General features: G+C 61.8%; 43 protein-coding genes and 4 pseudogenes. 21 read left to right on the forward strand and 26 right to left on the reverse strand.

Features of this window, described 5'->3' with window-relative positions; translation table 11 throughout:
• Positions 1-409: 409 nt before the first annotated feature.
• From E7T06_RS15105 to E7T06_RS15125, 5 genes and pseudogenes are all read right to left on the reverse strand, one after another.
• A pseudogene (locus tag E7T06_RS15105) lies at positions 410-1,121 on the reverse strand (IS982 family transposase).
• Between the two features lie 52 nt (positions 1,122-1,173).
• Positions 1,174-1,713: a hypothetical protein gene (locus E7T06_RS15110; RefSeq protein WP_136366612.1), complete on the reverse strand. Its 540-nt coding sequence runs from the start codon at positions 1,711-1,713 to the stop codon at positions 1,174-1,176.
• An 86-nt stretch (positions 1,714-1,799) separates the two neighbouring features.
• Entirely contained in the window at positions 1,800-2,894 is a 1,095-nt protein-coding gene (locus tag E7T06_RS15115; protein ID WP_136366613.1) for an N-acetylmuramoyl-L-alanine amidase, read from the reverse strand.
• Positions 2,895-3,113: 219 nt separating this feature from the next.
• Positions 3,114-3,335: an FAD-dependent oxidoreductase gene (locus E7T06_RS22215; protein ID WP_346763212.1), complete on the reverse strand. Its 222-nt coding sequence runs from the start codon at positions 3,333-3,335 to the stop codon at positions 3,114-3,116.
• A 453-nt stretch (positions 3,336-3,788) separates the two neighbouring features.
• Positions 3,789-4,718 (reverse strand): LysR family transcriptional regulator, encoded by a 930-nt coding sequence (locus E7T06_RS15125; RefSeq protein ID WP_136366614.1) that lies wholly within the window; start codon positions 4,716-4,718, stop codon positions 3,789-3,791.
• A gap of 154 nt (positions 4,719-4,872) precedes the next feature.
• Here E7T06_RS15125 and E7T06_RS15130 point away from each other — a divergent pair, with 154 nt between their 5' ends.
• Positions 4,873-6,873: an FAD/NAD(P)-binding protein gene (locus E7T06_RS15130; RefSeq protein WP_205750947.1), complete on the forward strand. Its 2,001-nt coding sequence runs from the start codon at positions 4,873-4,875 to the stop codon at positions 6,871-6,873.
• Positions 6,874-6,978: 105 nt separating this feature from the next.
• Here E7T06_RS15130 and E7T06_RS15135 read toward each other — a convergent pair whose 3' ends face one another.
• Positions 6,979-7,827 (reverse strand): hypothetical protein, encoded by an 849-nt coding sequence (locus E7T06_RS15135; protein WP_136366615.1) that lies wholly within the window; start codon positions 7,825-7,827, stop codon positions 6,979-6,981.
• A gap of 824 nt (positions 7,828-8,651) precedes the next feature.
• On the opposite strand from E7T06_RS15135, the gene E7T06_RS15140 reads away from it, so the two are divergent.
• Together E7T06_RS15140 and E7T06_RS15145 are read left to right on the forward strand one after the other, a co-directional pair.
• On the forward strand, positions 8,652-9,716 hold the full coding sequence (locus E7T06_RS15140) for a hypothetical protein (protein WP_136366616.1): 1,065 nt from the start codon (positions 8,652-8,654) through the stop codon (positions 9,714-9,716).
• 193 nt (positions 9,717-9,909) lie between these two features.
• Complete coding sequence (locus E7T06_RS15145) at positions 9,910-12,129, forward strand: ATP-binding protein (RefSeq protein WP_136366617.1); 2,220 nt, start codon at positions 9,910-9,912, stop codon at positions 12,127-12,129.
• Positions 12,130-12,201: 72 nt separating this feature from the next.
• Here E7T06_RS15145 and hutH read toward each other — a convergent pair whose 3' ends face one another.
• From hutH to hutU, 5 genes are read right to left on the reverse strand one after another with little or no spacing between them, the layout of a single operon-like run.
• Positions 12,202-13,737 carry a histidine ammonia-lyase gene (gene hutH / locus E7T06_RS15150; protein WP_136366618.1) on the reverse strand — a complete coding sequence of 512 codons (1,536 nt, stop codon included), beginning with the start codon at positions 13,735-13,737 and terminating at the stop codon, positions 12,202-12,204.
• Positions 13,734-14,999: an imidazolonepropionase gene (hutI, locus tag E7T06_RS15155; RefSeq protein WP_240741092.1), complete on the reverse strand. Its 1,266-nt coding sequence runs from the start codon at positions 14,997-14,999 to the stop codon at positions 13,734-13,736. Before hutI ends, hutH begins: the two co-directional genes overlap by 4 nt.
• A complete protein-coding gene (locus tag E7T06_RS15160; RefSeq protein ID WP_136366620.1) occupies positions 14,971-15,918 on the reverse strand; it encodes an arginase family protein in 948 nt (315 codons plus the stop codon). The genes hutI and E7T06_RS15160 overlap by 29 nt, the downstream gene beginning before the upstream one ends.
• Positions 15,915-16,517: a hypothetical protein gene (locus E7T06_RS15165; RefSeq protein WP_136366621.1), complete on the reverse strand. Its 603-nt coding sequence runs from the start codon at positions 16,515-16,517 to the stop codon at positions 15,915-15,917. The genes E7T06_RS15160 and E7T06_RS15165 overlap by 4 nt, the downstream gene beginning before the upstream one ends.
• A gap of 7 nt (positions 16,518-16,524) precedes the next feature.
• On the reverse strand, positions 16,525-18,207 hold the full coding sequence (gene hutU / locus E7T06_RS15170; protein ID WP_136366622.1) for a urocanate hydratase: 1,683 nt from the start codon (positions 18,205-18,207) through the stop codon (positions 16,525-16,527).
• A gap of 74 nt (positions 18,208-18,281) precedes the next feature.
• Here hutU and E7T06_RS15175 point away from each other — a divergent pair, with 74 nt between their 5' ends.
• Positions 18,282-18,995 (forward strand): IclR family transcriptional regulator, encoded by a 714-nt coding sequence (locus tag E7T06_RS15175; protein ID WP_136366623.1) that lies wholly within the window; start codon positions 18,282-18,284, stop codon positions 18,993-18,995.
• A gap of 65 nt (positions 18,996-19,060) precedes the next feature.
• On the opposite strand, the gene E7T06_RS15180 is transcribed toward E7T06_RS15175, so the two are convergent.
• From E7T06_RS15180 to E7T06_RS15190, 3 genes are read right to left on the reverse strand one after another with little or no spacing between them, the layout of a single operon-like run.
• Entirely contained in the window at positions 19,061-20,455 is a 1,395-nt protein-coding gene (locus E7T06_RS15180) for a mercuric reductase (protein ID WP_136366624.1), read from the reverse strand.
• 48 nt (positions 20,456-20,503) lie between these two features.
• Positions 20,504-20,920 (reverse strand): hypothetical protein, encoded by a 417-nt coding sequence (locus tag E7T06_RS15185; RefSeq protein ID WP_136366625.1) that lies wholly within the window; start codon positions 20,918-20,920, stop codon positions 20,504-20,506.
• A gap of 5 nt (positions 20,921-20,925) precedes the next feature.
• The gene (locus tag E7T06_RS15190) at positions 20,926-21,465 is read right to left on the reverse strand and encodes a redoxin domain-containing protein (protein ID WP_205750949.1); all 540 of its coding nucleotides are present in this window, start codon (positions 21,463-21,465) and stop codon (positions 20,926-20,928) included.
• Between the two features lie 123 nt (positions 21,466-21,588).
• Between E7T06_RS15190 and E7T06_RS15195 the strand changes: the two genes are divergently transcribed.
• The 4 genes from E7T06_RS15195 to E7T06_RS21530 all read left to right on the forward strand — a co-directional run bounded on the left by E7T06_RS15195 (position 21,589) and on the right by E7T06_RS21530 (position 24,531).
• Entirely contained in the window at positions 21,589-22,365 is a 777-nt protein-coding gene (locus E7T06_RS15195) for a hypothetical protein (protein ID WP_136366626.1), read from the forward strand.
• A 79-nt stretch (positions 22,366-22,444) separates the two neighbouring features.
• Positions 22,445-22,948, forward strand: coding sequence for a DcrB-related protein (locus tag E7T06_RS15200; protein WP_136366627.1), 504 nt, complete (start codon positions 22,445-22,447; stop codon positions 22,946-22,948).
• Between the two features lie 227 nt (positions 22,949-23,175).
• Complete coding sequence (locus E7T06_RS15205) at positions 23,176-24,333, forward strand: transposase (protein ID WP_205750951.1); 1,158 nt, start codon at positions 23,176-23,178, stop codon at positions 24,331-24,333.
• A gap of 48 nt (positions 24,334-24,381) precedes the next feature.
• Positions 24,382-24,531 carry a hypothetical protein gene (locus tag E7T06_RS21530; RefSeq protein WP_205750953.1) on the forward strand — a complete coding sequence of 50 codons (150 nt, stop codon included), beginning with the start codon at positions 24,382-24,384 and terminating at the stop codon, positions 24,529-24,531.
• Between the two features lie 128 nt (positions 24,532-24,659).
• Here E7T06_RS21530 and E7T06_RS15210 read toward each other — a convergent pair whose 3' ends face one another.
• The 4 genes from E7T06_RS15210 to E7T06_RS15225 form a co-directional block, all read right to left on the reverse strand.
• Positions 24,660-25,538 carry a carbohydrate ABC transporter permease gene (locus E7T06_RS15210; protein ID WP_136366628.1) on the reverse strand — a complete coding sequence of 293 codons (879 nt, stop codon included), beginning with the start codon at positions 25,536-25,538 and terminating at the stop codon, positions 24,660-24,662.
• On the reverse strand, positions 25,528-26,475 hold the full coding sequence (locus E7T06_RS15215) for a sugar ABC transporter permease (protein WP_136366629.1): 948 nt from the start codon (positions 26,473-26,475) through the stop codon (positions 25,528-25,530). Before E7T06_RS15215 ends, E7T06_RS15210 begins: the two co-directional genes overlap by 11 nt.
• 302 nt (positions 26,476-26,777) lie before the next feature.
• A complete protein-coding gene (locus E7T06_RS15220) occupies positions 26,778-28,061 on the reverse strand; it encodes an ABC transporter substrate-binding protein (RefSeq protein ID WP_168733570.1) in 1,284 nt (427 codons plus the stop codon).
• A gap of 86 nt (positions 28,062-28,147) precedes the next feature.
• The gene (locus E7T06_RS15225) at positions 28,148-28,849 is read right to left on the reverse strand and encodes a glycerophosphodiester phosphodiesterase (RefSeq protein ID WP_136366631.1); all 702 of its coding nucleotides are present in this window, start codon (positions 28,847-28,849) and stop codon (positions 28,148-28,150) included.
• A gap of 279 nt (positions 28,850-29,128) precedes the next feature.
• Between E7T06_RS15225 and E7T06_RS15230 the strand changes: the two genes are divergently transcribed.
• Both E7T06_RS15230 and E7T06_RS15235 read left to right on the forward strand, forming a co-directional pair.
• Complete coding sequence (locus E7T06_RS15230) at positions 29,129-31,180, forward strand: hypothetical protein (RefSeq protein ID WP_136366632.1); 2,052 nt, start codon at positions 29,129-29,131, stop codon at positions 31,178-31,180.
• Positions 31,181-31,366: 186 nt separating this feature from the next.
• Positions 31,367-31,978 (forward strand): hypothetical protein, encoded by a 612-nt coding sequence (locus E7T06_RS15235; protein WP_136366633.1) that lies wholly within the window; start codon positions 31,367-31,369, stop codon positions 31,976-31,978.
• Between the two features lie 134 nt (positions 31,979-32,112).
• Here E7T06_RS15235 and E7T06_RS15240 read toward each other — a convergent pair whose 3' ends face one another.
• Both E7T06_RS15240 and modA read right to left on the reverse strand, forming a co-directional pair.
• Entirely contained in the window at positions 32,113-32,871 is a 759-nt protein-coding gene (locus E7T06_RS15240; protein ID WP_346763213.1) for an ABC transporter permease, read from the reverse strand.
• A gap of 132 nt (positions 32,872-33,003) precedes the next feature.
• Positions 33,004-33,774 (reverse strand): molybdate ABC transporter substrate-binding protein, encoded by a 771-nt coding sequence (gene modA / locus E7T06_RS15245; protein WP_136366635.1) that lies wholly within the window; start codon positions 33,772-33,774, stop codon positions 33,004-33,006.
• A 320-nt stretch (positions 33,775-34,094) separates the two neighbouring features.
• Between modA and nhaA the strand changes: the two genes are divergently transcribed.
• From nhaA to E7T06_RS15260, 3 genes are all read left to right on the forward strand, one after another.
• Positions 34,095-35,396, forward strand: a complete 1,302-nt coding sequence (gene nhaA, locus E7T06_RS15250) for a Na+/H+ antiporter NhaA (protein ID WP_136366636.1) — start codon at positions 34,095-34,097, stop codon at positions 35,394-35,396.
• A 165-nt stretch (positions 35,397-35,561) separates the two neighbouring features.
• Positions 35,562-36,464, forward strand: coding sequence for a transposase (locus E7T06_RS15255; protein ID WP_240741093.1), 903 nt, complete (start codon positions 35,562-35,564; stop codon positions 36,462-36,464).
• A gap of 145 nt (positions 36,465-36,609) precedes the next feature.
• On the forward strand, positions 36,610-37,131 hold the full coding sequence (locus E7T06_RS15260; RefSeq protein WP_240741094.1) for a transposase: 522 nt from the start codon (positions 36,610-36,612) through the stop codon (positions 37,129-37,131).
• A 152-nt stretch (positions 37,132-37,283) separates the two neighbouring features.
• Here E7T06_RS15260 and E7T06_RS15265 read toward each other — a convergent pair whose 3' ends face one another.
• On the reverse strand, positions 37,284-38,444 hold the full coding sequence (locus E7T06_RS15265) for an ABC transporter permease (RefSeq protein ID WP_136366637.1): 1,161 nt from the start codon (positions 38,442-38,444) through the stop codon (positions 37,284-37,286).
• A 236-nt stretch (positions 38,445-38,680) separates the two neighbouring features.
• Between E7T06_RS15265 and E7T06_RS15270 the strand changes: the two genes are divergently transcribed.
• Positions 38,681-39,220: a hypothetical protein gene (locus E7T06_RS15270; RefSeq protein WP_136366638.1), complete on the forward strand. Its 540-nt coding sequence runs from the start codon at positions 38,681-38,683 to the stop codon at positions 39,218-39,220.
• 20 nt (positions 39,221-39,240) lie between these two features.
• Here E7T06_RS15270 and E7T06_RS15275 read toward each other — a convergent pair whose 3' ends face one another.
• The 3 genes from E7T06_RS15275 to E7T06_RS15285 all read right to left on the reverse strand — a co-directional run bounded on the left by E7T06_RS15275 (position 39,241) and on the right by E7T06_RS15285 (position 42,481).
• Positions 39,241-40,539: a nucleotide disphospho-sugar-binding domain-containing protein gene (locus tag E7T06_RS15275; protein ID WP_240741095.1), complete on the reverse strand. Its 1,299-nt coding sequence runs from the start codon at positions 40,537-40,539 to the stop codon at positions 39,241-39,243.
• Between the two features lie 176 nt (positions 40,540-40,715).
• Positions 40,716-41,603 (reverse strand): hypothetical protein, encoded by an 888-nt coding sequence (locus E7T06_RS15280; RefSeq protein WP_136366639.1) that lies wholly within the window; start codon positions 41,601-41,603, stop codon positions 40,716-40,718.
• Positions 41,604-41,788: 185 nt separating this feature from the next.
• Positions 41,789-42,481: a hypothetical protein gene (locus E7T06_RS15285; protein WP_136366640.1), complete on the reverse strand. Its 693-nt coding sequence runs from the start codon at positions 42,479-42,481 to the stop codon at positions 41,789-41,791.
• Positions 42,482-42,623: 142 nt separating this feature from the next.
• On the opposite strand from E7T06_RS15285, the gene E7T06_RS15290 reads away from it, so the two are divergent.
• The 7 genes and pseudogenes from E7T06_RS15290 to E7T06_RS22100 all read left to right on the forward strand — a co-directional run.
• On the forward strand, positions 42,624-42,857 hold the full coding sequence (locus E7T06_RS15290) for a hypothetical protein (RefSeq protein WP_136366641.1): 234 nt from the start codon (positions 42,624-42,626) through the stop codon (positions 42,855-42,857).
• A 158-nt stretch (positions 42,858-43,015) separates the two neighbouring features.
• Positions 43,016-44,152 (forward strand): 3-oxoacyl-[acyl-carrier-protein] synthase III C-terminal domain-containing protein, encoded by a 1,137-nt coding sequence (locus tag E7T06_RS15295; protein WP_136366642.1) that lies wholly within the window; start codon positions 43,016-43,018, stop codon positions 44,150-44,152.
• Positions 44,153-44,166: 14 nt separating this feature from the next.
• Positions 44,167-44,898: a class I SAM-dependent methyltransferase gene (locus tag E7T06_RS15300; RefSeq protein WP_240741096.1), complete on the forward strand. Its 732-nt coding sequence runs from the start codon at positions 44,167-44,169 to the stop codon at positions 44,896-44,898.
• Positions 44,891-46,018, forward strand: coding sequence for an NAD(P)/FAD-dependent oxidoreductase (locus E7T06_RS15305; protein ID WP_136366643.1), 1,128 nt, complete (start codon positions 44,891-44,893; stop codon positions 46,016-46,018). The genes E7T06_RS15300 and E7T06_RS15305 overlap by 8 nt, the downstream gene beginning before the upstream one ends.
• Positions 46,019-46,172: 154 nt before the next feature.
• Positions 46,173-46,862, forward strand: coding sequence for an acetyltransferase (locus E7T06_RS15310; RefSeq protein ID WP_136366644.1), 690 nt, complete (start codon positions 46,173-46,175; stop codon positions 46,860-46,862).
• Between the two features lie 133 nt (positions 46,863-46,995).
• Positions 46,996-47,181: a hypothetical protein gene (locus E7T06_RS15315; protein WP_136366645.1), complete on the forward strand. Its 186-nt coding sequence runs from the start codon at positions 46,996-46,998 to the stop codon at positions 47,179-47,181.
• Positions 47,162-47,443: pseudogene (locus E7T06_RS22100) on the forward strand (glutathionylspermidine synthase family protein); the annotation flags it as partial. The gene E7T06_RS15315 and the pseudogene E7T06_RS22100, both read left to right, overlap by 20 nt.
• 33 nt (positions 47,444-47,476) lie before the next feature.
• On the opposite strand, the pseudogene E7T06_RS21885 reads toward E7T06_RS22100, so the two are convergent.
• A pseudogene (locus E7T06_RS21885) lies at positions 47,477-47,705 on the reverse strand (integrase core domain-containing protein); the annotation flags it as partial.
• Positions 47,706-47,763: 58 nt separating this feature from the next.
• A pseudogene (locus E7T06_RS21890) lies at positions 47,764-48,257 on the reverse strand (IS3 family transposase); the annotation flags it as partial.

Raw genomic sequence — 48,257 nt, forward strand, 5'->3', positions numbered from 1 at the left:
ACAACAACTTCACGCCGCCTGACACGCGATTGCGGTAACCGTGGAAACTCTTGGTAAATGTGCGTAGAGAGAGTCTTTTCCGATGTCCAGACCGAGGGCGAACATAAAAACCTCCTGGAGAAAAGGTGGGGCAGGTCGAACTCTCTCTCGGCACTGGCTCTTCTGGTGCAGGCTTGGTGGCCTTGGATAGCGTTCAGTTTTCGAGAAGAGCGCCCGAGCCGGTCCGGACTATTCGACGGTCTTGCTGGACCTGGGGTTGACGCGGACTTGGCAACTCGGACTGGCCTGGCAGTCTCCATTCTGATCAGGAATGAACCCAGATGTACTACATAAGGGGTTGACAGGGCAGCGGTCAGCCAGTGAGGTCGATGAATTTCAGGTGATGCGCCAGGACGCCTAGAGCGCCCTTCTAGCGCAGACTGAGCGAGGTCTTGACCTGTCCCCAGCGTCATCGTGCACCAACAAGGACGGGGAAGGCGGACTCGATGCACTGCCTCGCGGCCCCATCCTCCGCCTTCCGTCGCGGATCACCCTGCTTGGGAGGCGTCAGGCCCGTTCCTGCCTGATACGCCTGCTCCCCCATCTGTTGTGGCCCACCGTAGGCAGGCCCCTCTCCAGTCATGTGGCACAGCACGCTGAAATCGTGTTCATGTGCGGGACGAAGCTCGTCCTTGACGAGCTTGCCGTTCAGGGCGCTCGGGGCGTGCAGGTTGAAGCCCTCCACCGGACCAGTGGTGCTGAGGGGCGGGACGAGCGCCCTGAAATGTGCACCGAGGAGCGCGCTTGAACGTCGAGACGGGGCGTGGTTCGGAACCGACCACCACGAAGTCCAGATCTCTGGACTTCGGTCGCGCGCCGCTCGACCCCGGGGGTCAGTCGAGCGAGTCGGCTGCGGGCCTGAGGTGCAGCGGGAGAGTGGGGGAAGTGGTTCAGCTTCAGCAACCGCCACCACCGGCTGAAGGACGTCACCGGATGGAGCGTCTGAAGCAGGGCAACAGCCAAGCAGTTCAGCGGCTGACATGTGGGTGCAGCAATTTTGCTGGGATGTGCGGGGCTCTCCACTGGGTGAGGTGGGTCACTGCCGCTGGAAGTGGCCAGAACGTGAGATTGGGACGGCTCATGAGCCCTCTCCCCAGCGCTTTTCTGGCCGCCTCTGTCAACCCCCATTCGCGGTCAGTAGTACAGAATATCCCAGTGATTGGATTCCTTGGCATAAATATTGCCCGCTGCGCTTTTGTACTGAGGCGCTCCGTCGCCGCGCAGGCCGATGTAGGTAAAGTTGCTGGTGACGTAGTTGTTGATGCAGGTCGAGAGGCTGGTATCTATTTTGTAGCCGTTGTAATGGCTGTAGGTGCCGCTCGAATGCCCGACTTCGGTGCCGCCCGTAATGTTCAGGGCGCAGCCTGAGGCCCGTTTCAGCGTCAGAATGCCGTCGATGGTGCCGGAGTAGATTTGCTCCAGCGACGTACAGGTCGAGACACTGCGGGTACTGCAGTTGCCACTGGACACCACCGGAATACCAGCGGCAGTCACGCGGCTGCGGGCGGTGGCGTCGCTCAGCTTGGTGCCGCTCAGGGCGTTTAGGGTGGCGTCTGGATTCAGGGTTGTGGCGGCGGTTTCCTGCGGTAAGGCGGCGTTGGGCGCACCGCAGGAAGACAGAGCGAACAGGCAGGTCAGGGTGAGAACTCCAGCAGACTGATGGGCTAAACGCATGGCAACTCCTTTAAACACATAGAGGACGGGAAAGTCGGACAGGTCTTGAGAATCACTGGCAGAGCCTGCAGCGGTAGATGAGGAGGTCAGCTCACCAGCGCCACCCAGGTATTTGGGCCGACGATCCCGTCTGCCCCCAATCCCTGAGTGCTTTGAAAGCTCTGAACGGCACTCTCTGTCCCCGCGCCGAACACGCCGTCCACGGCCACCGCAGCCCCGCGACTCCGCAGCTGGCTCTGAACGGCCTGCACTGCGTCTCCGGTGTTGCCCTGCCGCACGGTCAGGATCAGCTTTTCCCAGGTGGCCGATCCCACCAGCGTATCCGGCGTCAGGCCCACCGAGGTCTGGAACGCACTCACGAGGCTGCCTGTGCCGCTGCCATAGTTGCCGTCCACACTGCCGCTGTGCCCCCGCGCCCGCAACAGGTATTGCACGCTTTTCACGCGTTCTCCCGTCTGTCCAGTTCGGGTGGTCGGCCAGACCCGCACACTGACGCCCAAGTGGGCGGCCACGTCACGCCGCAGTTGGGGCAGCCTGGCGTACAGCACGTCGCCGGGGCAAGAGGTGTTCAGAAAGTCGCGGTGGCCGTACAGCTCGGTGGCGGGAATGGCGTACTGCTGACACAGCCAGGCACACAGCTGCACCAGAGCGTTGTACTGCGCTGTGGGGGGGGCAACGCTGGTGTAAGTCCCTTCGTTTTCAATGCCGACAGAAACGTCATTGAAGCCCTCGCAGTGCGCCCCGCGCACGTGCTGGGTGCCTGTGCGGGCCGCGTCGATGCTCTGATGACGGCCTTCGAGCATGTATCCGCCCCGGCTGATGGTGAACTGCTGACCCGAATCGATCCAGCCCCGGTCAACATGGCTCTGCTGAATAGAGCGGGCCAGAGCGTACGCCTGTGCCTGAGAAACGTCGCTGACGTTGGCGCTGGCCGTATGGTGCACAATGATCCGCGTGGGCCGGGTCGCCAAGAGGGTGACCGGTTCTCTGGGGGCCTGCGCCTTCCACAGGGCGGTGCTGGCAAGGCTGGGGGAGGCCAAGGCCAGGGTATTCAGGCTGTGGCCGGGAATGTCAGGGTTCAGAACAGCGACTTTGGTCAGACCGCAGCTGGCCAGCAGGATGGGGCCAGCGCAGGCCGCGCCCCAGCGCAACAGATGACGGCGGTTTACGGATGGGTTCATCAAGTCTCCTGAAGTGCCAAACCAGCGTTGTGACGGCAAAGAGGGCCGCTCCCGACACGGATGTGCCGTCCAGGGGGAAGGACCGAAGTTCGGGTTGGAACTTGCACTACCTTAGCGAATGAATCCGGGGAAGACGAGGAAAAATCCGCTTCAGCCTCAACCGCGTCCTTCAGAGAAGTTTTATCTTTTGCCCGGTTGTCCCGTGAGGTGCAGGGTTGTTCAGGTTTCGCTCGGAAGCGCAGCGTACTCGGCTGTGCTCTCGCCGGCGAGCAAGACGTGGGTCTCATTCGTGAACTGGTGCCGCACGCCGGCCACGCTGTTCCCCGTCGACCCGCTGGCTGGGGTCTCAGGCTCAATCACGCTCACCTTCAGACTGCGCTGGGCCAGCCGCCAGGCGCCCGCCGCTCCGACCACCATAATGTCGGCGCTCAGCGGAGCCATTCGAGGTCAGGCGGGAGAACGGGAAAGCCCTCGACGGGGAGAGTGTCTACGTGAGCCGGGCGCTGCTCCACCAATACGCCGCCATCGACCGAGATGAACTGCCCAGCGGTACGTTCTTAGCAGCGAGGAACAAGGCCGCACCCACTTTTCCCAGAGGAGGGTCAATCGTCAGATCAAGCTCTCAGAACTGGCGCTGGTGGTGCGGGTGACGTGCCTTGGAGAGCGTTGTGTGCTCGGGAAGGGCGCCCAAACTGGCCAGATCTGTTGGGCTGGTGGGCCCACAACCGAGCCTGATTTGCTGGTTCGGGCAGCCCTGACTTTCCATGCTGATCAGACAGTGGAAGTCAGGCGTAAGACACGAAAACTGCCTCCCCCTCACCTTCCGGGCGCTACGTCTTCGCACTGCGCCGTTTACGGGGAGTGCAGGTCAGTGCTTCCTTGGGGGACTCCATGTTAATCCTTGTCTTCCCCGCTCTCCTGTTGACTGAGATTCATCATCTTCAAAAATGCCTGAGCCACCGCCGTGAGTGGGCTTCCCCGCCGCCAAGCCAACCCCACTTCCAGCGGCGGCAGATCGTCTTCAAGGGGCCGGGTAGCCAGCCGATCGCCTTCCAGTGTCCAGGGGCGGTAGGCCAGTTCGGGCAGCACGCACACGCCTAAGCCGAGGCCCACCAAACTCCGAATGGCTTCCACCGAGCCGGTTTTGACCCCAATTTCCCGGAAGGCGGCGCGGCGCAGCACCAACGCCGTCGTGTCTTCCAGTTCGTCGCCGCTCAGAATCAGGGCACGTTCAGGGGCAAGGTCGCTGAGGCTCACGCTGCCCTGCCTCAGCAGCGGATGGGCCGCGGGCAGCCACACCCGCCAAGGACTTCGAATCAGGGTGCGGGTATGCAGGGCTTGGGTGTCCAGCGCATGCGCTCCCGGCGGCCCAGCCACGTTCACCACCGCGACATCCAGTTCTCCGCCTATCAAGAGGTGCTGCAAAAATCTGCGGCGGTCTTCCACCACGCGCACGCGCACATCGGGAAACAAGCGCTCAAAGCGGGCCAACTTTTCGGGCAGATAATAGGCGGTGAGCAGGCTGGTCACGCCCAAATTCAGGGTTCCGCGCACGGGTGAAGGCTGGCCCTGCAAGGTCTGTTCGGCCCGGCTGAAGGCCGACAGCGCCTCCTGAGCGTGGCGCAAAAACAGTTGTCCGGCAGGCGTAAGCGTCATCCCGCGTGCGTGGCGCGAAAACAGCGGCCCGCCCACGACTTCTTCCAGTTTCCGCAGCGATTCTGTGACCACCGACTGAGACACGTTCAGTGACGGCAGCGCCCCGGAAATCGACCCGGCCTCAGCCACCGCCATAAAATACCGAAGCTGCTTGACGGTCAGGTGCATCTGGGTGCAGTCTGCCAGAGAAGTGTGCCAAAAAACAGGCGGCTTTGTTGTGGCAGACCTCTATAGGCGGGGCGAACTCAAGCCAGCTAGAGTGAGCTATTACCCGCAATTCAGGCCACCTCTTTGTTCCCTTCCTTTTCATTGGAGACCGCTTATGGATGCTGAGCACCAAGAGAATATGGACACCGCTGCCGATATGAGTGCTGAAGACCGCGCTTTGGGCATGGATCAAGCCATCTCCCGGCGCGACTTTATGAACGGGATGGCTTACACCGCCGCAGCTCTGGCCGCGCAGGGGGCGATGCCTTGGGGCCGTGCGGCAGCGGCCTCATCCACTCCTTATCCTCCGTCCAGCACGGGCCTCACCGGGCAAACCGACAAATCTAACGGCATCATGCACGCCATCCGTGACGGGCTGCTGAAGCCCACTGCTGGGGCCAGCACCGGAGAAACCTTCGACTTGGTGGTGGTGGGCGCAGGCATCAGCGGCTTGGCCGCCGCGCACGAATTTCGCCGCCTGAATCCCGCCGCCCGCATCCTGCTGCTCGATCCCTTGCCCGATGTAGGTGGGCATGCCAGCCGCAACGAATTTCAGGTGGGGGGCCAAACCCTGATCGGCTACGGCGGCTCTCAGTCCCTGCAAACGCCCAGCTACTTCAGTCCAGCAGTGCGCGGCATGCTGGGCAGTGTGGGCATCGAACCCAAAAAGTTTGAAGGTTACTACGACGGCGACTGGTTCGACAAACGCGGCCTCGGCGGGGGCGTCTACTTTTCCAAGGCGGTGTACGGACAGGCTGCTACGGTGCGCGAAACCGATACGGCGGCGGGCTGGGTCAGCAAGACGCCGCTGAACGCGCAGGCCAAGCGTGACCTGATCGAACTGATCGACGCGCCCAAAGATTACTTGAAAGGCCTCAGCACCGCCGAAAAACGGGCGAGGCTCGCCAAGACCACCTACCGCGAATTTCTGCTGAACATCGCAGGGGTTGACCCTCAACTCGTGACCTATTTTCAAGACAGCACCCGTGAGTATTTTGGATCGGGCATAGACGTGGTGGGCGCACTGGACGCGTGGGCCAACGGCAACCCCGGCTTCGACGGCATGAAATTGGGTGATCAACCCGACGCCGCCATGAGTCCGAGTGGCCGCCTGATCGCCACCGATCCAGACGACTACATCTACCATTTCCCCGACGGCAACGCCAGCGTGGCCCGCTTGCTGGTGCGCTCGCTGATTCCGGCGGCGTTGCCCGGCAAAACGATGGAGGACTCGGTGCGGGCGAAACTGAATTATGCCCAACTGGACGTCAAAGGCAAGCCTGTTCGCATTCGCCTGAACAGTACGGCAGTGCGGGTGCGGCATTTGGGCAGCCCCGGTACGGCCAAACAGGTGGAAGTCACTTACGCCGATAGGAGCGGCATGCACAGCGTGGTGGCGGGCCGGGTGGTGCTGGCCTGCTGGCACCGCGTCATTCCGTACCTCACGGCGGAATTGGGAGAAGCCCAAGCCAAGGCCATGCGCGATCAGGTCAAGATTCCGCTGGTGTACACCAACGTGGTGCTCCGCAACTTCGAGGCGTTCAGCCGCCTGAAACTGTCGGCTGTCACCTCGCCGGGGCACTTCTGGATCGGGGCCGATATAGATTTCCCAGTCAGCATGGGCGGCTATTCCTTTGCCCAACAAGCGTCCGATCCAGTCATTTTGCACCTGCGCCGTATTCCCGGTGGCAAGCTGGGCGACGAGGCCAGAGAGCAGTTCAATACCGGACGCGGCGAACTGACCCGCCTCACGTTTGCCGATTACGAGCGCCAAACCCGCAATCTGCTGGGTGGTGCGCTGGGCGGCGCGGGCTTCGATCCGGCCCGTGATATCGCCGCCATTACGGTGAACCGTTGGGCACACGGTTATGCCTACGAATACATGCGCCCAGACGATGCGTTTTGGCCGGGTGGCCCGCTGCCGATTGCCACTGCCCGCCGGGGGTGGGGCCGCATTGCCATTGCCAACAGCGATTCTGGCGCGTATGCCTACGCCCACAGCGCCATCGATCAGGGCGTCCGGGCCGCGCGGGAACTGCTGGGCGTGACGGCTGGCCCCGCCATCAGCGACTTTCCGGGGCCGCCCCGCAGCAAGTTGGATTTCTTCAAACGCTAAGCCTTAGCATTTTTATCGGGGAATAACAAATAATGAAGCAGGAAGATATACCGGCTTGTGGAAGGCGAGGTTAATCTACAACCTGCCTCTGCCCAAGCACCCGCTCTACTCCTGACTTTCCAAACTCAGCGCCGCTACCACGGCGCGGGCGTCTTCAAAAGCCCGGTCATCAATGAATCCGGCCTGCATGGACGTCAGTTGCTGTCCGTTGGCGTGCAGTCCAGCAAGGCGCAGGGTGGCGGGCGGGACTAAATCGGTGTTGGCATCTTTGCTGGCTTGCCAGAGCGCTTGCCGAAACGCCTGATCGGTGGCATAGGGCAAGACTTTGCCGCTGGCATACAGTGGGCCACCTTGGGGTTTGGCCAAGCGTTCGAGGGCTTGCCGTACAACATCAGGCAGGGGAGAAGCCGTGCGGCGGCGCAGCAACTGGTTGCGCGGGAAATCAATGTGTTCCCATTCCAACGCCAGCAGTTCACCTGTACTGAACGCCAAATGATGAATCAGCATCAGCGCTCCGTGTAAAAAGGGATCAGGCTGCGCTTGCAGGTGCAGGCGGCGCAAGGTATCGGGGTGCGGCAACCGCTTGGTCTGCACCACTGTGGGACGCGGAAGCCCTTGCAACGGCTGCTGCTGAATCAGGCCTTCTTCTTGCAGGAGGCGGTAGAGCCGGGTCAGCAGGGTAGCGCGGGCATGAACCGTATTGGGTTGGGCCTGCTTTTCAGGGTGCCGCGTGCGCCGAAGCGGTTCCTGCACCCACGTCTGAAAATCGGCGGGTGGGTGCAGCAAATCCAGTTTGTCTTTCTGCGCCTGCTCGAATACGAATTTGAGGTGTGCCCGCAGCACATGTTTAGGCTGACTCGGAGAAAGATCAGGCAGCAGGGCAATCAAATGATCGAGATCGTACTTCCGCAGCGCAAGCGTCAACTTCTGGGCGTGTTCGTCGGCGGGATGCATAGCAGCAGTGTAAATTATGCGGGAATAAATGTGTTGAAGATGAAGAGTAAGGTTCAGGGTCGGGAGTGTAAAACTGAGTTCTGTATTTGCGTCAGAGCCTTTGGTGTTTACTCAGAGACCAACTGACGAGGAACCTGTGGAGTGCTTAGGCCTGTGCATCAGCTGAGCAGATCAATGCAGCAATGTTGCGCCGAAGCAGTGTGAGAGCAGTACGGGATTGAAAAGAGTTCCGAGCGTCTATTGTTGCTCTGGCCACTTGTGAAGCTATAGATCTGGGAGGGGCGCTTAAATTAGGGTGAGAGGGCAATTTTACGGCGCATTCGCCTGATGCAAGTGCTTCACTTCGAGTTTGTAAAAGGCAGTTAAAGCTAAGAGTGAAGGCAATCAAGAGAAGGGAGGGAGCAAAGAAACCTATTTTCTTGTTATTCCCAGATAAAAATACCAGTCATGCCAAATTCACACTCTCAACGCTTTACGCCCCCTTTTCGCACTAATCCGACTTAGTTTGAAAATTACGAGCATTTCCAAGACAGTTGAAATAACGCGCCCTGCTCTCGATCTCCCGCTTCCTTAGTCCTTTCCCCCTCAATATCCGCCGCAGGGGCCTTCTCGGCCTTCCTGTGAGGCTGGGTCTTTTTAGGCGTCCCAGTCACACTTTGAAGCTCTTACAATATTTTGAGCGTTTTTATGTTCACCACGCGCTCTCTACTCACCGGTGACGGCACCCACTCCAAATCCTTTTGACGTTAATCGCAATCGCCCTGCAGCCGCGTCACCCCTCACCCGACACGGCGTCTGGCATGTACTGTAGAGGGGTGATCTACATGCTCACCACGCTGCACCATCTGTGTCTGGAAGACTTCTTGGCGACGCGTGGAGCAGCATTCGCGCCGCGATTGATCCCTTTGCCGTATGACACGGCGTTTGCGCTCAAAAAATTGCCGCAAGGCACTTACATTTTTGCTGACCTGGAGCGGCTGTCTTGTGCTGAATTGAGCCGGGCCGCGTGGCTGTGGCAGCAATTGGCCCTGCGCGGCAATGAGATCAAGTTGCTGAATCATCCCACGCGGGTCAAGCAGCGGTTTGAATTACTGCGGGCCTTACGCGCTCAGGGCCACAACGATTTTGATGTCTACCGACTTGATGAACACCGCGTGCCTGTGCGCTTCCCCGTGTTTGTGCGGAGCGAGCATCAGCACAATGCAGTGGTCTCTGGCCTGATTCCAGACGCCGCCGCCCTAGAAGCCTTCTTGCAGCAGTGGCGCGAAGGCGGCCAAAGCGTAGGCGACAGCATCATCACCGAGTTTTGTGGCGAGGCCGATGAGCGCGGCCTGTACCGCCGTTACGCTGCCTTCAAGGTAGGCGAGCGAATTATTCCCACCGACATCTTTTTCGGATATGGCTGGGAGGTACGCGGCATGGCCCGCACGTTCGTCGTGGATGAACACACCCTCGCCGCCGAAACGGCCTACCTGCACGGCAACCCGCATGAGACCCAGTTGCGCGAAGTCTTTGCCACCGCGCAGATTGACTATGGCCGCGTGGACTACGGCATCGTGAATGGGCGCATTCAGGTCTACGAAATCAATACCAATCCTTATATCGCCGCCAGCCCGCTCGGAGGTAATCAGCGGGCCGACATCTACGAACATTTTTCGCGCCACTTTCTGGCCGCACTAGAGGCGCTAGACAGCCCAAGCCACCCGGCGCTGTTGCCTCTTCAAACTCGGCCCGTAGCAGGCCAGCAGTGGCAATGGGTCAAACAAACCCTCTACAGCGCCCTCTGGAAGAGCGGCCCCAGCCACCACTACGCCCAGCGCCTGCGCCAAATCAGGGAATTGTCCTCGTGGGGCAGGAAGGCGATCCCACGAAACGCCAAAAAAGCTTGAAACACGGCGAAGGTGTGAGCACCCCCCATCAAAAGCCTCACTTCAACGATCCAGAAGGTAAACGTCAGGCCGTCATATCTCTGTAGGCCCGCGCTTGCTAGGGTATGGGGGTGTGGTTGAGATCAAAGCGTTCAGTGTTGACCTGTCTCCCCTTGCAAAGAGGGAGAACCCTGTGTGTTCGGCTGGTTAACCAATGAACAGCTGGGCCGCAGAACAGGCTGAATTAGAAGCGCGGGTGGTGGCCCGCACCCGTGAACTGGAAGAACGCAGCGCCGCACTCGACGCGTTCGTGGCCTTTACCGAAGCGGTAGGCACCGAAACCGACGTGCTGGTGCTGGCGCGTCAGGCGATAGATGTGGTGCGGGCGGCCCTGAGCGGGGTCAGCGTCGCGTATTTTGAACGCAGCGGCCCCCTCTGGAAGGCCCGCGCGTGGTCAAGCGACGTGACACCCGAAGTCATTGCCAGCCTTCTGGCGGGCATTCCGGTAGACGCGCCCACTTCTGCCGAGGCGCTGGCCACCCGTGCGCCCGTCTTCGTGAACGGCTGGAACGCAGCGCTGGAAGGGGCCGAAACCACACAGGATTACGGAGCCGCCGTGTTCTTCCCGTATTTTCTGGAAGACCAACCCCACAGTTTGCTGGCGGCAGGCACGCAACAGGCCCATACATGGACGGATCAGGAGCAGGCCGTTATTCGGGCAGTGGGCCGGGGACTGGGACTGGCGCTGGAGCGGGCGGCGCAGGCCAGCCAACTGGAGCGGCAAAACGCCGAGCTGGACGCCCGCAGCCGTGCCCTTGAAGGGTTTGCCCACCTGACCCGCGACCTGAGCATCGAAACCGACCCCTACACCCTGATCAAGCGCGGGCAAGAAGTGGTGATGTCGCTGCTCCCAGACGGGTACGCCCTGTACTACGAGCGGGCGCAGGGGCTGTGGCGCAACCAAGTGCAGACCGGGCAGTTGGGCAATGACGAGCTGCAAGCCGTGATAGACGCAGGATTTCCATACACCGTGCCGCAAAGTCTGGTGATCCCTTGGGTGACCGGACAGCCCTTGTATCAGGATCAGTACGCGCAGGGCAGCGATACTCCGCCCGAGCTGGTGCAGCACGTCAGCACGGCGGCCAGTTTGCCCGTCTATGTCAACGGTTCGGCCACCGGAATCATCTGCTTCGTCTTGTTCGGGCAGCGCACTTGGACGAGTACAGACCGCGTAGTCATGGAAACAGTGGTGCATCATTTGGGGCTGGCACTGGAGCGGGCCGGAGTGGTGGCGCAGTTGGAACACCGCACCGAGGAACTGGCCCGCGAGCGCACGTTTTTGCGTGCCGTGCTGGGCAGCCTCAGTGAGGGCATCGTGGCCTGCGATCCCGAGGGCCGCCTGACCCTGTTCAACGACGCGACCCGCACTTTTCACGGCATGGACGCCTCACCGCTGCCCGCAGAAGACTGGGCCGAACACTACGACCTGTACGAAGGCGACGGCGTGACGCCGCTACTCACCCAGCATGTGCCCCTCTTCCGCGCTCTCAGCGGCGAGCGCATACAGGGAGCCGAGATGGTGATTCGGCCCAAAGGACAGGCGGCCCGCCGGATCGTCGCCAGCGGTCAGGCCATTTTTAGCGAAAACGGCAATCCACTGGGGGCTGTCGTCGCCATGCATGACGTGACCCAGCGCAAGGAAGCCGAAGAAAGCGTGTTGCGGGCCAACGAGGAATTGCGGCGCAGCAACGCTGAACTTGAGCAGTTCGCCTACATCGCCTCGCATGACCTTCAGGCTCCTATTCGGGCGGTGACCAGTTTTGCGGGCATGATCGCCCGGCGGTACGGCGACGTGCTGGACGAACGCGGCCAGCTGTATCTGCGCCAGATCGTCGACAGCGGCGAGCACATGAAACGCTTGGTGGACGATCTGCTGACCTTTTCGCGCATCCACACCGAGCAGCGCCAGCAAACGCCAGTCGACAGTCAGGGTGTGTTTGACGAAGTGACGCGGCGACTGCAAATCGAAAATGAGGCCGGGGCAGAAGTTCGGGCCGAGGGACTGCCCACCGTTCGGGCAGACCGTCAGCAACTCGACCAACTGCTGCAAAATCTGATTTCCAACGGCCTGAAGTACCGCCGGGAAGGCGTAGTGGCACAGGTGCGGGTTTCAGCCGAGCGCGACGGCCCGGTGTGGCGCTTTGCCGTAACAGACAACGGCATCGGCATCGAGCCGCAATATTTTGGGCGTATTTTTGAAATCTTTCAGCGGTTGCATAGCCGCGAAACCTATGACGGCACCGGCATCGGGCTGGCCGTCTGCAAGAAGATCGTGGAGCGGCACGGCGGGCAAGTGTGGCTGGAGAGCGTTGTCGGAGCGGGCACCACCTTCTTTTTCACTCTGCCAGCGGCGGAGATTGGGCCGCAACTTTAGAGGGATTGGCTGCCGCTTATGCGTGTGCGGGATGAGCTTTGTGCTCCTTGACGGCACCTTGAATTACGTAATTCAGGCAGAGGAGTCAGTTACAGCAGAAGCTACCGCCGCTCTCAACACGTCACCACTTCTTACCGCTTTCAGTAGGGCGTCCAGCTCCGGCTTGTAATAGCGGTCTGCGTCAAGCGGCGCAACTTCTTGCCGGATGCGGGCGTAGGCGGCCCCGACGCCCACACCGGGGGCCAGCGGCTTGAATTTCATGGCCTGCATCTCTAGCGCCTGCGCCCCGCACAGCAGTTCGATGCTGATGACGGTAAACGAGTTGTCCAGCACGTCGCGCAGCTTGCGGCAGGCGTGCGCCCCCATGCTGACGTGGTCCTCTTGGTTGGCACTGGTGGGAATGCTGTCCACGCTGGCCGGGTGGCTCAGCACCTTGTTTTCGCTGACCAAAGCAGCGGCGGTGTACTGCGCGATCATCAGACCGCTGCTGAGGCCCGGTTGCGGCGTCAGGAATCCGGGCAACTCCGACAGGGCCGGGTTGAGGAGTTGCTCGCAGCGGCGTTCGGAGACAGAGGCGAGTTCGGCCACCGCCACCGTGAGTGCGTCGGCGGTCAGGGCCAGCGGTTGCCCGTGAAAGTTGCCGCCGCTGATGACTTCCTCCGTCTCTGGCAACACCAACGGATTGTCAGTCACAGAGGCGAATTCGACGGCCAGCACGCGCCCGGCATGATGGAGTACGTCTTGCGTGGCCCCGTGAACTTGCGGCACGGCCCGCAGGCTGTAGGCATCTTGCACACGCCCGCAGTCGGCATGCGATGGGGCGATGGCACTGTTTCGCAGATGTGCCCGGACTTCGGCGGCCACTTCCAACGCACCGGGATGGGGCCGCAGCCGCACCACATCGTCGCGGAAGGGCTGATGGCTGCCGCGCATGGCTTCGATGGTCATGGCGGCGGCGAGGTTGGCGGTTCGCAGCAGGGTTTGGGCATCCAGCACGCTCAAAGCCAGCAGACTGCCCATCAGTTGCGTGCCGTTGATCAGGGCGAGGCCTTCTTTGGCCTGCAAGGTCAGCGGCGTGAGCTTGAGTTCGGCCAGCACAGCGGCGGCGGGGCGCACCTGTCCGGCGTAGTCCAGTTCTCCAAGTCCAATGAGCGCCAATGCCAAATGGGCCAGCGGCGCGAGATCGCCCGACGCGCCCACCGAACCCTGCGCCGGAATGACCGGATGCGCTCCGGCGTTCAGCAGCGCCAACAACAGATTCACCACGTCTTCGCGCACGCCCGAATGCCCCAGCGCCAGCGATTGCGCCCGCAGCAGCAGCATCCCGCGCACCACTTCGGTGGGCAGCGGCGCACCCATGCCAATAGCGTGTGACACGATCAGGTTGTGCTGAAGCTGTTCGAGTTGACCCCGGTCTATGCTGATGGTAGCAAACTTTCCGAAGCCCGTATTGACGCCGTAGACTGCTTCGTTGCCGTCCACGATGCGCTCAATGACGGCGCGGGCGCGGCGGATGCGGGTCAGCGCGGCGGGGGCCAGCGTGACAGATTCGCGGCCCCGCACCACGCGCTCGAAGTCGGATAAGGTCAGGGTGGAATCCAAAATCATAAGGCTTGCTCCTGTACTTCCTGCTGTGGTTGTTCCCGTCGGGCCACGAACACCGAACGCACTGGGTTCGCACCTAAGGTGTAGGTGAGGTCGCGCCAATCGGCGGAATGCAGCGCGAGAAAGTCGGCCCGTTGACCGGGAGAGAGTGCGCCGCGATCTTCTAGGCCCAGCGCGGCGGCAGCATTGACAGTGGCGGCGGTTAGGGCCTCGGCGGGTGTCAGGCGGTTCAGGCGCACGCTCAACGCGAGGGCCAGTTGTGCGCTGTACAGCGGCGAACTGCCGGGGTTCAGGTCAGTGCCGATGGAGACGCACGCGCCCGCGTCAATCAGTTGGCGGGCGGGGGCGGCGAGCAAGCCCAAGTGCAGAGTGACGCCGGGAAGAATGGTGGCGACGGTTTGACTTCGGCCCAGCGCGGCAATCTGCGCCTCTGTGCTGGCTTCCAAATGATCGACGCTGAGTGCCCCGAGTTCGCAGGCCAGTTCCGTACCGCCAATGGCGTGAAATTGATCGGCATGCAGTTTGATGTTGAGGCCAGCCAGACGCGCCGCCGCGAAAAACTGGCGGGTTTCGTCTACGGTAAACGCCTCGCGCTCGCAAAACACGTCTACGGCAGTCGCTAGCTTTTCGTTTGCTACGCGGGGAATCAGGCTCTGACACACAGCCTGCACGTACTCGGCGCGGCCCTTTGCGGGCGGCACATGCAGCAGCAGCGTCGGCAAAAGCGTTGCTGCCGTCCGCGTTTGCAGCAAGCGCACCGCTTCCAACATCCGAATCTCGGCGTCGAAATCTAGGCCGTAGCCGCTTTTGAGTTCGATGGTGGTTGCGCCCGAATGGAGTAATGCCTGTATTCGGGGCAGGGCCAGCGCCACCAAGTCAGACACAGTGGCGGCGGCAGTGGACCGCATGGTGGAGCGGATGCCGCCGCCCTGCGCCAGAATCGTTTCGTAGGGGACGCCCTGCACGCGGGCTTCGAAGTCGGTGAGGCGGTCTCCGGCCCAGACCGCGTGAGTGTGCGGATCGGTCAGGGCAGGCGTGACGGCCACACCACCGAGATCATGGATTTGATCGGCTGGGGGCGCGTCCTTCTGTGAACCAATCCAAGCGATCAGGCCGTGTTCGACAAGCATTGCCGCGCCTGAAATCAGCGTGAGGTCTCGCATGGCCGCGCCGCGCTGGGGGCCAACTCCGGGCGTGACCAACTGGGCTATTCCCGTAAACAGGGTGCGCTCTCCCCTATTCCCGTGCATCAAAGACCTCTGCATCAAAGACCTCGGCCAGCGTTTCCATGATCAGGCGGGCGGCCAGCAGTTCGCTGCGTCCAGTCGGGTCAAGGTTGGGGGCCAGTTCCACCACGTCCAGCGCCACCACCCCATGACGGCGCACGATTTCGCGGATCAGGCGCATGGCGAGGGCATAGGTGAAGCCGTCGGGTTCGGGGCTGCTCGTTCCGGGCAATACGGCGGGATCGAAGGCGTCGACATCGATGCTGAGGTAGACCGGGCGGTGGGCGGGCAAGGCGCTGAGAATGTCCTGAAAGTGTGCTTCGACTTGCTCCATCGGCACCAGCGTATGCCCCCGCGCCCGCGCCGCCGCCACTGCTTCGGCGTCGAATCTCAGCCCGCGCAGGCCAAACGTGGTGATATGCACCAGATTGGGCAGGTCTCCTACGGCCCGCCGAAAGGGGCTGGAATTGCTGTAGCGCGTGTCGTTGCGAGTATCGGTGAAGTCGAGGTGGGCGTCGAGTTGGATGACGTGCAGTTCAGGGATGTCACGGAAGGCGCGGAGGAGTGGGTAAGTGACGCTGTGATCTCCGCCTAAAAAGATGGGCATGCGGCAACGTTCTTTGATCAGACGCGCCGCCGCCGTGATGCGCCCTCTCGCCAATTCGGGTTCCAGACTGGGTAAAACCACGTCGCCCGCATCTACCATCAGCGGGTCTGGATACTGGGCGGGGTCAAGGCGCACCCGTCCGTCTAGGCCCGAAAACGGCGGCACATAGCGTAGGCTGGCGTCCCGCAGGGCACGCGGGGCGAAGCGTGCGCCGGGGCGAAAGCCGAGGGCGATGTCGGAGGGAATGCCCAGCACGGCGGCGAAGGCCCGCCAGTCGCTTCCGGGATGGACGATAGGGGCGCGGGCGAAGGTGGCGATGCCGCCGTAAGGGAGGTGGGAGGGTTCAGTCATCGGCAAAACCGTTCGTCTTCGGCGGGTGCTGCGGGCAGAACAAATGTGCCAGCGGGCCGAAGCTGAGGCAGACTAAAACGCTGCACGGTCACGGCAGCTTCATCAAAGGACAGCGGCGAGACGCAGGCGAAATTTCCCGTAGTGTCCAGAGCGCCGATGCTGTCTAGCACGCGAGTTCGCACCTTGCCATTGGTGTTCCAGAGGCGCAGGGTATTCACGCCGCCGCCGAGGAGATACTGGCCGTCTGGCGTCCAGTTCAGGATATTCACGTCGCTGTCGGGCAGCGGCAGGATCTGCCCGCCGGGTTTGACCAGATACACCACCGTCACGTTGTCTTTGGCAAACACCGCGTCTTTGAGGAAGATCACGGCCACGAACCGCCCATCGGGGGAGGCGGCTTTGCGTTCAAACTGCCAAGTGATCCAGCCGCTATCCGGGTGGGGTGTGGCAGCGGGGGCCGTCACCATGACGTTTTGACCGCTCCCCAGCGTCACGGTGTAGGTTTGGGGCGCAGGGGGCGAACTGTCTTGGGCCTGAGCAGAGGTCGCCAAAGCCAAAACGCCGATGAACATGTGAAACACATGGGTTATCTGCATCATCTTCTCCCTACTTGTCCTGAATGCCGAGGCTCGGCAAATCCAGCCCGCGCTCCCGTGCCACGTCCCGCGCCAGTTCGTAGCCCGCGTCGGCGTGGCGAATCACGCCCATCGCGGGGTCGTTGGTCAGGCAGCGCGAGAGTCGCCACGCGGCTTCCTCGGAACCGTCGGCCACTGCCACGAGGCCCGAATGCTGGCTGTAGCCCATGCCCACGCCGCCGCCGTGATGAAAACTCATCCAGCCCGCGCCCGAGGCAACTCCGGTGGCAAAGTTCAGCAAAGGCCAGTCGGACACGGCGTCGGAGCCGTCCAGCATGGCCTCAGTTTCGCGGTACGGGCTGGCGACACTACCGGCGTCCAGGTGATCGCGGCCAATGACGATGGGCGCACTGAGCCGGCCATCAGCCACCATTTCATTGAAGAGTTTGGCGGCCAGATCGCGCTCGCGGTAGCCCAGCCAGCAGATGCGGGCGGGCAATCCCTGAAAAGCGATCTGATCGGCGGCGTAGGTCAGCCACGCTTGCAATCGGGCATCGTTCGGAAAGAGTTCCAGCAGTGCCTTGTCGGTGGCGTAAATATCGGCTGGCTCGCCGCTGAGGGCCACCCAGCGGAACGGGCCGCGCCCCTCGCAAAAGCTGTCGCGGATAAAGGCGGGCACGAAGCCGGGATAGGAGAAGGCGTCGTCCACGCCGCCCAGTCGGGCCTGTTCACGCAGGTTGTTGCCGTAGTCGAAGGCCACCGCGCCGCGCCGCTGGAGTTCGATGATGGCCCGGACATGCTCGGCCATCGCTGCACGCGCCCGCCGCAAATACTCGTCGGGCTGGCTGCGGCGCAGTTCGTTCACGTCCTCGTCGGCCTCGGCTTTGGGCAAGTACCCCCACATCGGATCGTGGGCGCTGGTCTGGTCGGTGATCAGGTCGGGGGTGAAGTTCCGACGCACCAATTCCGGCACGAGATCGGCAGCGTTGCCCAGTAAGCCGATGCTCAGCGCCCGGCCTTCCGCTTTGGCGGCTTCGGCCAGTGCCAACGCCTCATCCAAGGTGGCCGCCACCGTATCCAGATACCGGGTGTCCAATCGTTTTTGAATGCGAGTGCCGTCTATGTCGATACAAATGCACACGCCGCCCGCCAGCTTGACCGCGAGGGGCTGCGCTCCACCCATGCCGCCGAGGCCCGCTGTGACGGTAATCGTGCCCTTCAGCGTGCCACCGAAATGCTTGGCCGCCGCGCCCGCGAAGGTTTCATACGTGCCCTGCAAAATGCCCTGCGTGCCGATGTAAATCCACGATCCGGCGGTCATCTGGCCGTACATCATCAGCCCGGCCTGATCCAGTTTGTCGAAGGTTTCCCAGTTGGCCCAGTGCGGCACGAGGTTGGAATTGGCGATCAGGACGCGGGGCGCGAGGGTATGCGTGTTCAGCACGGCCACCGGCTTGCCCGATTGCACCAGCAACGTCTGGTCGTTCTCCAGCCTGTCCAGCACCTCCACGATCTTGTGAAAGCTGGGCCAGTCCCGGGCCGCCTTGCCGCGCCCGCCGTACACGATCAGGTCTTCGGGGTGCTCAGCCACGTCTGGGTCGAGGTTGTTCATCAACATGCGCTTGGCGGCTTCCTGAATCCAGCCTTTGGCGGTGCGGACGGGGCCACGTGCGGCGCGGACGACAGGGGCCACTGGAACAGGTTCGGCGGTCATGCCTCCAGTGTTCGGCCTGACCGGGCTGCCGCTCAAGGGGCGCGTCCAACCATATTGCGCGGTAAGCTTGGCCCATGTCACCCTCTCTGGATAAAGCCGCTGCCGTGTTGCGGGCCTTTACGGTGCATCAGCCGGAATGGGGGTCACGCCCGTTGGCGGTTCAGTTGGGCTGGCCGCGCTCTACAGCGCAGTTTTATCTATCTGGGCTGGCCGGGGCGGGCTTTTTGCGGCGCGTTCCGGGCGGGCGCTACCGCCTCAGTTGGCAGTTGGCCGAATTCGGGGCGCTGCTGACTGACGCTCTGCCTTGGTTTTCCCGCGCCCGCAGCGCACTGGCAGACTTGGCGCAGGCCACGCGGGGGCTAGGATTCCTGTGTGTGTTGGAAGAGGGCCGGGTGGTGTGCATTCACCGCGCTTTGGGTGATCCCGAAGCCCACCACACCGCCGTGCAAACTGATGTGACCTTGCCCGCCAACGCCACCGCTGCCGGAAAAATCTTGTATGCCTACAGCGGTTCGGGTCAGCCAACGTTCGAACTTTTTACCCCCAGCACCATCACCACGCCCGACGAATGGGCGGGCGAACTGGAGCGCGTTCGGGCCGACGCCTGCGCCCACTCCATCGAAGAGTGGATTCCGGGCCACTGCGCGGTGGGCGTGCCGCTGTGGTGGGAAGGCGAAATGGTGGCGGCGTTTGGCGTCCAGTTGCCGTCCAGCCGCTATCTGGCGCGTGAACGGCACGTGTTGGCCCGCGTGCGGCAAGCGGCGCAGCCTTGGGCGGGGGCAAATTAGCCGGAAGCCTTTGAGCTGGAAGCTGCCGCCGCGCCCCGCTGTGTCTCCACTTGTTGTGCCTCTATTTATTGCGCCTCCACCACTTGCGGCACACCCATAAACAAATTGTTGATGGATTCGCTGAGGGTAGGATGGGCCAACGTCGCGTTGCGGAGCGTGGTGGCCGTCAGTCCACCCATCATCGCCAGTTGCAGGGCGCTCATGATCTCGCCGCCTTCCGGCCCCAGCACCGTTACGCCCAGCACTTGGTCGGTGTGGTCGTCTACCACGGCCCGCATCAGCCCGGCGGTGGCTCCGGTTTCTATGGCGCGGGCCACCGAAGTCATCGGGAGGGTATAAATCCGGGTGCGGCGATCAAGCGATCGCGCTTGCTGGCGGTCTACTCCGACGCGGCCCAGTTGTGGGTCGGTAAACAGCGTGTAGGGCACGAGCCGCCCGCTGACCCGGCGTTGCTGACCGTGCAGCACGGCGTCGCGCACGATCCGGTAGTCGTCGTAGGAAATGTGCGTGAAGGCGGGGCCGCCCTTGATGTCTCCGAGGGCGTACACGCCATCAGCAGCCTGCAAATGATCGTCTACCACGATAAATCCGTGCTTGTCGAGCGCCGCGCCGGTGGCCTGCACATTCAGAGTTTCGGTGTTGGGAATCCGGCCCACCGCCACCAGCAGATGCGAGCCGGAGAGGGTCTGTTCTGTGTGTTCTCCAGCTTGACCATCAAGATGCAGCGTCACTTCTTCCCCACTGCGTTCGGCACGGGCCACGTGTGCGCCCAGCACGAAGCTGACGCCTTCTGCTTCCAGTGCTTGCCGCAGAGCCGCCGCCACGTCTTCGTCTTCGCGGGGCAAGAGGCGCGGGCCAGTGTCGATCACCGTGACCCGGCTGCCGAGGCGGGCGAACAGTTGGGCAAACTCTAAGCTAATGTAGCCGCCGCCCAGAATCAGCAAGTGGCTGGGCAAGTCGCGCAGCTGCAGGATGTCGCGGGAGGTCATGGCCCCCACGTCGGCCAAACCGGGGATTTCGGGCAGGCGGGGTCTGGCTCCGGCATTGATGAACACCGAATCGGCGCGGAGGTGCTGCGTGCCGCCTTCGTTCAGGGCCACTTCCACTTCCCGCACACCCGTAAAACGGGCGCTGCCGTACACCAGCTTCACGCCTGCCCGCACGATTCCGGCTTCGCTGCCGTTCCGGAAGCTGTCCACGATGCCCTGCACCCGGTCTACGATTTGACCCAGATCGACGTGCACCGCCCCGGTATGCACGCCCAACGCCCCTGAATGGCGGGCTACATGCGCGGCGTGGGCGCTGGCGATCATGGTTTTGGTGGGCGTGCAGCCCTCGTTGACGCAGGTACCGCCCGCATGTTCGCGCTCCACGAGAGTCACCCCCCACCCGGCGCGGGCCAGTGCGCCTGCCAGTGGGCCGCCTGACTGCCCCGCCCCGATCACCAAGGCTTCAGGCATGGGCGGTCACGCGGAACGGGGAAGGGGTGCGGTCTGGGTGTACTGGAGTCATGGGGAATCCTTTGGAGCCGGGAAAGTGACGGTACTAGGCTGTCCGGCCCGCACGGTGACGCGGTGTTGCTGCTCACGCACGGTACACACGCCCCGCAGGTGATCGCACAGGAAGAGGGTAGCCCGCAGCGTGAGGACTCGGGACGCGCCACCGAACGGCCCGCCCACCTCTACCGTTACAGGCAGGAGCCGTCCGCGCAAGGCCGGGTCAGCAGGGTCACGGCTGCCGCCCGCTGTGAGCGGATACACGGTGGGCAACGCCGCCCCAGCGCCCGTGACGGTCAGTGTGGACTGGCCCCGACTGTTGTACAGCCACCCCGCCGAAGTGGCGAATTGCACGCGTACGACAGCAGGAGCAGGGGCTTTGGCCTGTGCAGACACACAGACGAGCGCCAGCAACAGCAGCCCGCCCAAGCGCCTCACCGTTCGGCCAAGAGTTGCCGAATGGTCTGATCTAATTTTGGAATGGCCTGTGGAAAACGGCTGGAAATCTCGCCGTTATGTACGGCCCGCACCACGCCCCGGCGGTCGATCAGGTAAAAGGCGGGCCAATACTGGTTGCTCCACGCCTGCCAGTTGGTACGGGTGTTGTCTTGCAGTACAGGCCACGTCACGCGGTCTTGGCGCAGCGCGGCCTGCACGCTTGCCAGCGGACGATCCGACTCGAATTCCGGGGTATGAATCCCGATAATTTCTAGGCCCTGCGCGTGGTATTTGGCGTACCAGCCACTCAGGGTGGGCAAACTGTTGTGGCAGTTGATGCACGAATAGACCCAAAAATTGACCAGCACGACTTGGCCGCGCAAGCCCGCGAAGGTCAGAGGCTGGGGACTGTTGAGCCAAGGGCCACCTTGCAAGGGCGGCGGCGTCTGACCGGGCTGTACGGCGCTGACCTGTGCTGAGGCGCTGAGAACGAGGGCGGACAGCAGCCGGGACAGCATGGGGCTGAGACTAAGCATGGGGGGAACCTCCTACAGACAGGTACGCGGCGGCGTGATGCAAAGTTCATGTTCGCTCCGCCCGCAGCGACTCCATACCGCTGTGCTGCCTCCCCCCGTGCTGCATACTGCCCGCGAGCCGCCATGACCGATCTGATTGCCCAGTTTGCCCCCGAACGTGCCGACTTGCGCGAGCGCCACCGCCGCCGCGTGCCGGGGCGTGACCCGCACAATCCGTGGGACATCTATTTGCATGGCTGCGAGCGCACGCCGGATGCTTGGGCCGACGCGTTTATGGCCGCGCATTATTTTCAGCTGTCGCCCCGCTTCGTGATGACGCCCAACCGCGCCGAGGCTTTTGCGCTGATGGAGCGGGCGGGCTTTCCGGTGGTGGCGCACGCGTGGGTCGCCAGCGCCGCGTTTCAGGCTCCGGCGTTTGATGAAGTGGTCGTGTATACCAGCGAGTACGGCGGGCATGTGGGCATGGACAAACTGCGCTGCACCCGCGAGGAAGCCGAGCAAAATTGGCCCGGAGCGCTGTGTTCGGCTTTCCTTGCCAGCGGCGCGGGCGTCAGCTACCGACTGCTTAAAATAGGTACGGTTACCCTGACGATCCGCATGACCTCGGCAGGAGATTGGCGCTCGAACGTGGGCGCGGGGCGCTCAGAATGGCATCCCGAACCACTGCGGGCCGATTTGGGCGAGGCCACCGAAACGCTATTGGGGCCGCTGTGGGCGGTAGATTTTGTGACCGACTCCGGCGGAAAGCTGTGGACCGTCGATTTCAATACCACGCCCGGCGTTCGCAGCATGGACGCGGCTCTGGCGGCGCGGGCGCTGGGCGAAGACGGGCTGTACGGCCCCCTCCGCGAGTGGTTCGCGCTGCATCCGCTTCCCGTTCCTACCGATCTGGGCGCGTGATCTGAGCGTAAAAGCGCTCTAAACCTTCGCCTCAGATTTGCCCAAGATGACCGGGCAGGCTCCCCCGTAAGCTCAAGCCATGCAATTTTCTTTCCGGTCTGGAACCGTGCTGGCTGCTCTCGCTTTAACTTCTGTGGCAAGCGCGGAGTATGTCAACGCCGCCGAAAAATTCGCTGTCACGGCCCCCAAAGGTTGGCAGCAAGTCAGCGTGCCGGGCGTTGTCGTGGCGTTCGTTGCGCCCGGCTCCACAGGCAATTTTTCGGTGAATGCCAACGTCGTCGTCGAAAAATTGCCCGCTGGCATCACTGTTCCGCAGTACGCGCAGGCGGGGCAAGCCGCCCTCAAGCGCGTGATCACCGATTACAAACTGGTCTCGTCGCGCAACGTGACGCTGGGCGGCGTAGCGGGGCGCGAACAGATTTTTAGCGGCAGGCAGGGAGAATTCAGCCTGTACTTTATGCAGACTTTTGCGCTGTCGGGCGGCAAGGCGTATGTGCTGACGGGAACGACGCAGTTGAAGGACAAAGCGACTCTGACACCCGTGATGGCCGCGTTCGTCAAGAGTTTCAAGTTTAAACGCTGAGAACCGCGTGTTGAGTGCAGCACTGACAACGACAGCTGGCCTCAACACGCCAACTTGAGGCCAGCTGTTCTGCTGATGCGGGTTATTGATTCCTGCCGAGTTGGGCAGGACTGTAGAGACATCAAGTTGGAAGGTAACCCCACCGTTGCTGACGCAACGCCCCCCTTAGCTGGACTTTGGCCATTGACAGGGGGAGCGGCATGCCGCTCCCCCTGTCAGACTTGAGCATGACACTGCTTCCGAAATGGTTCACTGGAGTCCTGCAAGGATTCGCCCCGCTCTTCTCGGCACGAGTCTGGCCACAGGTCCAACTCCTTGTGGTCGGGGCAATATTGTCGCCTGGGAAGCGGACAGTGACTGCCGCTCTCCGGGTACTCGGATTGGCAGACGATCCTAGGTTCGGTACGTTTCATCGCCTGTTGAGTCGGGCGCGCTGGTCTAGTCTTCAGGCCAGTCGAGTGCTGCTCAGCCTGCTCCTGACCGCCTTTGTGCCCTCTGGACCGCTGGTTCTCGGCCTAGACGACACCATAGAACGACGAACCGGCAAAAAGATCAGCGCCCGAGGCATCTATCGCGATCCGGTGCGGTCCAGCCATGGGCACTTTGTGAAAGCCAGCGGTCTCCGCTGGTTGAGCCTGATGCTGCTGACTCCCATTCCCTGGGCCAATCGCATCTGGGCGCTGCCGTTCCTGACGGCACTCGTGCCGTCACAGCGCTACCACGAAGAGCGCGGTCACCGGCATAAGACCCTGACCGACTGGGCCCGGCAGATGCTGCGTGTGGTGCAGCGCTGGTGTTCTGGACGGCAACTGATCGTGGTGGCGGACAGCGCATACGCGGTCATCAGGTGGCTCTCCGACCTCCAGCAGGGCCGTCCGATCACCGTGATCACCAGACTCCGCCTCGATGCCGCTCTGTACGAGCCGGCCCCTGAACGACAGGCCGGCCAGAAGGGCCGGCCCAAAATGAAGGGCCAGCGCCTCCCGACCTTGGCATCTTTGATGGACGCTTCAGACACGTGCTGGCAGCGTATTCGGTTAGCCCGTTGGTACGGTCAAACCCAGCGGGACGTGGAACTGGTCTCCCACACAGCGGTCTGGTACCACCCGGGCAAACCGCCCCTCCCCATCCGATGGGTGTTGATCCGCGACCCACAGGGCAAGTTCTCCACCCAAGCCCTGCTGTGTACGGATCTCCTGCTGACCCCAGTTCAGATCCTGGAGTACTTCGTGCAGCGCTGGCAACTTGAAGTCACTTTCGAAGAGGTTCGAGCTCACCTGGGTGTGGAAACACAGCGTCAGTGGACCGACTTGGCCATGGCCAGAACAACCCCAGCGTTGCTGGGACTGTTCTCCCTGGTGACCCTCATGGCCCACGAGCGCTAGCAAGGCCATGATGTCTGGGTTCGTCGTGCGGCCTGGTACGACAAGACCTTGCCGACCTTCGTTGATGCGCTCGCCGAAGTTCGGCGGGCGCTGTGGAAGGTGCCGACTTTTCGCACATCACCGTCAGAACGCGAAATGATTCAAGTCCCCTTAGGCTTTATTGAGCGCCTTGCAGACGCCCTCTGCTACGCCGCCTAATGGTGTTCAATGGCCAAAGTCGAGCTTAGAGGTGGGGACTAAAAGCTTGTGCGCTCCCCTTGAGGGGGGCTGGCTGCAAAGCAGACTGGGGGGTTACTCCTCTTCACAGGAACCAACTCTTCCTAACTTTACTTGTCTTCCGTCAGCGCAAAGCCCCGGCTGAACTGCTTTTGCAGGGCCGTAAACACGATCAGCGGCGGAATCATGGTGACGATTGCACCCGCCATCACTGCACCCCAGTCGGTTTGGCCGCCCACTTCGATCAGGCGGCGCAGGCCCACTTGCACCACCTGTTTATCGTCGTTTTGCAAAATCACCAGCGGCCAGATGTACTGATCCCACGCATACACGAACTGAATGACCGCCAGCGCCCCAATCGTGTTCCAACTCATAGGAATCAGGATGCGGGTCAGGTACAGCAGCGGGCCGCAACCGTCGATGCGGGCGGCGTCGGCGAGGCTGGTGGGGATATTCATGAAGTGCTGCCGGAACAAAAAAGTTCCCGTAGCACTCGCCAAAAACGGCACGATAATGGCCGCGTAGGTGTCGGCCCATTTCAGGTCTTGGCTGACCAGATCGAACAGGGCGATAATCAGGACTTCGGTGGGCAGCATCAGTGAGAGCAGCACCAGCGTGAAGGCCAAGCCCTTGAGCGGAAAGCGGAAATACACGAAGGCGAGGGCCGCCAGCAGTGACAGGATGGTTTTGCCCACTGTGACCGACACCGCCAGCACGGTGCTGTTGAACATGTAGCGCCCCAGCTTGGCATCCACCCACACGCCCGACAAGTTGTCGAAGAACGCGCCCCCCGGCAAGAGTTTGGGACTCAGCACGTCGCTGGACATCTGGGTGGACTTGATCAGGGCAAAAATCAGCGGCGCACTGATGACGAAAATGGCGACGCAGAGGGCCAAATGCGTGACCCAGACGCGCCCGTGTCTGCCTTTGCCCCGGCCCGCGCCCAGCTTCGGCACGCCCACCGCGCCCGCCCGCACTTCACGCGCCATAGTGCACCTGCCGTTCTCCGACGCGGAACTGCATCCACGTGATAAAGGCCACCAGCGCCAGCATCAAGGCTGCCTGAGCCGCCGCCGCGCCCGTCTTGAAGTTCACGAAGCCGTCTTGATAGAGCTGATATACGAGGAACGTGGTGGCCCCGGCGTTGCCGGTGTACGGCCCGCCTTTGGTCAGAATGTCGGTGAGCGCGAAGGAATCGAACAGCGCGGCGATGATGTTGGTGAACACCAAGAAGAAGGTGATGGGCGTGAGCAGCGGAAAAGCCACCCGCCAGAACACCTGCGCTCCCGATGCACCGTCTATTTCGGCGGCTTCCATCACGTCGCCGGGTAGGTTTTGAATAGAGGCCAGATAGAAGACGATGTTGTAGGCCAGCCCCTTCCAGATCGCCGCCAGCGTCACCAAGCCGAACGCGAGGCTGGGCGTGTCCAGCCAGCGCGGGCGCACATCGAACAGCGAGCCGAGAATCTGGTTGACCAGCCCGATTTCGGGATTAAAGAGGAACAGCCACAACGTGCCCGCGATGGCTGGACTGAGCGCATAGGGGTAGATGAGGAGCAGGCGATACGTGTTGGCCCCGCGAATCGGGCGGCTCGCCAACCACGCCAACCCCAGCGCCGACAGCAGCCCCAAACTGACGGTCAGCACGGTAAACACCAGCGTTTGCAGGGCCACTTGGCGGTAAGCCGGACTCAGCAGCAGTTCGGTAAAGTTGGCCAGCCCCACAAAGCGCTCGGTGCCCAGAATGACGTTGGCGCGGTAGGCCGCCAGCCGCAGCGTTTGCAGCGCGGGCAGATACACGAACACGGCCAGAATCAGCAGGCTGGGCAGCAAAAACACCCACGGCAACGCCACTCCCCGGAACACGGCGCGTTCTTCGGCCTCGGTGGTGGGCTTGGTCACGGGCTGGGCTTGGGGTTTCAGCATGGTCGGCTTCTCACAGGCGGGACTCCTTGACACGGCTTTTGATTGACACTACGGCTTCTGAAATAAGGGGTGCGGCCCGCTTTCCCAACTCCGGGGAAGGCAGGCCGCCACAAGGTCAAACGGTTGAAGCGGGCTGAGGTGGAAGGTGAACCCCCCCGTTGCTTTCGCAACGCCTCCCCTTAAAGGTGGGGACTAAAAGCTGTTGCGCTCCCTTCTAAGGGGGGCCGGCTGCAAAGCAGACTGGGGGGTTCGCCCAGAATCCTCAACGCTCGCCAAGCCCTCCAGCACTCAACCCTTCCAGCTCACTTGAAGTTGGCGTTGTATTCGTTCAGCGCGGCGTCGGCGCGGGCTTTGGTTTCTTGCAGGGCGGCGTCTACGCTCTGGCCTGCCAGCACCTTCTGAATGCCTTCCTCGATAATTTTGCGGGTCTGAATAGCTGCGCCGTTCAGTCCGCCTGCGGTGGCCGCACTGGGAATGGTTTTGGTCAGTTGGTTAAAGGCCACGAGTTGCAGCGGCGACTGGGTAAACCAGCCCTGCTTACGCAGCAAGTCGATGCTGCTTTGGCGAACGGGGTAGTAGCCGGTCAGCTTGTGCCAGTCGGCCATATTCTTGGTGTTGGTCATGTACAAAGAAAAATCGAGTGCGGCTTCAGCCTGCGCCTTGCTCACGCTCTTGGGAATCCACAAGCTGGCCCCACCGATGACCACGCCGTTGCGCTTGGTGCCGTCGGCAATGGGCAGCACGCCCACGCCCACCGTAAAGCCGCTGGCTTTGGCGGCGTCCCGAATGTTGCCGATGTCGGCGGTGGAGGTAATGTGAAATACCGTCTTCTGGTTGGTGAAAATGGCGTCGCTGCCGTCCCAATCTTCCAGTTTGCCCGTGTAGGTAAAGGCTTTGTTGGCCTGCAGCGTCTTGAAGAACGTGAAGATGTTCTTGGCAGCGGCGCTGTCGAGGTTGGTGGCGGTGGCGCGGCCCTGACGCCCGTTGCCGTTGTTCAGGAGCGGTGCGCCCTGCTGGGCCATCCACTGCTCGATAAACCAGCCGTTCAGGCTCATGCCGAAGCAGGTCGCGCCCAGTTTGGCGGCTTCAATCTTTTGGCAAGCTTTCAGCAAGCCGCCGTAGGTGGTGGGGGGCGTTTTGGGGTTCAGGCCCGCCTTTTTCATCAGGTCTTGGTTGAAGTACAGCACCGGGCTGCTGGAGTTGAAGGGCAAGCTGTTGACCTTGCCGCCGATGGTGTAGTAGTTGATGACGGGCTTGATGTAGTCGCTGAAATCGACGGTCTTGATGCCGCTGACGGGCTGGAACGCCCCGCTGTCGAGGGCCAGTTGGCTGCCGACTTCAAAGATTTGCACCAGTGCTGGGGCCTTGTTCTGGCGGGCGGCCAAAATGGTGGCCTGCAGGCTGTCGTTGTAGCTGCCCTTGTAGCTGGGCACCACTTTGACGCCGGGGTTGGCTTTGTTGAACTCGTCTGCGCGGGCCTGAATCCATCCCGTGCGTTTGGCGTCCCCGAAGGAGTGCCAGAATTCAACGGTCGTCTGGGCAGTGGCCGTACCCGCAAGGGCCAGCGTCAGCAAGATAGTTTTCACGTTGATCAAAGTAAACGCTTCTCATCAGCATCCTGTCAAGCGGAACCCGCCTTACAATTGACTGTCCCGTTATTAAATGGGCTGTGTCATGGAACGGTCTGGGGGAGTGGGTGCGCCGTCAGCAAGACTTCTGGCAAGTCTCCGATCAGGGCATCTACGCCGAGGGCCACCAACCGCGCCACCTCTGCCGGGTCATTCACCGTCCACGTATTCACGCGCCAGCCGTGCGCCAGCGCCTGCGTCATCAGTGCGTCGTCGATCAGCGGAAACATGGGATGCATGGCGGCTGCTTTCAGTCGGCGCATGGCGAATGGCACGGCATCCAGCGGGCCAAACTTGTAGGCCCGGTGAATCAGCAGGCCGCGTTCTATGGAGGGCGAGTGGTGCAGCGCGGCGGCCAGCAGCAGAGGATTAAAACTGCTGACGATCACGCGCTTTTTCAGGCCATACGCCAGCACCGCGTCCAGCGTGCGGTGAACGCGGTCATCGGGGCGGGTGGCCTCGAATTTGAGTTCGATGTTCACATACGCGCCTGTATCGGTGGCCCAAGCGAGGGTGGCGGCCAGCGTGGGCACGTCGGCTGGTAGGTCTTTCCTCTGCATCTGCGGCAGCTCGCGGCCATCTTTCAGCGCGCTGTCGTGGTGAATGACCAACGTGCCGTCCCCCAAACGGCGCACATCCAGTTCTACGCCGTCCAGTCCGGCGTCCAGCGCGGCCTGAAATCCGGCCAACGTATTTTCGTGGTGCAGGCGGGGGGTTCCTCGGTGGCCCAGTAGCAGAGGCGTCATGGGTGCAAGGGTAAGGGGTAGCGGGGCGCAAGGTGTCAAGGCCGCGCTCGAATTGAGATTTGGCATATAGAGAGCAAACGTACTTAAATATTGTTTGTGCCGCCTCTCTTAGTGGGCGTTAACACTCACACTTGTCAGAAATTTTGTAGTCATCACTACAGGCAGCGTGGCCGAACACCAACAAGATGACAGATGGATGGAGTTATTCCCAACGCAGGTTTACCAACGGGGGGGCGCTGGGTGGTTTAGTGTGTGCCTCACAGCAGTAAAGGAGAAACGATGAAATCAAGATTTGGTGCGTTGACGTTGCTGGGCCTCACCCTCACCCTGTCTGCCTGCGGTGGCAACACCGATCCCATCATCGACCCTGTAACCCCGCCCAATCCAGAAGTGTTCAACCTGAATACCCTGATGCCCGGCCAACACAAAGAGATCGAGGCCAAGATTAAAATTAACGTGGTGATGGTGGGCTACGACGCCACCCGGCCCGGTCAGGTGGCAGGGCCGCGTGACGTGAATGTCAGCGATTTCGGAGATATTTTGCCCGCCACTGGGCGCAATATTGCCCGCATTCCTTCGGCCTATGGCACGCTGGAACCGACTGGCAACCGTTACCAGTACGATTACAATTTCGTGTATGCCAACCAGAGCTTCGAGGACGGGTTTTTCTCGTACCTGACGCAGAATGGTACCGAAAAGCCGCTGACCTACTATCAAAAGGCCTACAACTGTCAGGACATTCCCGCAGATGGAACCACTCCCGCCTGCGCAACGCCCGCGAGCAACATCGCCCGCCCCGTCACCGGAAACCTGGAAGTCGACGGCGTGCTGGCCGAGAACTGGTTGGCCGACAACGCCGCCAACATCGGCGTAGACAGCAGTCAGTACACCGTGTTTTTGGTCAACTGGTACGGACGGCCCGACTTCAAGTTCCACAGCTATACCCGCGCCGAGGCCCAAGACAGCGACACCGACACAGTGTTTGGAGCCAGAGCGTCACGGCGCACCAACGCATGGGGCGGCACGCCGCGTGAGGGCAAAAACCAGCGCGTGTGGTTCTACGATCTCTCGGCCAACCCCGAAGCGTGGACGACCAACTGGGACATTTCCAATGCCGATGTAGACGGCGACGAGGTAGCCGATTACCGGATGCCGCCCATTTGGGAATACGGCACGCGCAAGGCCACTTACCGCTATTTCACCAAAGTCGGCCCGGATTTGGCGTTGGTCACGCGCTACGTGGCGCTGAACCTGCTGTTTACGCCCTCGCCCATCTACCGCGCCTCGCTCACACCGCCCAACATGCCCGAAAGCATCAATTTGAACGTGGCCGTCAAGCAGGGGGCCGGGGCCAAGCCGCTCGATCAGCTCTTTAAGCCGCAACTGTCTCAGAGCCGCTTGCAGCCGCTTCAGCCCTTTGCCACCCTGACCAACTCGGTGCGTTCCACACCGCTGACCGGCGATCTGTTCGACGCCTACAAGTGCCTGTTCCCCGAAACAGTGGATGACATCTGCTCGCCCGACCGGGCCGACTTCACGGGCGACCGTCTGTTCAACTTGGGCCTGAACGAAGTGCGCGATCAGTACAAGACGCTGACGAACTATCAGGTGCCGATTTTCCTCTTCAACGATGACCAGAACACCCAGCCCGGACTGCTCGGCGTGGCCCTCGACGACGGCGTGACGGGAACACAGTCGTTGGTGTACAGCTTCCTGACGCCTGACCTGAACGAGGGCGCGGGCTACGGCTTTACCGACACCACCACCCATGAGGTCGGCCACCATTTCAGCCTGTCTCACCCGCACGACGGCTACGACTCAGAAACCAACACCGAGTACGGCCCCGGCGGAGATTTTGCGTTCGTGAATGCGGGCGATATGAGCACGACCATCATGTCCTACAACGACTTGACACGCGGCTTTGGTCAGTTCAACCTCGACAGCCAGTACCGCTACCTCACCGCCGCTTACCTGAACAACACCAACGCCGTGCTGGAACTGGTGCAGGAAGCAGGCAAAGACAAGGTGCAGGCTGTGAACGCCGCCGCCGAAAATGCCGACACGCTGTTTGCGGGTGCGCTGAGCAACTACCAGAACATGAACTATTTGGAAGCGGCGTCGCAGGCCCACAGCGGTTACCGCGCTGTCATCGACGCGGCCCGCAGCGCAGGCGTGAACGTAGAAGCCTACAAGTGGTACGAGCGTCTGGACGGCCTGTCTACCGCAGCCAAAGCCCAACCCCGCCGCGTGAACAACTTCCTCCCGGTCAAGGGCACAGCGATTCGGCCCGAAACCACCGACTTTTTGACCAAGTTGCGTTTGGCGAAATAAGGGCTTCAGAAAGGCCTGGTAGACGGTACTTTTCCGCCTGCGGTACGCCAATAAGACGTCAATCATCTCAGTTCAGCACCATACAGCTATGAACTCAAACGGGCAGGGCGGACAGGGCAGCGACCCTCCCGCCCTGTCTTTGGTTGTCAAGGTGCATTGGGCTTCAGCGGGTGCAAAGGGGGCAAGATGATTCGGTTTCAAATGCACTTGAAAGGCAGGGGCGCAACGTTGATCACAACATTTGCACTGACCCTGCTGGCGGGCCATGCTCAGGCGACCTCTCCCCTGCTCTCCTCTCCCCGCGCCGTTCCCGGCTCGCCCTTTTTTCAGGCCACGCCCATGATGAACCCGTATGCCAGCACCGACCCCCGCCTGAACGCCGTGCGCCCCGTGCTGGAAGTGTTGGTCACGCTGCGCCAACTGGCCGACCCTGCACTGGCACTGACCGCCAGCCAGCGGGAGTCGGTGGGGTTCTTGTTGATGGTGCCACAAGCCCTGCCCATGATGGAAGTGGACGACGCCAGCCGCCTGAACGCTGCCCTGAACGCCGAACTCTCGGACAGTCAGCGGCAACTGCTGGAGCGGGTGCGGGCAACACAAACGGCCCGCTTACGTACCCTGCTGTCCCGCGCCCGACTCGCCACCCCAGACGGCCCACCGCAATTGGCACGGCTGGCCTACGGGCAGTTGCTCGGAGCCGACACCGTGACCGCGCTGCTGACCAACTCGGATGCGGCCACCGTGACGCGCCTCGTGCGGGCGGCGGCGTTGCGGACGCAGGCGGCGCTGAAGCTGTAGCAGATTGGAAAAGCAACCCCCCCGTTGCTTCGTAATGCCCTCCCTCAGAGGTGGGGATAAAAGCTGTTGCGCTCCCCTTGAGGGGGGCTGGCTGCAGAGCAGACTGGGGGGTTTACACGCGACTTTACCTTCCCTCAGCCCCCACGCCGCCCCGCCGTCAGCACCCGCAGCAGCAGCAGCAGCATGAAGGCGAAGGCCACCATAATCGCGCTCAGCACCAGCGCAGGCCGCAAATCGCTCTCGAGGGCGCTGTAAATGGCGAGGCTGATGGTGCGGGTTTGGCCTTGCAGCGATCCGGCAAAGAGGATGGTGGCCCCGAATTCGCCCAACGAACGCGCCCACGCCAGCACCAGTCCTTCCAACAAAAAGGGCGAGGTGAGCGGTAATGTGACGCGCCAAAACACGCCCGCGCCCCCGGCTCCGTCTACCCGCGCCGCCGCCTCTATATCGGGGTCATAGGCCGAAAAGCCCGCCCTTGCCGTGCGAATGTAGTAGGGCGCACTGGTAAACAGCAGGGCCAGCACCACCGCCGCCGGACTAAAGGCAAGGCTGATGCCCGCCAGTTCCAGCGGACGGCCCAGAACCCCAGATTGGCCGAAGGTGAGCAGCAGCGCCACACCCGCCACCACCGGGGGCAGCGTAATGGGCAAGTCCAGCAGCGTTTCCAGCAGCGCGTGACCGGGAAACCGGCGGCGAGACAGCAGCCAAGCGGTGGGCGTGCCCAGCAGCACCGTGAGCAGCAGGCTCAGCCCCGAAGTCCAGACACTGACGCGCAGGGCGTCTACGACGACTGGGCTGAGCAGCGTGGGCAAAAAGTCGGCGCTGAGGCCGCGTGCCAGCAGCACCAGCGTAGGCAGCAGCAAAAAGGCCACCAGCACGGCACTCAGGGCCACAGGCAGCGGCGGCCAAGTCGGGCGTTTTATGGCGTGATCCAGTGGAGGTGATGGGCTTCAGTCTTGGCGTGTAGGCAGGGGCGGGCGGCAGGCATCGCTCCAATTTACCGCGCCCACGTTCCTTTACCCACGTTACTTTGCCCGGATGAAGCCCCACTTGTTGAGTACCCGCTGGCCTTCAGCAGACAGGACGTAGGCGACAAAGGCCCGCGCCGCTGCGGGGTTTTTGCTGGCCGCCAGCGTGCCGATAGGATAACTGACCAACGGATTGAAGCGGCTGGGCAGCCCGATGGTTCGCACGTCTTTTTTCAGGGCGGGCGTCACGTCGCTGACGTATACGATGGCCGCGTCGCCTTGCCCCAACTGGATTTTTAGGGCCACTTGCCGCACGTTGGGTTCTTCACTGACCACGTTCGCCAGCACGCGCTTGCTGAAATCGGCCCCATACGTTCCGGCCTTCGTAATCAGATCGAAGGCGGTTCGGCTGGCGCTGCCCACAGGCACGGCTTTATCGGCCAGCACCAGCCGGACGCCGGGGCGGGCGAGGTCAGCCAGCGTCTTTACGGCCGTGCTGCTTTTAGGCGCGATCACGGTCAGACGGTTGCGGGCAAAGGTCTGACCTGTTGCGGCGCGGCCTGCTTTCACCAACGGGTCATATTGGGCGGCATTGGCGCTGGCAAACACGTCAGCCCCCGCGCCCTGTTCCAGTTGGGTTCTCAGCGCCTGCGATCCGGCAAACTGAAACACCGTTTTGTTCCCAGTCTGAGCGTCGAACTTCTGACCGATTTCGGTAAAAGCGTCGGTGAGGCTGGACGCGGCAAAGATGGTGAGCGGCGCGGCGTGGGCGGAACTGAGGCAAGCCGCGCCGAGGCAGAGGGCAAACAGGGTAAAGGCGGAGCGCATCCATCCAGTATGTCGCGTGTGTCTGCCGCACCGAGGGTCAGGAACCCTAAAAGCATCACCCAGCCTACAACCCTGCCTTTATAGACGCCTCATGTCGGCCTGCTCACCAAGTGTCCTGCCGTAGACTTAGGGCACAACAACGCCGCTTTGTCGGCAGGTACCAACGGCCATACGTTGACCTGGTGGAGTCCGCAAGTCGGCCTCCACCGTTGCTTTTTGGGCGGTTCGTTGGGTCAGGAGGCACCGCCCGTGTGTCTTTGGCCCCGCACTGTTGCTGCTGTTCCCTTTTTTGCTCTTGTTATCCCATTTTTGGAGGTTCTATGTCATCGTCCCCCCGGTCTGCTTCTCCTTTTGCCCAATTTGTTCATAACGGCGCTTTTGCGGGCTTGTTGCTGGTGTGTACAGCCGTTATCGCTTTCGTATGGGCCAACTCACCCCTGCAAGGCAGCTACACGGCGCTGCAACAGACCTATTTTTCCCTGACGCTGGGTGACTCAGCTCTTAAGCTCTCGCTGGAGCATTGGGTCAACGACGGCCTGATGGCGGTGTTTTTCCTGCTGGTGGGCTTAGAAATCAAACGAGAACTGCTGATAGGTGAACTGGCTTCGCGGCGGCGGGCAACGTTGGCGGTAGCGGCTGCGGCGGGCGGCATGCTCATTCCGGCAGGCATTTACGCCCTGCTGAACGCGGGCGGGCCGGGAAGTTCGGGGTGGGGCGTGCCCATGGCAACAGACATTGCTTTTGCGCTGGGCGTGCTGGCGTTGCTGGGTTCCCGCGTGCCTGTCGGCCTCAAAGTCTTCCTGACCGCTCTCGCTATCGTGGACGATTTGGGCGCGGTGCTGGTCATTGCGCTGTTTTATACCTCTGGCGTGCAACTGGCCTTTTTGGGACTGGCGGCCCTCACGTGGGGTGCGGCCCTGCTGTGCGGGCGGCGCGGCGTGGTGAGCCTCAAACTGTACGGCGTGCTGGGCATCCTGCTGTGGTTTTTTGTGCTGCAGTCTGGTCTGCACGCCACGATTGCCGGAGTGCTGCTGGCCTTTGCCGTACCCATTCGCAGGCCTGACCCTGCCGGATATTTGGCCTCACTGACGGCCGCTGCCAAGCCCGGACGGGGCGAGCAAGTCGGCGCACGCCTGCGTGATCTCGAAGACCGGCTAGAACAGTCTCAGAGTCCTTTGCACCGGCTGGAACACGCCCTGCATCCAGTGGTCACGTTTGCCGTGCTGCCCGTTTTTGCGCTGATGAACGCGGGTGTAGCGGTGTCGGCCGGCGGCTTGGGAACGGTGTCGCTGGGCGTGATGTTTGGCCTCTTGATCGGCAAGCCGCTGGGCGTGGTGGGCGGGGCTTGGCTGGCGGTAAGGCTGGGCGTGGCGGCCCTGCCCCGGCGCGTCACTTGGCCCCAAATGATCGGCGCGGGACTGCTGGCGGGCATCGGCTTCACCATGAGCCTGTTCGTCTCCAACCTCGCGTTCGGTGACGCCGCACTGCTGATTCAGGCCAAACTGGGCGTGCTGATGGCCTCGGTGTTGGCCGCGGTGCTGGGCGCTGGGTGGCTGATTCTGGTCAGCAACAAGGGGAAGCAGTCAGCGGGGCAACTTGCCCCTGAGACGAAATCCGTTTGACGGTGAGGGGCACATGCTCGTGACTTCAGTCGTGAGTTCGCCCCTCTCGCCCGACAGGGTGACAGAAGCGCAAGCCTTCATTCTGTGATAAGCTAAACGCGCAAAGCCCCCACACCGCATCAACGGCTGGGAGCGTGGCAAGCACCTGTAGGAGGGTGTTGCAGCATGGAATCTATCACAGCCCCCAAAAGGACTAAGGCGTTCGTTGTCCGGCTGTATCCCAACGCGGCGCAGCAAGAGCGAATCAACTGCACGCTGGGGTGCGCCCGGTTTGTCTACAACCATTTTCTCGCCCGCCGCATCGAGACCTACAAGGCAACGGGAAAAGGAATGGGCTACGCCGAAACCGACAAACACCTGACCCTGCTGAAAAAAGCCGAGGGAACCGAGTGGCTGGCCGAAGTGGACAAATTCGCCCTCCAGCAATCGCTCCGTGATCTGGAACGGGCGTATCAGAACTTCTTCCGTACTGTCAAACAGTCGGGCAAGAAAGTTGGATTTCCGAACTTCAAAAAGAAACGCACGGGAGAGGCGTACCGTACCCAGTTCACCAACAACAACATCGAAGTGGGTGAGGGACGACTCAAACTGCCGAAACTGGGCTGGGTCAAAACGAAGGGCCAGCCCGATATCACAGGCCGGATTCTGAACGTCACTGTTCGCCGCATCCATGAGACCCACGACGAGGCGTCCGTTCTCTGCGAAGTCGAGATCCCCTACTTGCCCGCCGCGCCCCGGTACGCAGCGGGGGTGGATGTCGGCATCAAAGACTTTGCCATCGTCACCGATGGACAGGAGTTCAAACACCATGCCAACCCCACATATTACCGTTCCTCCCTGACACAACTCCGTAAGGCTCAGAAAACCCTGTCCAGACGAAAGAAAGGCAGTGCGCGGTACGGGAAAGCGAAAACCAAGCTGGCCCGAATCCACAAGCACATCGCCAATAAACGTCAGGATTTTTTGCATAAGCCAAGAGTTTCCAGTCAAGCAAATGCGTCGTGTAGGGCGTTCATTTCAGGATTGAAATGGGAGAAAGTACGGTCAGCACAACACATTTCAGATTAACCGTGCAGGACACGGGTCTCCGTTAGGGGAAGAGAGAGCAGCGGAAACCTGAAGGGGAACGCAGCGCATCAGGAGCGGGGTGAGAACGGACTGATAACGTTCAAGCGCGCTGTCAGCGCGTTGTTCAGGATCACCCATTGTTGACGTGCTGACCGAGGTTTTCATGCGCCGCCCCTGCTCTTTCACCCCCCCAGACGTCTTGCCCAATCTTGTGGAAACTCTTGATAAGCTCACCACCGCCCTGATTCGTGAGTACGAGATCATCTGCACCGAGCATCTGAAGCCCAGCAACATGGTTAAAAACCACCGCTTGGCGCTGAATATCAGCGACGCAGGTTGGGGGGAATTTATCCGCCAGTTGGAGTACAAGGTGCTGTGGTATGGACGGCTGGTGTCCAAGATCAGCCCGTACTTCCCGTCCAGCCAGATGTGCCATGACTGCGGTTTCAAAAACCCTGAAGTCAAGAATCTTGCCGTCCGACAGTGGACCTGCCCGAACTGCGGGGAAGCCCATGACCGAGATGAGAACGCCGCACTCAACATCCGGCGTGAAGGCTTGGTGGTCGTCGGAATGCCGAACACCTTAAACGCTCATGGAGACGGTGTGAGACCCGCAAATTTGGGCGACGGTCTGCGAAGTGAGAATCACGCGACTTTAGTCGTGTGAGGTTCAATCCCCTACCATCAGCCTTTCCCTCTGTAGACGGTAACTCCCTGTCTTTCCAGCTTTACAAGTCCCGGCTTCCATCCTCTTCCTGCTGGGATGAACAGCCGAGATGGAAGGCTTTCAATGGTTGCCGTGATGAAGTGAGAGCTGGGCTAAGCCCGCCCCAAAGCCGAGACGATCCGCACGTTGCCCGCGGCCCGCGCAGGCAGGAGGCCCGCCGCCAGCCCCAATACCAACGAAATACCGAAGGCCAGCGCCAACAGCCGGGGCGTGAGGGCCGCCGCGTCGATGCCCGCCAAATTCTGGGTGTACAGATTCACGCCTCCGGTTCCGGCCCAGCCCAGCAGCACGCCAATGGTGCCGCCAACCAGCGATAGCAGCACACTCTCGGCCAGCACCAACGCCCGCACAAAGGCGGGCCGCGCCCCGACAGCCCGCAGGGTGGCAAACTCGCGCATTCGCTCGAAGACGCCCATCATGACTGTGTTGGCCACCGCCAAACCGCCCACCAGCACGGCAATCAGCGAAATACCCAAGCGGGCGGCGTCGCTGATCTTGAGGGCGCGGTCGACAAACCCCACGAAATCGGATTGGGTCTGAACTTCCAACTTGAGCCGCCCAGAAATGATGGTGGCGGTGCGGCGGGCCTCAGCAGGACGCCGCAGCTTGATCGCCACCAGCGACACTTTGCCCTGTGCCCCCAACGCGGCCTGAAGCGTGCTGATGGGCAGGAAGACGAAGGTATCGCTCAAGCTGTTTTCGGGACGGATGATGCCAACAACGCGCACACTGGCCTTGCGGTTCAGCCTCAGCGAACTGCCCAGCTTCAGGTTCAAGTTTTGGGCGATTCTGTCCCCCAGTACCGCCACAGGCTGGCCTTCGTCGGCGGGCAGCAGCAAGCGCCCCTGCGCGGCCTGCACCCCAGAAAACAGGGCCTGAATGCCGCTCTGGGCGGGCAGGCCGTAGAACACAGCGCTCTGCTTGGGATCGAGGGCTTGGCGCAAGTTGGTCACCACAGGCGTGATCTGGGCAAACCCCAGTTCTGTGGAAAAGGCCCGCAGGTCGGCGGCGGTGCTGGCCGCCAAATTGGGCGCGGGCAAAAGGCCCTGTGCAAAGCCGTTCAGCGACACTTGCAAGTCCGGGCCGATGCTGCCCACTTCCTGAGTGAAAACTTTCCGCACGCCCTCCCCCAGCGACAAAAACAGCACCATGCTGGCGACGGCGACGGCCAGTCCTGCGGTAGTCAGGGCCGCCCGCACAGGCCGCCGGATCAGGCCGCGCCAAGCCAAGAGCCAGAGGTCTTTGCCGCTCACGCGGAGTCCAGTGGGGTGCAGTTGTCTTGAAGACTGGATGAAGAGCCTTGCTGTTGGGGCTTCACTGCGGCCACTGGGTGCAAGGAAGACGGCGGCTGATGCGCTCCACACCAGCCGCGAAATTGGTGCGAATGCGGGAACACGAAGCTGAAGGCCGGATCACACGAGACAACTTACCCTGCCGCCGCCCCCGCCGCCTTGTCGCATTCCCCATTCACCGCCGCTATGCTCGGCCCATGCACGAATCTTCACCCTACCGGGCTTGGCTGGGCACACTGCCGGGATTGCTGGGGGTGGCCGGGGTGGGCTGGCTGGCGGCGCGGGTGTTTGGATTACAGGGGCCGCTGTTTGCCGTCGCCGTGCATATTGCCCTGATGCGCTGGGCACTGTTTGTACTGAAAACTGTGCGGCCCCAATTGCGGAGTGGATGGTTCCGGGTGCGAGATTGGGAGGCGGGCGTGTACCGGGGCTTGGGTGTCATGCGCTATATGGGGTTGCTCCGCACGGTGGGCTGGGAACGCTTTCGCCGCAGCGCGCAGGGCTTCAGCGGCGTGCGGGCCTCGCTCGGTACTTACGAACGGGCCACCCGCGAGGCCGAATTCAGTCATGTGCTGCTGGCGGGCATCGGCTTTGGGCTGGTGCTGGGGGCCGCTGCCCTGGGCCAGTGGAATACGGCGGCGTGGCTGCTGGGGGCCAATCTGTTTTTTCAGGTGTATCCGGTACTGCTCCAGCGCACCATGCGGGCGCGGCTTCAGCGGTTGGGGGTGGAGAATTGAGTTGGAATAAGCAACGAGTTTCACGCCAAGTACACCGGCTCCCCCGTGCTCGCCAACTGTTCCACCAAGTTCGCAGCCTCACGCGGGGCGTCGTGGCGGCCCATTTCGGCAGCTATCGCGCGGGTACGGATACGCACCGGGCTGTCTTCGGGCAGCAGGGTTTGGATTGCCCGAAGCAGGTTTGCAGGCGTCGGCGTGCGGGTTCGCAGATTCAGGCCCACGCCCGCCACCTGCACCCGGTTGGCCACTTCCGCTTTGTCTTCGGTGGTGCCCGCCGCCACGACTGGAATGGCATGTGCCAAAGCCTGCTGAACGCCGCCGTAGCCGCCATTGGTGACATACACACTCACATACGGCAGCAACAAGGAAAACGGCACGAACGCTGTGGCGCGCGCATTGGCAGGCAGCGACCCTCTCAGCTTCAGGTCACCGCCGCCCGCCGCAATCACCAGCACGTTTTCATTGGCCAGTGCCTGCACGGTGGGCCAAATCAGTTCACGCGGATCGGTGGCCACTGTGCCTTGCGTCACCAGCACCACTGGGCGGCTCTGCCCCATTCCCTCTGATCCAGTCACCTCTGACCACCAAGCGGGCAAGCTCCACTGGGGAGGCAGCGGCGGTGTAATAGGGCCAACAAAGTGCAGTTGGCGGGGTTGATCGTGGGCGGGGTACTCGAAGGAAGGCACGCTGGCCTGCAACATCAAGTGTGGGGCCACCGGAGGAAGAAATTTGCGGGGACGAACACCGATCCGGGCGCACTGGGCCTCCAGTTGGCGCGAGGCGGCCCCAAAAATGACGTTTTGGGCGGCCCAGTGCAGCGCCCGGTTTCTGAGGCGGCCCCAGCCCGAAGCATTAGGCAGCACGCCGAGGCCAAAAGGGGCGGTATCGGCGCTGACGATGCCCAGCGGCAACACACCCAAGAGGGCGCAGGGCGGGCCACCCAGTTCGGCCAGCAGCAGCGGCGCAGTCAGAGTTTGCTCGGCCAGCACCGCGTCGGCCCGCCAGAAGGTTTGGAGAATCTGGAGATCCCGAAACTGCCCTTCGATTTGGCCCAGAAAGACATGCCGGATATCGAATTGAATCTGCCGCAGTCCAGTGAGGGCTTCTCGGCCCGGAAAAGCCGTTTCAAACTGGGCGTCATCGTAGTCGCGGGCGTGAACGAACGGCTCGAACACGGCTCCGGTTCGCTCCACCGCCGCTGCATATTTGCGCCCGGTGTACCACCGCACCTCATGGCCGCGCCGCACCAATTCCTGTGCAATGGGCAACAAGGGTTGAAGGTGGCCTGCAATAGGTTGTGAAGCGATCAAAATCTTCAACAGATGCCCCCCCTCGTGCTGTCTGTGTTGCCAAGTCAGGTTGTAGCACGGCGCGGCGCATCTTCCGGCCCGTCACGCAAGGCAGAGGGTGGGGCAAACAGGCTTTTCCCCGTTTGCCCCACCCTGACGCCTGCAAGTTTCTTAAAAACATTTCTCTCAGGCAATCTGGTCTGGACTTACTTGTCTACCGAGTAGTTCCAAGTCAGCGCCGTGCCTGCCGTGCCGCCCGCAAACAGTTTGGAAAATGGGGTGGCCGTCAGGCGGTGATCGCCGGGCGCGAAGACCGTGCCGCCACAAGCGTAGTAATTGCCTTTCTTGCCTGAGCTGTCGCGTCCATCTACGCACAGGGCAAAGGGCGCTTCGTTTTCCAGTACCGTTTTGCCGTCACGCACGAAGCGCACGCTGCCCACACCTGCCGACACGTTGGCCCGCACATTGAGGTTGCGGGGCAGGGCAGACAGTTTCAGACGCGCTCCGGCAGGAATGGGATCGTAGCCGGGCACAGGGCGGTCGGTATCGGCATTGATCAGGGTCAGGCTGGTGACGGCAAGCGCAGGGGCCGCCGCCTTGACCACCGTCAGATTGACCCGAACCGTTGGGCCAGCCGCGCCGTTGCCGTTCCCAGAGGCGTAAGTCGTGACGCTGAGTTGGCGGTTGCCGGGGGCGAGCACATTTGGAGCGCAGGCCGAAAAGTCGCCGCCACTGTTGCCGCATAGGGCGTAGGGGCCAGTGCTCTCGGTGCGGAAATTGCCTTGTCCATCCAGCCCGAAGCGCACGCTGCCCACTTTGCCCGCCGTATTGGCCCGCACATTCAGGCGCGGCGGCAACTTGGACAGGTCGAGGGTGGCGTTCGGCGCAATCGGATCGTAGCCGGGGACAGGGCGGTTGGTGTCGGCATCAATCAGGGTGAGGCTCAGCACGGTGGGGTTGACCACGATGGACTGGGTCTGCACTTGGGCGGCAGCCAGCGGCACCAGACTTCCTAGAGTCAAGAGCGCCAACGCTGGACGAACCGACCTTGAACGGGCCAACCGCGAAGAACGAGCAAAAATAACTTCAGACATAGCACTCCTTGTAGGGGAAACGCGGGAGGCCGCACGAAAGGAGGGCCGCCGCACGGTGAGAGACTTCCCCCTAACCGCAAAGGTTCTCCCCGGTGTACCGTCCCTGCATGACGCCGTGCTGATTAAGCATCACAGCTTTTTCTTAATATCGATAAGCCATTTTTAATGACTGCCCTGAGAGAAACTTAGATTTTTGAAGATGTCAACGCAACTTGACCGCGTTTGTACAAGGAAGCCAGCACGCCTGCCGAAACAAGCATCACGGCCAATGCTCCGGCCAGCAGCCTCCAGCGCAGCGGCCCCGGCTGGGTCAGGCGCTCTAGGAAGGTGGGGTTGTCGCGCCGCCAAAGGGCCGTCAGGTCACGGGCCTGCTCTTCGCCCCAGTCGGTTACCACGGCTTCAACGGGCCGCCGCGTGCCTGTTTCCGAATACAGGTCAGACCAACCGGAGCTGAAGCCGCGCCGCTGGCCGGACTGGGTGGCCCCCGCCGCGTTGACCCGCAGCAGCACGGTGTAACTATAGGTGGCTTGGCCATACCCGATGTAACTGCTTGGGTCGAGATAGCGCACGCTGGCTTGCAACTGCGTGTACCCCACCTGCCCAGCACACGAGGGCCGCCGCTCGGAGCGTACCCGGTCTTGTTCGAGAGCGGTGGTCAGGCGTTGCGTCAGGGCCGCCGTGAGCTGTGCCCGTGCTGAGGCGGCGCGGCCCTCTGGCACGGCTTCCAAGTCCACTTGTACCGTCTGCGGGTCTAGGCATAAGGTGACGCCGCCCAAGTTGGAGTTGGCTTCGCCATGTGCGCCCGCACTGCCCAGCCAGAGGGTCACCATGAGCCATAGCACAGGGCGCAAAGAGGCGAGGCGAATAGAACGGTGCATCTGCTCAAAGCTTAGCGGAAGGCAACTGGAGTGACGGGGAAGCAGGCCTGCAAAGTGTTCAACCATCAACACCCGGCTCCCCCCCACTAAACACTGTGTCACACGTAACAAAGCTGAGCGGAAATGCGGGCCAGCATAACGGGTGTCCGTCCTACAAGCCAAAAGGTGGCTGGTCGCGCTGCGTTGGGCAGATGGCGAGCGGTCAACTGTGGTGTACGAGGGGCCGCTGTGGGTGGGCAAAGTGACCCAAGCGGTGCATGTGTTGGCTCAGGCCGAACACCGCCGACGCCGACAGGCCGAGCCGGAATTGCCCGCCCAGTTGGAATACGAGATTCGTTCCTTCAAGCCTGCCCAAGACAGCAGTGAAGGGGCGTAATCGTCATTCGGCAGGCAGCAGCAAGGCTAAGAGCCGACTTCTAAATTTCCCTTGATTCAAGCTTAACAGTCCTGCTTTCCGGGTCTCTTGGGCAAAAAAACCAACGTAACCTCAACAAAGGCGACAAAGCCGATCAGGTTGCCACTCTAGCCTGCGTTATGTCTGTCTTTCTTCATGCCATCGAAACGGCGGTCCCTCCGCACGTGTATCCGCAATCGGTGATTCGGGATGTTCTGAAGGCCCAGCCGGAGCTTGACCGTTTGGGCCAGCGCATTATCGGCACCATTTTCAATGCGTCGGGCATCGACCAGCGGCACAGCGCCATCGGGGAGTTCAAACGCAGCGCCGACGAGCCTGCGGGCGTGTTCTATGACCCGGCCACCCACCGGATGCTGAAGCCCAGCACCGGCACCCGCAACGCGTTTTATATCGTGGAGGCCAGCAAACTGTTCGTGCAGGCCGCGCGGCAGGTCATGGCGGCCAGCCCCAGCATTTTGCCCGCCGACATCACCCATGTGGTCACGGTATCCTGCACGGGCTTTTTTGCCCCTGGCCCCGATTACGCGGTGGTGCGGGCGCTGGGACTGCGGCCCGACGTGCAGCGCTTCCACGTCGGGTTTATGGGCTGCTACGCGGCCTTTCCGGCCCTGAAGATGGCCAAGGCGTTTTGCGAAGCCGATAAGGACGCGGTGGTGTTGGTGGTCAGTGCCGAGCTGTGTACCCTGCATATGCACGCCTCCAACGACCCCGATACCCTCATCGCCAGTTCAGTGTTTGCCGATGGAGCCGCCGCCGCGTTGGTCAGTGCGCGGCGGCCCAGCCCCGGCACACCGGTGCTGAGGATGGATCACTTTGAAACCACGCTGACGCCTGCTGGAGTGGGCGAGGCGGACATGGCGTGGACGATTGGCGACCTCGGCTACGACATGGTGCTGAGTACGTACGTACCGTCGATCATCGAAACGCATATCTCGGGCGCACTGGTGCCGCTGCTGGCACGGGAGGCCGGGTTGGCCGACGCCGCGCACCGCGATATAGAACACTGGGCCATTCACCCCGGCGGGCGCAGCATTTTGGACAAGGTAGAAACTGCCCTAAGCCTGACGCCCGAACAACTTCAGCCCTCGCGGGACGTGCTGCGCGAGTACGGCAATATGAGCAGCGCCACCGTGCTGTTTATTCTGCGGAGCCTGCTTCACAGCGCCCACGACGACGAGCGGGTCTGCGCGATGGCTTTCGGGCCGGGACTGACGGTGGAATCGGGCTTGCTGACCAAACTCTCGGGGCTGGATTAAGTTGGCGGTCAGTCGTGAAAGCTGAGAGCATAAACCTTAAGCCTACTGGCCTAAATTTTGGCCGCCGCGCCACCGAACTCACCGAACGCATGGACGAGCCGGACTGCGACCTTGCCACGCTGCACCGCACCTACGCGCAGTTTGCCTTCGTGAACGCGCTGGTGTCGGGCTGGCGTCAGGTGTATGTGAAACAGTTGCGGCCTCATTTGGCGCGGCTGCACAGCGCAACCCTCCTGGACATCGGTTCGGGCGGCGGCGATGTGCCCAGAAAACTGGCGCAGTGGGCTGCCCAAGACGGGTTCCGGTTGCACATCACGGCCATAGATGCCGATGCGCGGGCGGTGACGTATGCCTCCAGCCTGCCGCCTCAAGCTGGGCTAAGTTTTCGGCAAGCGTTCAGCGGCGACCTCGTGAAGGAAGAGCAGCGCTTCGACTTTATTACCTCCAACCACTTGCTGCATCACCTGACCGCGCCCGAACTGGCCGCTCTGCTGGACGACTCCGAGCGGCTGTGCCGGGTGGCCGTCATTCACAGCGACCTAGAGCGCAGCGCCTTCGCTTACGCGGCGTTCGGGTTGGGCATCAGCCCTTGGTTCCGGCGCTCCTTTATTCGCGAAGACGGGCTGCTGTCTATCCGGCGCAGCTTTACGGCCCCCGAGTTGGCGCAGCTCGCGCCGCAGGGCTGGCAGGTGCAGCGGCAATGGCCTTACCGCAACCTGCTGATGTACAGGGCCGCCCATGCTTGACGTGCTGATCGTAGGCGGCGGCCCAGTGGGGTTGTTTTTGGGCTGCTTGCTGGCGTCGCGTGGCCTCACGTTCCGGGTGTTGGAACGCCGCGCCGAGGCCGGGGCACACTCGCGGGCCATCGGCATTCATCCCCCCGCGCTAGAGGCATTTGAGACGCTGGGCATCGCCTCTCCCCTGCTGGCGGCGGGCGTGCGGATCACCAGCGGCTTGGTGCGCGGCGAGCGCGGCGCGGTGCTGGGAGAACTGGAATTCGGCTCGGTCTCGGCCCGCTTCCCCTTTATTTTGTCGCTTCCTCAGCAGCGTACCGAGCAGATCTTGGAAGCAGAACTGGAGCGGCTGGCCCCCGGCACCTTGCAGCGGGGAGCAGAGGTAAAAGCCGTGCAGGACGTTGGCCCACACGTGACCGTGACGTATGAACAGCGGGGGCAGACGCACAAGGCGCAGGCCCGCTACGTGGTCGGCGCGGACGGGTGCCGCAGCCTGATGCGTGGGCTGGCCCAGATTCCCTATCCGGGGGCCACTTACGCCGACAAGTACCTGATGGGCGATTTCCCCGATACCACCGCATTTGGGGGGGCGGCGGTGATCGGGCTGCACGCGGGCGGGGTGCTGGAATCTTTTCCCTTGCCGGGTGGCCTGCGGCGCTGGGTGGCCCGCACCGATACGCTGCACGCTTCGCCAGTGGCCGCTGACCTGACTGCCCTCGTGCAGCAGCGCAACGGGCATCACCTGCCGAGTGGCGAATGCTCCATGCTCAGCGCCTTCGAAGTGCGCCACCACCTAGCCGCCCAGATGGTGCGGGGCCGCCTGATCTTGATCGGAGACGCCGCCCACGAGGTCAGCCCGATTGGTGGGCAAGGCATGAATCTGGGCTGGTTGGACGCAGCCGCATTGGCGGACGTATGGGGCAACGGCGCGTCGGCAAGAGCGTTGGCAAGCTTTGAGCGTGAGCGCAGGCGAGCCGCCCAAATGGCCACACGGCAGGCCGAAATCAATATGTTCTTTGGCCGCCCAGCAGAAACAGTGGGCCAGCGCAGGCGCGAATGGCTGGTACGTGGGCTGCTGGCGTCCGGCGCAGGGCCGCTGATGGCAAAGGCATTTACGATGCGCTGGCTGTAAAACTATTGACTGAGCTATTGTCCATTTGCAGAAGTTAAGCTTTTGACAATTGTCGCCATAACCGAGTCGGGAAGTCACACCTGATTTTTCCGGAGGAGGCACTGATGGCGGTCAGCGGGTCCTAAAGAACTGGTTTGTCTGGTAGCTTACGGGTATGAATTCAGGCAGCGAGATTCGCACACACCGTTTGGTTATTGTCGGTACGGGAGGTCTGGCCCGAGAGCTGCACGAGGTTATTGAGGACATGAATGATAATTCCTCGGTGGAGAAATGGGAGATGGTTGGTTGGCTCGACAGCAACCCGGAAGTCCACCACACCAAAGTGCATGACCTTCCCGTATTGGGAGGGGTGGAGTGGCTACGTGATCACCCCGATGTGGAAGTTGTCATCGGAATTGGCGCACCACCAACCCGGCGCAAGGTGGTACAAGCCATTGAAGCGCTGGGCCACCGCAGCTTTGCTACATTGATTCATCCAACGGCTGTAATAGGAAGACGGGCACAGATTGGGGAAGGCAGCATCATTTGTGCTAATGTAACAACTACTACAGATTATCAGATTGGGCGATTCGTGCTGATCAATATTATGGCTACAGTGGCACATGACGATGTCCTTCACGACTTCGTAACAATCGCTCCATCCGTGGTAATCAGCGGCAATGTCGTTATCGGTGAGGGCGTTGATGTGGGAACCAACGCAACTATCAATCAGGGCATTGAGCTCGGTGAGTGGACCATCATCGGGTCTGGAACAGTTATCACCAAAAACATTCCTGCAAACGTGACCGCCGTGGGAGTCCCAGCAAAAACCATTAAGGAACGCCCCAAAGGATGGCATCTTTAGAATGCTCGTCATCGCTGCTTCTCTCGCTGCCACCCAAACCGGTGAGGTCACCACTTCTGCCGCTGCCATCACCCGCCTGATGGGGGTCGAACAACCCTAAGTCAACTGGTTCGCACCCAAATTCTTGGCGCAGATGCCGTTTGAAACCATCGCCGCGCAACTGGCTGGAATTCGGCAAGCATGTGGGGCATTTGTGCGTCTAGACACGGCGCAGGGGCAACCGCTAGCCGTGTTTGAGCGCGGCACGCTAGCGCGTGACCTGCCCGGCCCGGCCACACTGGCCCGAGCGGTTCTCCAGCATGAGCGTAACCCGGTTTGACGCCACTGCGGAGCATCCGGTGACATACTGGATGGAAACCGCTGCCTACGCCATGATCTCGGCCCAGATCCGCACGCTTCAGGCGGCCAGTCAGGAACTGACCGATCTGGCGCTCGCCGCCACAGGCCACGCCATCGAACACCGCCGCCTGATGGAACTGGGGATTCCGGCCTGTTTGCACGGCGCGGTGCAGGCTTCTTGGGACCGTGACGATCCGAGCGTGTACGTGCGCCTCGACCTGGCCTACAGCGGAGAGGGCCAACCGAAACTGATCTGTCAAGGGTTTGGTGGGGGCTCAGTTCGGGATGGGGGCCTGCTCCTCGAAAGCCACTGGGGATCGGTAGCCCAACGCGGAGTGACGACGGCGACGGTTGTAGAACACATCAGGTCCACTCAAAGATCTCTGTTCGTGTCTGGGTACGACCCCACTGCGGTTCGCTCAGCCCCATCTCCGTCTTCAAAGTCGCAAAAAAGCTCTCTTGAACAGCATTGTCCCAACATTCTCCTTTCTCGCTCATGCTCTGAACAGCGTGTAGTCTGTCCTGGGCCTCACCCGATTTCACGTAGGTCTGGTTAAGCCACTCAAGCCTGCCTCTCCGCCTCAACGGGTGTCAAGTAGGCAAGGGTCAAATGAAGCCGTTTGCGGTTGTCGTAGACCTCGACATACTCAAACATCTCTTCTCTGGCCTGTTGGCGAGTCGCGTAAACTTGTCCATCAACCAACTCCCGCTTTAAGGGAGCGAAAAAGCTTTCTGACACGGCATTGTCCCAACATTCTCCTTTGCCGCTCATGCTGCACACCATGTGGTGTGCAGCGAGTTGTGCTTGACAGATGCCACTGGTGTACTGGCTCCCCGATCACTGTGGTGGATCAGTCCCGGAGAGGGGGAGCGCTGCCCCAAGGCCATCTAAAGAGCTCTGAGTGGGAGTTCTGCGGGCATGGAGGCGTCCATCGTCCAGCCGACGATCCGCTGGGCAGACAAGTCGATGGTGATGGCGAGGTAGAGCCAGCCTTCTTTGGTCGGAATGGAAGTGATGTCTGAAGTCCACACCTGATTGGGCTGTTGGGGTGAAAA

The organism is Deinococcus sp. Arct2-2, assembly GCF_004801315.1.
Classification (GTDB): Bacteria; Deinococcota; Deinococci; order Deinococcales; family Deinococcaceae; genus Deinococcus.

Excerpts from the sequence above, each read along its gene's own strand:
- E7T06_RS15110 (WP_136366612.1), bottom strand. The coding sequence starts at position 1,713 with ATGCGTTTAGCCCATCAGTCTGCTGGAGTTCTCACCCTGACCTGCCTG.
- E7T06_RS15115 (WP_136366613.1), bottom strand. The coding sequence starts at position 2,894 with ATGAACCCATCCGTAAACCGCCGTCATCTGTTGCGCTGGGGCGCGGCC.
- E7T06_RS22215 (WP_346763212.1), bottom strand. The coding sequence starts at position 3,335 with ATGGCTCCGCTGAGCGCCGACATTATGGTGGTCGGAGCGGCGGGCGCC.
- E7T06_RS15125 (WP_136366614.1), bottom strand. The coding sequence starts at position 4,718 with ATGCACCTGACCGTCAAGCAGCTTCGGTATTTTATGGCGGTGGCTGAG.
- E7T06_RS15130 (WP_205750947.1), top strand. The coding sequence starts at position 4,873 with ATGGATGCTGAGCACCAAGAGAATATGGACACCGCTGCCGATATGAGT.
- E7T06_RS15135 (WP_136366615.1), bottom strand. The coding sequence starts at position 7,827 with ATGCATCCCGCCGACGAACACGCCCAGAAGTTGACGCTTGCGCTGCGG.
- E7T06_RS15140 (WP_136366616.1), top strand. The coding sequence starts at position 8,652 with ATGCTCACCACGCTGCACCATCTGTGTCTGGAAGACTTCTTGGCGACG.
- E7T06_RS15145 (WP_136366617.1), top strand. The coding sequence starts at position 9,910 with ATGAACAGCTGGGCCGCAGAACAGGCTGAATTAGAAGCGCGGGTGGTG.
- hutH (WP_136366618.1), bottom strand. The coding sequence starts at position 13,737 with ATGATTTTGGATTCCACCCTGACCTTATCCGACTTCGAGCGCGTGGTG.
- hutI (WP_240741092.1), bottom strand. The coding sequence starts at position 14,999 with ATGCAGAGGTCTTTGATGCACGGGAATAGGGGAGAGCGCACCCTGTTT.
- E7T06_RS15160 (WP_136366620.1), bottom strand. The coding sequence starts at position 15,918 with ATGACTGAACCCTCCCACCTCCCTTACGGCGGCATCGCCACCTTCGCC.
- E7T06_RS15165 (WP_136366621.1), bottom strand. The coding sequence starts at position 16,517 with ATGATGCAGATAACCCATGTGTTTCACATGTTCATCGGCGTTTTGGCT.
- hutU (WP_136366622.1), bottom strand. The coding sequence starts at position 18,207 with ATGACCGCCGAACCTGTTCCAGTGGCCCCTGTCGTCCGCGCCGCACGT.
- E7T06_RS15175 (WP_136366623.1), top strand. The coding sequence starts at position 18,282 with ATGTCACCCTCTCTGGATAAAGCCGCTGCCGTGTTGCGGGCCTTTACG.
- E7T06_RS15180 (WP_136366624.1), bottom strand. The coding sequence starts at position 20,455 with ATGCCTGAAGCCTTGGTGATCGGGGCGGGGCAGTCAGGCGGCCCACTG.
- E7T06_RS15190 (WP_205750949.1), bottom strand. The coding sequence starts at position 21,465 with ATGCTTAGTCTCAGCCCCATGCTGTCCCGGCTGCTGTCCGCCCTCGTT.
- E7T06_RS15195 (WP_136366626.1), top strand. The coding sequence starts at position 21,589 with ATGACCGATCTGATTGCCCAGTTTGCCCCCGAACGTGCCGACTTGCGC.
- E7T06_RS15200 (WP_136366627.1), top strand. The coding sequence starts at position 22,445 with ATGCAATTTTCTTTCCGGTCTGGAACCGTGCTGGCTGCTCTCGCTTTA.
- E7T06_RS15205 (WP_205750951.1), top strand. The coding sequence starts at position 23,176 with ATGACACTGCTTCCGAAATGGTTCACTGGAGTCCTGCAAGGATTCGCC.
- E7T06_RS15210 (WP_136366628.1), bottom strand. The coding sequence starts at position 25,538 with ATGGCGCGTGAAGTGCGGGCGGGCGCGGTGGGCGTGCCGAAGCTGGGC.
- E7T06_RS15215 (WP_136366629.1), bottom strand. The coding sequence starts at position 26,475 with ATGCTGAAACCCCAAGCCCAGCCCGTGACCAAGCCCACCACCGAGGCC.
- E7T06_RS15225 (WP_136366631.1), bottom strand. The coding sequence starts at position 28,849 with ATGACGCCTCTGCTACTGGGCCACCGAGGAACCCCCCGCCTGCACCAC.
- E7T06_RS15230 (WP_136366632.1), top strand. The coding sequence starts at position 29,129 with ATGAAATCAAGATTTGGTGCGTTGACGTTGCTGGGCCTCACCCTCACC.
- E7T06_RS15235 (WP_136366633.1), top strand. The coding sequence starts at position 31,367 with ATGATTCGGTTTCAAATGCACTTGAAAGGCAGGGGCGCAACGTTGATC.
- modA (WP_136366635.1), bottom strand. The coding sequence starts at position 33,774 with ATGCGCTCCGCCTTTACCCTGTTTGCCCTCTGCCTCGGCGCGGCTTGC.
- nhaA (WP_136366636.1), top strand. The coding sequence starts at position 34,095 with ATGTCATCGTCCCCCCGGTCTGCTTCTCCTTTTGCCCAATTTGTTCAT.
- E7T06_RS15255 (WP_240741093.1), top strand. The coding sequence starts at position 35,562 with ATGGAATCTATCACAGCCCCCAAAAGGACTAAGGCGTTCGTTGTCCGG.
- E7T06_RS15270 (WP_136366638.1), top strand. The coding sequence starts at position 38,681 with ATGCACGAATCTTCACCCTACCGGGCTTGGCTGGGCACACTGCCGGGA.
- E7T06_RS15280 (WP_136366639.1), bottom strand. The coding sequence starts at position 41,603 with ATGTCTGAAGTTATTTTTGCTCGTTCTTCGCGGTTGGCCCGTTCAAGG.
- E7T06_RS15285 (WP_136366640.1), bottom strand. The coding sequence starts at position 42,481 with ATGCACCGTTCTATTCGCCTCGCCTCTTTGCGCCCTGTGCTATGGCTC.
- E7T06_RS15295 (WP_136366642.1), top strand. The coding sequence starts at position 43,016 with ATGTCTGTCTTTCTTCATGCCATCGAAACGGCGGTCCCTCCGCACGTG.
- E7T06_RS15305 (WP_136366643.1), top strand. The coding sequence starts at position 44,891 with ATGCTTGACGTGCTGATCGTAGGCGGCGGCCCAGTGGGGTTGTTTTTG.
- E7T06_RS15310 (WP_136366644.1), top strand. The coding sequence starts at position 46,173 with ATGAATTCAGGCAGCGAGATTCGCACACACCGTTTGGTTATTGTCGGT.
- E7T06_RS15315 (WP_136366645.1), top strand. The coding sequence starts at position 46,996 with ATGCCGTTTGAAACCATCGCCGCGCAACTGGCTGGAATTCGGCAAGCA.